Source organism: Pseudomonas sp. UF-293, from assembly GCF_058245595.1.
Window position 1 is genome coordinate 1 of the sequence record NZ_JBSICA010000037.1, and the last position, 48,876, is coordinate 48,876.

Sequence of the window (48,876 nt, forward strand, 5' to 3'; positions counted from 1 at the left end):
GCGCACTTGGCTGCAGGGCTTGCCCGGCGTGGGCTGCAGGGCAATTCACCCCTGAAATATTACGACCAACTGCGCAATTTCTTGCGCACAATGGCCAGATGCCTTTATGGAGGCAAAGATTGCTATGGACGCAAAGATCGCCTCATAGCTTCAGATCAAAAGATCGCAGCCTGCGGCAGCTCCTACATTTGGAATGCATTTCCCCTGTAGGAGCTGCCGCAGGCTGCGATCTTTTGATTTTTTAACGCGCGAGTCGGGTCAAACACTCCTCAATCGACCGCCGTTGCGTCTCGGCATACAACCCCAACTCATCGATGGCCGAACGCCCCAGCGCCTGTTCGAAAGCCTGGCGATTGGAATGTTCGGCGTAATGCGTCTGCGCAGAATCGCCAAGGTTTGACTGAAAAATCCCCGCCGCGCTCACCGGCAGGAAATCTTCGTACACCAGCGGCTCCGCTTTCACGTAGCCATCGCACAGCAAGTCCTCCAGGGACGACTCACCAAGTCCGCCAGCGGCCAAACCCTTTTCTGTAGCGAAATAACGAAAGTACGCCAGCCCCTGTTCGCGCATGCCCTCGACGTTGTCAGGAAATTCGGCAAAGTGCTGAGTCATCAGCGCGTTGTAGCGTGCGGCGTTGGCTTCATTGGGGAAGTCGCCCAGTTCATCGCGAGCGGCATTCAACAAGCGGTCATACAGCGCGCGACCCTTGGGTGTCAGAGCAGCGCCGCGTTGTTCGATTTCGCCGAAACGCGCGCTGTGGCTGCCACGGGTTTCGGGCTGATCGGTGAAGGCGATCGGCTCGTCCAGCGCCTTGAAACTGGTCTGGCGCAGCAGGATCGGGCAGTTGCGGCGCGGTGGGCCTTCAATCACTGCTTTCGGTGTGATGCCATGGGCAGGCATCTGCTCCTGCACGGTGTCGATGTCCAGCGTGCGCGGCGTAAGGTGATTGATATGCGGGCCTTTGAACGCAACGACATCGGCGATCAAGCGGTGCTGGGCGCTGAGTTTCTGGTACTGCGCGGCGCTGACGGTGGCGCTGTGGTGCCAGCGAAAAGTCTCCAGTGCCTGTCGGACGAATTCTGCGGCTTCGTCGTCATTCAGTCCGCCTGCCGTTTCCGCCTGTTCAATCAGGCGCAACGCCTCCTCAGTAAAAATCGAACGACGGTTCAGTACCGACTCGGCAAACGAACGCAATTCAGCGTCTTCAATCAGCTCCAGGCGCAGCAACGAGGTAAATACGCGAAACGGGCTGACCCGCAGCGCCTCTTCATGCACCGCACGAAACGCCGTCGAATGCACCGGCACACCCGCCGGAGTCAGGTCGTAATAACCCACCGGTTGCATGCCCATCACCGCGAACAAGCGGGCGAGGGTGGCCAGTTCGGTCGCGGTGCCTACCCGGATGGCGCCGTGGCGTTCCATGTCCAACCGATCGATTTCGCCGGTGCGCTTGAGTTGCCCGGCGATGTCTGGCTGACCTGCCAGCACGTCGCGGTTGGTTTTCTCCACCAGTTCCATCAGCGCGCCGTACAACGGCACCTCTTCGCGGTACATGTCGGACATCGCTCGGGAAAAGCGTTGGCGGATCAGGTCGGGGCTGACGAACGGCTGCACGGTCATGAAAAAAATTCCTGCCACGGTGACGAGATGGATGTCGGAAAAGATCGCAGCCTTCGCCCATGCGGGCAAACGAAGAATCCTACGAACTTCATTCTGCCAACGACTGATCCACCAGTTCGATCCAGTGCCTGACCTGCGTTCGCCCGGCGCTCGCCAGATGACTCTGACAGCCCACATTGGAAGTGACGATCAACTCAGGCCGGCCGCTTTCCAGGGCGTTGAGGCGCTGGTCACGCAATTGCCGCGCCAGCGCGGGTTGGGTCAGCGAGTAAGTGCCCGCCGAGCCGCAGCACAAATGGCCATCCGGTACCTGCGTGAGGTTGAAGCCGAGTCGGGTCAGCACGGCTTCCACCGCGCCGCCAAGTTTCAACGCGTGCTGCAACGTGCACGGGCAATGCACGGCGATGCGTCGTTCGCTGGCGGCGCACACTTGCTCCAGCGGTTCCTCGGCGATGATTTGCACCAGATCCCGAGTCATTTCGCTGATCCGCCGTGCTTTCAACGCGTAGATCGGATCGCCCGCAAGCAAATGCCCGTAATCCTTGATGAACGCGCCACAACCGCTGGCCGTCTGCACGATGGCTTCGGCGCCGTTCTGCAGATGCGGCCACCAGGCATCGATGTTCTGCCGCGCACGGTCCAGGCCCTTGGCCTGGGCGTCGAGGTGATAGTCGAGCGCACCACAGCAACCGGCCTCGCTCACCGGAGTGACGCTGATGCCCAGACGATCGAGCACCCGCGCCGTCGCGTCATTGGTGTTCGGTGACAGGCCGGGCTGCACGCAACCTTCGAGCAACAACACTCGGCGCGCATGCCGAGGAGCAGGGCGCGACCCCATAACACCCAAGCGCTGCGGCAGTTTGCTCTCCAGCAGGCGCGGCAGCAGCGGCCGAAAGGTCGCGCCCATGCGCAGCAAGCCTTTGAACAACCCGGGATTGGGCGCCAGCGCGCGCAAGCCTTCGCGCAGCAAGCGCTGGGCGGCCGGGCGCGGCACCGCGCTGTCGACCACCGCACGGCCGATGTCGAGCAGGTTGTGATAATCGACGCCGGACGGGCAGGTGGTTTCGCAGTTGCGACACGACAGGCAGCGATCCAGATGCAGCTGCGTCTGCTCGGTGGCCGGTGCGCCTTCCAGCACTTGCTTGATCAGATAAATGCGTCCGCGCGGCCCATCGAGTTCATCGCCGAGCAATTGATACGTCGGGCATGTCGCGTTGCAGAAGCCGCAATGCACGCAGGTGCGCAGGATCTTTTCCGCTTCGCCAGCACGGGGCAGTTGGCGCGATTGCTCGCTGAGGGTGGTTTGCATGGCTAAACCTCCGCGTACATTCGCCCGGGGTTGAACAGCCCTTGCGGGTCGAGTTGTGCCTTGAGTTGCCGGTGGTAGCGCAGCAGGGTTGGCGCCAAGGGTTGAAACGGCGAGTCGGTGGCACCGTGGGTAAAGCACGTTGCATGGCCGCCCAAGGAATGGGCGAGTGCGTGAATCTCAGAGCTTTCGGATTTTACCCAGCGTTGCGCGCCGGCCCAGTCGATCAGTTGCTCGCCGGGCAGTTCGAGCGGGCCGAGGTTGTTCGGCAATGACAGGCGCCACAGCGGCAAGCCTTCGTCGAAAAAACTCAGGCGCTGTTCGTTGAGGTCGCGCCAGAAACCCGAATCCAGCGGCTCGCCGCCGAGGCGTTGATGCGCCGCCGTCACCGAACCTTCGCCACCTTCCAGGCGCAGGTACAGGCTCCGGCCATCGTGGCAAGCGGCGCTGATCGGCAGCGGTTGCTGGCCCCATTCGGCAAGTTTGCTCAAGGCCCGAGCGCAGTCGATATCGAGGCGGATGCTCAGGCACTGGCGCGGTTTGGGCAGGACTTTCAGCGACACTTCGCTGAGCACGCCGAGGCAACCGAAACTGCCAGCCATCAGCCGCGACAGGTCATAACCGGCGACGTTTTTCATCACTTCGCCACCGAAGCGCAGATGCTGACCGAGGCCGGTGATCACCCGCGTGCCGAGAACGAAGTCGCGCACCGAGCCGGACCACGGCCGGCGTGGTCCGGACAGTCCCGTGGCGACCATGCCGCCGACCGTGGCGCTGTCGGCGAAGGACGGCGGTTCGCAGGGCAACATTTGCCCGGCGTGGTCCAGCGCCGCGAGCAGCTCGGACAATGGCGTGCCGGCGCGCACCGTGACCACCAATTCGGTCGGGTCGTACTGAACGATGCCGCGATGGGCGCGGGTGTCGAGCACTTCCCCGGCCACCTCGCGGCCGAGAAAGGCCTTGCTGTTGCCGCCCTGAATTTTTAGCGGCGTGGCATTGGCTCGCGCGGCGTTGACCTGATCGATCAAGGCGTTGGCGGCATCGAAATCAGCCATCAGAATCGCTCCAACTCGGGGAACGGCAGTTGCCCGGCGTGAATGTGCATCGCGCCGAATTCGGCGCAGCGGTGCAGGGTCGGGATGTTCTTGCCGGGATTGAGCAGGCCCTGCGGATCGAACGCAGCTTTCACCGCATGAAACAGCAGTAACTCGTCACTGTTGAACTGCGCGCACATCTGATTGATTTTCTCGCGACCGACCCCGTGTTCGCCGGTGATGCTGCCGCCGACTTTCACGCACAATTCGAGGATTTTGCCGCCCAACGCTTCGGCGCGATGCAGTTCGCCGGGCTGGTTGGCGTCGAACAGAATCAGCGGATGCATATTGCCGTCGCCGGCGTGGAACACGTTGGCCACGCGCAATCCGTATTCTTCGCCGAGGCGGGCGATACCTTGCAGCACAGCGGGCAGTTCGCGGCGCGGGATGGTGCCGTCCATGCAGTAATAATCCGGCGACAACCGGCCGATCGCCGGGAACGCATTTTTGCGCCCGGCCCAGAAACGCACGCGCTCGGCTTCGTCCTGGGCCTGGCGCACCTCGCTGGCGCCGGCCGCTGTCATGACTTCCCGTACACGCTGGCAATCGTCGTGCACGTCGGCTTCGACGCCGTCGAGTTCGCACAGCAGAATCGCCTCGGCGTCGACCGGATAGCCGGCGTGGATAAAGTCTTCGGCGGCGCGAATGGCGAGGTTGTCCATCATTTCCAGACCACCCGGAATGATCCCGGCAGCGATGATTTCGGCGACCGCGCGGCCGGCCTTTTCCACTGAATCGAAACTGCCGAGCAAGACCTTGGCGACTTGCGGTTTGGGCAATAACTTCACCGTGACTTCGGTGATGATCCCCAGCAAGCCTTCGGAGCCGGTGAACAAGGCGAGCAGGTCAAAACCGGCTGAATCAAGCGCCTCGGAGCCCAGCGTCAGACGTTCGCCTTCAATAGTCAGCACTTCGATTTTCAGCACGTTATGCACGGTCAGACCGTACTTGAGGCAATGCACGCCGCCAGCGTTTTCCGCGACGTTGCCGCCGATTGAACAGGCGATTTGCGACGACGGATCGGGCGCGTAATACAAGCCGAACGGGGCCGCCGCTTGAGATATGGCGAGATTGCGCACCCCCGGTTGAACCCTGGCGATACGTGCGGCGGGGTCGATGTGCAGGATGTTGTTGAACCGCGCCATGACCAGCAGCAGGCCTTTTTCCAACGGCAGAGCGCCGCCGGACAATCCAGTGCCGGCACCCCGGGCGACCACGGGCACGCTGTGTTGATGGCAGAGTTTCAGCAGGGTTTGCACTTGCTCCAGACGCCGGGGCAGGGCGACCAGCATCGGCGTGGTGCGGTAGGCGGAGAGGCCATCGCATTCGTAGGGTTTGAGTTCTTCCTCGCGCCAGAGGATGTCCAGGTCCGGCAGGGCTTGTTGCAGAGCCTTGAGCAATTCGCCCTTGTTCACCTCGGGCAACGGACCGTCGAGGCGTTCGTCGTAAAGAATGTTCATCGCTGTCGTTCCAGAAAATCCCCGTACAGCCGCGCGGTATTTCCCGGCTGTTCGACCATCGGCATGTGCCCGACGTGATCCCACACATCCACTTCGAGATTAGCGATGCCTTTGCTCCACACCGGCACGCTGCTGACGTCGATCAGGCGATCCTTGCGCCCCCACAGCAGCAACGCCGGGCATTTGATCTCGGCCAGTTTCGGCTCCATCGGCGGGCTGGCGCGGAAGTCGCGGAAGATTTCTTCAAGCTCGTCACGTTGTTGCTCATAGCGCTGGGCGACGGCGTCGAGCACCAGTTTCGGCACCCACGGCGGCGATTCCATGGTCATCGCATAAAAGCGCTGAAACTCTTCGCGGGAGTTGATCAGGAATGGATTGTGCCCGCGCGCCAGATGGCGCTCCATGTCGCTCGGCTCCGGTGCGGTGACGCCGGCCGGGTCGATCAACGCCAGCGAGGCGATTCGCTCGGGATAGGTTGCCGCCAGCCACGCGGCGATATAGCCGCCCATGGAGTTGCCGATGACATGGACTTTCTCCACGCCGCAGACGTCGAGCAGTTGAATCATGCGTTTGGCCTGAACCGCAATGTCGTAACCGCCGCCAGCCTTGAAGCCAGTCTCACCGTGGCCGGCCAGATCCGGGATGATCACCCGATACTGACGGACGAAATGCCGGGCGCAGCGCAGCCAGAGGTTTTTGTCGGCGCTGAAGCCGTGCAGCATCAGGATCGCGCTGGACGCCTCGTACGGCCCGCCTTGCCAGGTCGACACGGTCATCTCGGCGATCGGCACTTCGATCTTGTGCAATTTGTACAACCTGGCCTCGCTGGCCATGGCCAGGTTGTACAGCCAATGGCCAACCGCCGGGTAACTCAACCAGCTCCAGGCCACGAAAACCGCGAGTGCGACAAACAGCAAAAGCATCGACGTCTTCCTTTTACGTGTTCAGGACAAAATATGGTCGGCCGGTTTCAGCGCCCGGGTCAGCAGGTGATAGCTGAAACTGAAGCCGGGAAACATCGCGATCACGTGACCGCTCTTGCTCTGGTACCAACTGTGGCAACCGCCGGACTTCCACACCGTGCGCTGCATTTCCCGGTGGATCATTGCAGTGTAGGTACGTTCCGCGTCATGACGCACTTCGATGCTGCGCAGGCCTTTGGCCTGCACCGTGCGGATACAGTCGAGGATGTAGTTCATCTGCGATTCGATGATGAACAGCGCCGAGGTGTGGCCGATGCCGGTGTTCGGCCCGGTGACGATAAACAGGTTGGGGAAGTCCGGCAGGCTGGTGCCGAGGTAGGCGCGCGGATATTCGGCCCAGACATCTCTGAGTTGCACCGCGTTTTTACCGCTGACCGGGTAGGAAATTACCCCGTCGGGGGCGTCGTAACCGGTGGACCAAACGATCAGATCAATATCGAGATGCTCGCCGTCCACGGTGTTGATCCCGCTTTCGTCGATCGAAGCGATGCCGTGCTCGCGACTGTGCAGCGTGACGTTGGCGCGGCTCAGCGCCGGGTAGTACGTACTGGACACCAGCACCCGTTTGCAGCCGATGGTGAAATCCGGCGTGAGTTTCTGCCGCAGCAGCGGGTCCGGAACCTGGCGTTTGAGAAAACGCAGCGCATGTTGCTGGACCAGGTGAATCGCCGGTTTCGAGTATTTGAAAGCGATCACCCGGGTTTCGAATTGCCAGTAGATCAGCCAGCGCAGCAGTTTGTATGCCGGTTTCAGGCCAAGCAGCCAGCGCTGAAACCGGCCGAATTTGCGATCGGCACGCGGCAACACCCAATGCGGCGTGCGCTGGAATACATGCAGATGTTCGACCTGGGTTGCAATCGCCGGGATCACTTGCGCGGCGCTGGCACCGCTGCCGACGATCGCCACGCGTTTACCGCGGTAGTTGTAGCTGTGATCCCAATTATTTGTGTGAAAAGTCTTGCCTTGAAAGCGATCCATCCCAGGAAAGTGTGGGATGACCGGCTGACTCAACGGCCCGGAAGCATTGATCAGGAACTGCGTATGGAAAATGCCTTTGGCGCGGGTATGCACTGTCCAGCGTTTGTCCGCTTCGTTCCATTCGACGCGCTCGACATCGGCCTCCAGTTCCACGCGTTCGCGCAAACCGAACTGCTCGATCAGCTGTTCGGTATAGCGCTGCAGTTCGGCCTGTTCGGCGAACATCTGCGTCCAGCGATAGGGCGCAAATGACAGCGAATACAGCGGCGACGGCACGTCCACCGCTGCGCCGGGGTAGGTGTTCTGACACCAGGTACCGCCGAAAAAGTCGCGTCGCTCAAGAATGCGAAAGTCGTCGATCCCGGCCTTGAGCAGGTTGACCGCCGCGCACTGGCCGCCGAAACCGCTGCCGATGATCAATACAGCGTAGGTATGCATGTGTCCCCTTTTTATAGTTGTTTTTGCATTTCCCCTCTTTCATTTATAGCCAACTCTGGGCGGCGTGTGCGGCGCTGATCGCGCTCTATTCAGGCCGCTGGCCGGTGATGGCTATTTAACGGCGCCCTGATAGACTCCGGGCACATCCTTGTCGGGATGTAACCATGCATCGCGCGGTCGAGGCCCTTATGGGAAATACGCGAGGAAAGGGACTTTCACTGGCCAGGAGGCTGTATACGTCGCGGGTGTTCGGGCTGCTGCTCGGGCTGATGTGTGTCAGTGTGGCGATGCATGCGCTCGATCCGCCGCTGTGGGTGTGGGGCCTGATGCTGTTCAACGGCCTGGTCTGGCCACATCTGGCCTTTCTATGGGCGCGAAGCTCGAACACTCCGTACCGCGCCGAACACCGCAATTTGCTGATCGACGCGTTCATGGGTGGCTTCTGGGTAGCCGCCATGCAGTTCAATCCGCTACCCAGTGCGACCACGATTTCGATGATGGCGATGAACAACGTCGCCATTGGCGGAGGGCGGTTTCTACTCGCCGGGACGGCGGCGCAGCTATTGGGCATCGGCGTCGGGCTGGTGGTGTTTGCGCCGGCGTTCATTCCAGCGACATCGCCGCTGCAGCTTTACGCCTGTTTGCCGTTGCTGTTGCTGTATCCGCTGGCGCTGGGCTGGATCTGCTTTCGTCAGGCCTCGACCCTCGGTCGGCACAAGCGTGAGCTGTTGGCGTTGAGTCGCACCGACAGCCTGACCGGCCTGCTCAATCACGGCGCGTGGAAGGACCAACTGAACCTCGCATTCCAGCGCTGCAACCGCCAGCAGCAGGGCGCGGCAATTGCCTTGATCGACATCGATCACTTCAAGGCGATCAACGACACCTACGGCCACGTCGCCGGCGACATCGTCCTGCGCCAGTTGAGCAAACTGCTCAAACAGAATCTGCGCGCCACCGATGTCGCCGGGCGATACGGCGGAGATGAGTTCTGCGTGATCCTGCCGGAACTGCCACTGTTCAACGCCGCTCAGGCCATGGAAGCCTTGCGCGAGCGTTTCGCGGTGATGGGCTACGAGCAGAACCCGGCGCTGAAGGTCAGTCTGAGCATTGGTCTGGCTGCCTACGACCCAAGCCATGCCGACGCCACGCGGTGGCTGGATGAGGCCGATCAGGCGTTGTACGAAGCCAAGGCCAGTGGGCGCAATCGGGTGATCTGCAACAGCGACAATAAACCGAGGCAGGCGCTGCTGGATTCGGTCTGACGGAGGGTGCTGCTACCTGTGGGAGCGAGCCTGCTCGCGAAAGCCGTGGGTCAGGCGGTATTAATATTGTTTGCCACGACGCCTTCGCGAGCAGGCTCGCTCCCACAGGGTTATGTGTTGTCGATTAGATCAGTGTCGCTTCCGCTATAGAGCCTTGCGCCAATGTCGGTTACGGTTGAATCCCTCCGACACGAAACAAGGACTGCTTCATGACGTTCTCATTTCCCCGCTCACTGCTGGCCGCCAGTCTCGGTCTGTCCCTCGCGCTCACGGCCGCCACCGCTGTCGCCGAACCGCATAAACAAGTGCTCGCCGATGCCGAGCAGTACCAGCCCGAAGCCCTGAAGTTACTGGAGCGACTGGTCAATATCGACTCCGGTTCCGGTTATGAACCGGGCCTGAAACAGGTCAGCGATATTGCCATTGATGAGCTGAAAAAACTCGGCGCCACCATCGAACTGGTACCCAACACCCCGGAAAAATCCAATCACGTGCTGGCCACGCTCAAAGGCACCGGCAAAGCAAAAATCCTGCTGATGGCGCACATGGACACGGTGTTCAAGGAAGGCTCCGCGGCCGAGCGGCCTTTCCACATCAAGGACGGTCGCGCCTACGGGCCGGGGGTGATGGACGACAAGGGTGGCATCGTCGCCGGCATCTATGCGCTGAAAGTGCTGAAGAACCTCGACTTCAAAGACTATGCGCAGATCACCTTCCTGCTCGACGCCAGCGAAGAAACCGGCTCGGATGTCGCCACCGACCTGATCAAGAAAACCGCCAAACAGCACGATGTGACCCTCAACCTCGAACCGGGCCGCCCGGCCGATGGCCTGGTGGTGTGGCGCAAGGGCAGTGCGACAGCGCTGGTCGAAGTCAAAGGCAAAGCCGCCCACGCCGGCGTCGCGCCAGAGCTTGGACGGAACGCGGCAATGGAAGCGGCGCACCAGATTCTGCAACTGGGCAAGCTCGGCGACGAGGCGAAGAAGACCACCATCAACTTCACCGTGCTCAAGGCCGGCGATCGCACCAACGTGATTCCCGATCAGGCCACGGCCAAGGCGGATGTGCGTGCGGCAGTGCCGGAGGAATTTGATCGCATCGAGAAGGATCTGGCGCGGGTCTCGCAGGACAAGTTGATTGCCGATACCGAAGTGAAAACGTCCTTGCAGCGCGGTTTGCCGCCGATGCCGCAGACGGCCGAGTCGGATCGCCTGATGGCCATGGCCCAGGGAATTTACGGCGAGATTGGCCGCAAGCTGACCGAGGAGGGCAGTGGTGGCGCGGCGGATGCCAGTCTGTCCGCAGGCGTTGGCACGCCGACGCTGGATGGCTTCGGGATTGTCGGCGGCAATATTCACACGCCGGAGGAATATGCCGAGGTGGCGAGTGTAGCGCCGCGGATTTACTTGTTGTCGCGGATGATCATGGAGTTGGCCAAGCCGCAATGAAGCAGTGATCGTTCCCGGTTCAGCTCCGCAGCAGCAGACGCTTCGCGAGCAGGCTCGCTCCCACAGGGGGACCGCATTTCAACTGTGGGAGCGAGCCTGCTCGCGAAGGGGCCGGTGCAGCGTTTGCATCACTCCTTGACGCTCATGTATTCCTTGGCCCACAGAATGTATTCCTCCGGCTGGGTGTAGGTGTGCGTCAATTCGGTCGCGCTGAGGTCGGCGGCCTGGGTGAAGATCTGCCGCTGTTCGCGCAGGCTGTCATAGGTCGCTTTGATCGCGGCGAAGTAGGCACCGTGGCCGTCGATGGTCACGCGCACGCCGAGTTCGGCCAGGCGCTTGTCGTCGCGCAGCGCCGGATTGCCGTAGGTGACCAGCATCAGCGGCACGGTCAGATGTTCGGCGATCTGTTCCAGCTGATCGAAGTCCTGCACGCCGACCATGCAGATACCGTCAGCGCCGGCCGCTTGATATTGGCGGGTACGGCTGATGATTTCCTGGTTCGGCAGGATCCCGGCGTTGGTGCGGGCGATGATGGCCATCTCGGTGTCGACCCGGGCTTCCAGCGCCGCGCGGATCTTGCCGACACCTTCGGCTACGGTGATCAGATCAGTGGATTTGCGTCCGAATTGCGCGGGCAGCAGGGTGTCTTCGATGGTCAGTGCAGCGACGCCGGCACGTTCAAGTTCGACGATCGTGCGCATTACGTTGAGGGCGTTACCGTAGCCGTGATCGGCGTCGGCGATCACTGGCAATTGGGCGACGCGGCCAATGCGCGTGGCCTGTTCGGCGAATTCGCTGAGGGTGATCAGGGCGAAGTCTGGCGCGCCGAGCACCTGCAGCGAGGCCACGGAACCGCCGAGGATACCTACTTCGAAACCCAGGTCAGCGGCGATGCGGGCCGACATCGGGTCGAACACCGAAGCCGTGTGGTAGCAGGTGTCGGAGGCCAGCAGCTGACGGAAATTACGGCGCAAATCTTGATGGGAAAGCCTGGTCATACGAGTTCCACCAATACATAAGGAATGGAAGGGCTTGAGCAAAGGTGTCAACGCCGAAGAATGAAAAGGCTATCACGCGAATGGGTCAAGAATCATGACGAATTTGCGCGGCAAGACTGGCGGCTGAAAGGTTTAATCTCCCGTGCTGGAAATATCAGGCCGCCACGGCGTGTTGCTGTTGATGGGGCAGGAGCACCGCGCGCACCGAATTGCCCGGCTGCAATTGCAGGCGTTTGGCGGTGAGACGATCAACAACCAGGCTGTTGCCCACCAGTCGACCGGGGGCCACGGTAATGCGGCAGTTTTCCAGGCGGCGGTTGTGAATCAGCCACAGCGGCGCCTGCTCGTCCGGGGTGCCCAGGTTCAGGGTCAGTTCAAGGCTGTCGCGCACCGTACGGATGCTGCGGATCGGCGCTTCGATGACCGGGCCACCGTCGAAAATGTCGATGTAGCCTTTGTGCGCAAAGCCTTCAGCTTGAAGAATCTTCAACGCCGGCTGGGTGTTCGGGTGAGTCTGACCAATCGCCGCCTGCGCCTGTTCGGTGAGCAGGCAGGTGTACAGCGGCTGGCGCGGCATCAGTTCGGCGATAAAGGCTTTGTTGCCCAGGCCCGACAAGTGATCGGCGTGGGTGAAATCCATCTGGAAAAAGTGCCGGCCAAGGCTGTCCCAAAATGGCGAGCAACCGTTTTCATCGGCACTGCCGCGCAGTTCGGCGATCATCTTCTCGCCAAACAGGTGCGGAAATTCGGCGACGAACAGCAGACGCCCCAGCGACAGCAAGCGGCCATTGCTGCCGCTGCGCTGGTCATGGCGCAGAAACAGTGAGCACAGCTCGGATTGGCCGGTCAGTTCGTTGTTGAGGAACAACGTCGGAATCTGCCGCTGTATGCCCAGATCCGGCGCCGAACTGACGGTTACGCCGAGCCGGTAGTTGTACCAGGGTTCGCGCAAGCCAACGGCGCCAGCCATGGCGCTGACACCGACCACGCGCTGCTCGTCATCCTCGAGTACAAACAGGTAATCGGCATCGGCGCGTTCCACCTGTTCGGCGAACGCCCGCTGCGCCCAACGCACTCGATGTGCGAGGCGGTCTTCGTTGGCAGGAAGGGTGGTAAAGCCCGGCCCTGCCTGTTCAACGAGGGTCATCAAGGCAGGCAGATCACTGACTTTTACCGGACGGACAATCATGCTCCAACTCCTTTGGCGTACCGATTCAGGCGTGGACGGCTAGCGCGGCTCACAGAGCGACCAGCCGTATCGAACTGCCATCGCTGACTTTCAGTGCGGCGCAGATGGCGGGTGTCAGGGGCAGCGGCTGATCGGGCTGATAATCAAGTTCGGTGACAACGGCGCGGTAGCCATGCAGGGCGTCGTTGCTCAGCAGGTAACGGCCACGGGCGTCGTTCGATACCTGTTGGCGGACGACGACGGTCTGGCTGTCAGCGATCGAGCGAATGTTCGCGGTACGCGCATACAGGGTCGGACCGGCGTCGAACAGGTCGATGTAGCTGTTGGTTTCGAAGCCCTCGCGTTCAAGGATATCGAATGCTTCCTGACCGTCCGGATGCACGCGGCCGATACAGTCCTGCGCCGCTTGCGGCAGCATTGGCACATAGATCGGGTATTGCGGCATCAGTTCGGCGAGAAACGTGCGGCTCTGCAAACCGCAGAGCCGCTCGGCTTCGGCATAGGGCAGGTCGAAGAAATGCTTGCCCAGCGCATCCCAGAATGGCGAATGCCCTTGCTCGTCGCTGTAGCCGACGATCTCGGTAATCACCGCTTCGGAGAACCGCTGCGCATGTGCGGCAATGAACAACAGGCGCGCCCGCGACAGCAGTTCGGAAAACGGCGTGCGCACCAGCGTGGCGTCGATGTGGAAACCGCGCAGCAAGGTATGCCCGCTGAGGTCATGGCACAGCGACAACGCCGGCACGCCGTGCTCGATGTTCAATTCCCGCGAAGCGCTGGTGAAGTGGCGGTTGCGCAGGCTGTAGAACGGCTCCTTGAAGCCGGCGGTGGCAAGAATTTCCGAGCAGCCGACCAGTTGCTGGCGTTCGAGATCTTCGAGCACGAAGAAGTAGTTCTCCGGCCCCTGCGCTGCGGCGGCGCTGTCGAAGGACGCGCACGATGCGGCGATTTTCTCGCGCAGGTGTTCGCTGTCATCCGGCAGCGAGGTCACGCCGATCAGGCTCTCGCGAGCCAGGCGCTGTAGCTGGGGCAGATCATTCTGCTCGACTGGGCGTAAGACCAGCATGGATGTACTCCTGTATCAAAAGGTTCGGCTCGTTCACCGAACCTGACTATCACTGTCGGTTTCCACGCGTTGAATCGGCGGTCGCCTGACTGGGTGTCAGACGCCGCTCTTTTTCTTGTCAGCCTTTGCTTGGATCGGGCAGTGCGGTGCTGGCGCCGAGCTTGTTGAGGAAGAACAGGTAAACCAGGCCCAGGGCAATCCAGATCAGACCAAGCTTCTGCGCATCGACGCCCATGTTGTACATGATGGCGGCGACGATGATGAAGCCGATCACCGGGCAGAGCAGATGGCGTACAACCTGCCCGGACTTCTGCCGACGCCAGTAGTGGTTGATCACCGTCAGGTGCAGCAGCATGAAGCCGCTTAGGGCGCCGAAGTTGATCAGCGAGGTGAGAATGTCCACCGCATTGAGGAACAGGTAGCAGATCAGCAGCGACAGCACCGCCACCAGATAAATGCTCAGGTACGGCGTGTTGTGTTTCGGGTGGACTTTGGCCAGCACCTTCGGCAGCTTGCCGTCGCGGGCCATGCCGAACAACAGGCGCGACACCGCGGCCTGCGAAGTGATCGCTACAGCGACGCCCCAGGCCAGCGCCGTGGCGACGGCGGTCAGGGTCGCGAGCCAGCTGCCAGCGGCGATTTCAGCGATTTCATAGAACGCGGTGTCGGCGGACTTGAAGCCCATGCCCGCCGCGAGATCGGTGGCAATCCACGTCTGTACCACGAAAATCGTGCCCATCACCGCCAGAGTGATCAGCGCTGCCTTGCCAACGCTGCGGCCCGGATCTTCCTTGATTTCTTCGGCGAGGGTCGAGATCGCGTCGAAGCCGAGAAATGACAGCACGGCGATCGACACCGCTTGCATCAGCAGGGCGAAGTTGAACGTTTCCGGGTGATACAGCGGCGCCATGGTCAGCTCGCCGTTACCACCGCCGTTGTGCAGGGCGTTCCAGGCGTAGAACAGGAAGATACCCAGTACCACCAGTTGTGCCAGGAGGAACAAGATGTTCATCCGCGCGGTAAAAGTGATGCCTCGCAGGTTGACGAATGTCGCGCTGACCAAGAACGCCAGAATGAAACCGACCTTGGGGATATCCGGGTACAGATGGTTGAGCGCCATCGCCGCATACAGGTACAGCAGCGGCGGAATCAGCAGGTAATCGAGCAGCATCAGCCAGCCAGCGATAAAACCGACGTGTTGGTTAAGGCCGCGCTGGGCGTAGGAATATACGGAACCGGCAACCGGGAAGGCCTTGGCCATGCTGCCGTAACTCAGCGCGGTGAACAGCATCGCGACCATGCCGATGATGTACGCCAGCGGCACCATCCCCGGTGCTTCGGCATTGACGTAGCCATACACACCGAACGGGGCGATGGGGATCATGAAGATCATCCCGTACACCACCAGATCGGTCAGCGTCAGGCTACGTTTCAACTCTTGCTTGTAGCCGAATTCTTCAATTTCCATGAAGCGCAACTCCTTGTCAGCCATCGGTCGTTTTAGTTGTTCTATCGGTCCATCTTTTACCGCGATTCTTACAGCAAAGGTGCGAGGTAGCCGGCCCAGCGCGATACCGCTTCGGGGCTGCGCAGCAAGTCATTGCGCACCTCGATCAGCACTGCTTCAAGGCCGCGGGCGTCGCCGTGCACCGGCACGGTCATGTCGCCCAAAGGATCAATCCTGTACGGTTGGTTGCCCGCGACTTTCAACGGATGCGCTTGCAGCCCGTCGAGCAGGCGCTCGGCATAGGCTTTGGCCTGGCCGAATAACACGCCGACTTCCAGTGGTCGCGGCTGGCCGTAATACACCGGAGTGAAACTGTGAATACCGACCACCCGCACCGGCCGGCCTTGGGCAATGCGTTCGTCGATCAGCGTCTGCAATCGCGCATGAAACGGTTTGAACAGGGTTTGCCGGCGGTACTCGCGCGCCGCTTCGTCCAGATCGCGGTTGCCAGGGATCTGATAGATCTCGCTCTGCAGCGGGATGCTGTCCGGCGCATGGCGCGGCCGGTTGAGGTCGATCAACAGCCGCGAATAATTGGCGCTGAGCAGCGTGGCGCCAAGCTGTTGCGACAACTGTTCGGCCAGTTGCAGCGCGCCGATGTCCCAGGCGATATGCTCACGCGCGGCCGCCTCGTCCAGGCCCAGATTATTCAGGGCTTCGGGGATGTAGCGACTGGCGTGCTCGCACACCAGGATCAACGGATTCGTCGAGTCCTCGCGGCTCAGGTTGTACACCGGGCGAGTGAACAACCCCAGTTCGGCGGATTCAGTACAGGCGTGCATAGTGCTCACACAGGTCAGCGGGCGAGAGCTGTTCCGTCAGCGCCAGTTCCTCGGTTTTCAGGGCGTAATACGTGTCGAGCAACGGCTTGGGCAGCCATTCATTGAAGGCTGCACTGTCGCGCAGGCAATCCAGCGCCTGGGCCAGCGAGGCGGGCAGGGCGACGATGCCCCGGGCCTTGCGTTGCTCGTCGTTGAGTGAATCGGGAATTTCCTCGGTGATCGCGTTCAGGGCCAGACGCTGCTCGATGCCGAGTCGCCCGGCGATCAGCAACGCGGCCATGGCCAGATGCGGCGAGGCGGTGGCGTCCATTGCGCGAAATTCCAGGTTGAACTGCTGCGCGGCAGACTTGCCACCCAAGGTCACGATCGGGCAGATGCGCAGCGCCGCTTCACGGTTCTGCTGCCCCAGGCAGGCGTACGACGCGCTCCAGTGGTGCGGCTGCAAACGTTCGTACGACAGCGGCGTCGGTGCAGTGAATGCGCAAAGCGCCGGCAGATAATGCAGGACGCCGGCAGCCCAGTGCTGACCGATGCCCGACAGGCCGTTGCTGGTGCCGGCGTCGTACAACATGGGCTCGCCGGCCAGATCGAGCAGGCTGACGTGCAGATGCACACCGTTGCATACCGCTTCGGCGGCGGTCTTCGGCGCAAAACTCAGATCGAGGCCCATCTGCCGGGCGATTTCCCGGGTGATTTCACGCACGTTGACCGCACGATCCGCCGCTGCCACGCCAAGGGTCGGGCGGCAGGTGATTTCGTATTGGTGCTTGCCGTATTCCGGCAGGAACATCTCCGGCTCGACGCCGCCGGCGCGCAGGGCACTGAGCAGCCAGCCGCCGAATTCGGCGCCTTGGCGCTGCGCCTCGAGAGAGAAGGCTGCGTGCTCGGCAACGCCTGCGTGCAGGTTGAACTCATGTTCGAACGCGGCGTTGACCTGCAAACCCAGCTCATCGTGATAGCGCTCGATTTCATCGCGCAGTAGCGTACGGGGGCAGGCGCCCCACGCTTGGCCGTCGGTCTCGCGAATATCGGCGTGGATGAAATCCAGCACCGGCGCGTTGGCGTCGGGGCCGCTACCGACGGTCACGCGGCTGCTCAGATCGGGAATCAGCCGCAGGTCGCCGTACGCGCCCCACGGATTGTGCGAGGCGATGATGTCTTGCGGCGTCAACGCGCTGTTGGCCGGCACCCAGCCGCAACCCGCTGCCTGGTAGTGCTCCAGTTCATCGGTAGGAAACGAGCGACCACGGGTGATGCCGATCAGGTCGGTTGTCACCAGCGTAGTCATCGGCAAAGGCGTCAGGCGTGCGGTCACGGCTGCATCTCCTGCAAACGGCCGAGCACGGTGTCGGTGTCGGTGATCCAGCAGTAGCCCTTGATCGCGTTGAGGCAGGCGTGATGGCGTTCAGCTGTGTAAGTGGCGCAGGCGTCCTCCACCAGCGTGACCAGATAGCCACGGTCTGCAGCATCGCGCACGGCCATGTCGACGCACTGGTCGGTGACGATGCCAGCGATGATCAGATGACGGGTCTGCAGGTTACGCAGGACGTAGTCGATGCTGGTCGAGTTGAACACCCCGGAGGAGGTCTTCGGCAGCACGATTTCGTTCTCTATCGGGGTCAGTTCGGCAATCACCTGCGCTTGCACGCTGCCCTTGGGCAGGTGCATGTCGGACAGCTTGTGATCCAGCGAACGGTCGCGGCCGTCGGCGGTCAGGCTTTCGATGATGGTATGCAGCACGTTTTGCTGTGCCTGGCGAAAGGCGCCGAGCAAACGTTGCTGGTTGGGCACCACCTGGCTGCGCGCGCGCTGGAGAAAATATTCGGCGTCCGGCCCGCTCAGGTGCGGGTCGAATTGCGGCTCGAGCCAGGCACGCTGCATGTCTACCAGCAACAAAGCGGTGTGGTCGAACGCAAACGGCACGTCCCGGGGCGAGCGGTGGGGAAGGCTGAACATCCTTATTTTTCCTCCATCAGGTGAGTCGCAAAATCGTTGCGCAGGGCATCGATGCCTTCCAGGCGATCGGCAGGGTCGGGCACGCGCAAGGTCAGGCAGGCAATCAGCGCCTCGACCTGCGCCAGCGCCGGTACCATGGTGTCGAACGGCGACGCCGATTCCACCGGTGCGCTGATGATCAGGTCGGCCAATTCGCGCAGCGGCGAGGCGTAGACATCGGTGAACAGCACCACCCGCGCGTTGTTGTTTTTCGCCGCCTGCGCAACGCGCAAAGCTTGGGTCTGGTAGCGCCGGTAGTCGAACACCAGCACCACGTCCTGACGTAGCAAATCGTATAAACGGTCGGGCAGCAGCGCGTTGTCTTCCAGGGCGAAGCAGCCGGGACGCAGCAGACGCAGGTGGTTGAGCAGGTAATTGGCCATGAGAATGCTGAAGCGGCCACCGAAACAGTAGACCTGATGGCGGCTGTCGAGCAGCCATTCCACGAGGATGCGCACGTCTTCCGGTTGGGTCAGGGCTTGAGTGTCGACCAGCAAGCGGTGGCTGTCGGCCAGATAATGTGCCCAGGCATCGTCCTTGTTCTGCTGCGAGCGCGGCTGCAACAGCGTGCGTGGCGAGCGCAGGCGATGGTCCATGTCGCTGAGCAAGGCTTCCTGGAATTCGGCATAACCGCCGAAACCGAGCTTTTTCACCAGGCGCACAATGGTCGGATCGCTAACACCAGCATGTTCAGCCAGCCGCGCCATAGGCCCGAGACCGTTGCGCGGGTACTGATCGAGCAGGGCGCGGACGACTTTGCGCTCCGATGGCGTCAGGTCCAGGCCGGGATCGGTGATCAGGTCTCTGAGAGGGGGCATCCGGGCTCCTGCTGGATGGGGTGTCGAATTCGTTTCACAATCCGTGAAACGAGTATTTATGTAATGGGTGTTACATGTCTAGCTAATTTTTGTACAGGTTCAGCGAGCACCAAAAGTGTGCGGGGCGCCCGTTTAATAAGGGCTAGGCCGGGGTCGCTCGGTGTTGTAGTCCTTTGCCGATGGCGGTGTGAGACATTGCCTATAGACGAGTCAGCGACTGGCAGGCGATCGCGCTCAGAGTCTCCGGTTTGCGGCACAATGGCTCGCGGACCGGCTGTGCCGTCGCTTGTTATAACTTTCAACCGAGAAACCTGCTTGTGCCAAGTAGCCGTTTGACATTGATTTGCCATGCACGAACCGTCGCACAAAAACTGGCGCGTTTTCCTACGAACGAGCCTGTTGAAGATTTGCCTGTGGCGTCTGACGCGTTCAAGGCGCGATTTGCCCCGCCACGGCGATTGATTTGCGGGCCAGAGCTGCGGACCCGGCAAACAGCAGCGTGGCTGGGTGCCGATGCCGAAATCGACCAGGCCCTGCGCGATTGCGATTGGGGACGTTGGCACGGCCAGTCGATCAAGGATCTGCAAGCCAACCACGCCGACGCATTGCAGGCCTGGCTGGCCGATGCAGACGCAGCCCCCGATGGCGGCGAATCGGTCAGGCAACTGACGCAGCGGGTGGCGCAATGGCTGGACACGATCGCCGCAACGCCCGGACATGTCGTGGCGGTCACTCATCCGTTCGTCATGCGCGCGGCGCTGGTGCAGGTGGTGCAGGGCGGAGCGTTCAATGTGATCGATGTCGAGCCGCTGTCGGTGATCGAACTGCGCTTCAACGGCATCTGGCGCCTACGCTTGCCGGGCGTGGCCCTCGAAGAGGAATTCTGATGAAACAGCTGCTGGTCGTCGGCATCGGCGCCGGCAATCCTGACTACCTCACGATGCAGGCGGTGAAGGCGCTGCATCGGGTCGATGTGTTTTTCCTGCTGGATAAAGGCCAGAGCAAGCAGACGCTGATCGATCTGCGCCGGGACATCTGCGAGCGCTACATTACCGATCACACTTATCGCTTTGTTGAAGCCAGGAGTCCGGAACGCGAGCGCGGTGATGTCGACTACACAGCCAGCGTCGATGCACTGAATCGCGCCAAGCAACAGACCTTCGAAAAGTTGATCAATGAAGAATTGTCCGACGGCCAGTGCGGCGGTTTCCTGATTTGGGGCGATCCGGCCTTGTACGACAGCACGTTGCGGATTCTTCAGGCGATCCAGTCATCAGGCCGCTGTGAGTTTGAATACGAGGTGATACCAGGGATTACCAGCGTTCAGGCCTTGGCCGCGCAGCACAAAATCCCCTTGAACACGATTGGCCACTCAGTAGAAATCACCACGGGCCGGCGATTGGCGGCGGGGCAGGTGAGTGAGGCGGACAGTCTGGTGGTCATGCTCGATGCCGAAGATTCCTATCAGCAAGTGGCAGATCGGCAGACCGAGATTTTCTGGGGCGCTTACTTGGGCACGCCGGACGAGATTCTGCTCAGCGGCAGGCTGGCGGATGTCGCCGACGAGATCGAACGGGTGCGCAAAGCGGCGCGGGCGGAGCATGGGTGGATCATGGATACCTATTTGCTGCGCAAGACTTGAAAGGTTGGCCCCTGAACAAGCGCTTTCGCGAGCAGGCTCGCTCCCACATTCTGGTATGCATTTCCCTGTGGGAGCGAGCCTGCTCGCGAAGCGGCCAGAACATTCACCTTGATTTTCGACAGGCAAAAAGAAACCCGGTGCAACGCAAATCGCACCGGGTTTTTTGTTGCCAGCCAACGGCGGATGTCGTGGATCCGCCGTCAACCTTGAACTCTTTATCAGGCGCGTTCCAGCGCCAAAGCCACGCCCTGACCGCCGCCGATGCACAAGGTCGCCAGACCTTTTTTCGCATCGCGCTTGAGCATTTCATGCAGCAATGTCACCAGCACGCGGCAGCCCGATGCGCCGATCGGATGACCGAGGGCGATGGCGCCGCCGTTGACGTTGACCTTGTTCAGATCCCATTGCAGATCCTTGGCTACGGCCAGCGATTGCGCGGCGAACGCTTCGTTGGCTTCGATCAGGTCGAGCTGATCGATGCTCCAGCCGGCCTTGTCCAGGCAGCGGCGGGTGGCCGATACCGGGCCGATGCCCATGATCGCCGGGTCGACGCCAGCGTTGGCGTAGGCAGCGATTTTCGCCAGAACCGGCAGGCCCAGCGCTTTGGCTTTCTCGGCACTCATCAGAATCACGGCAGCAGCGCCATCGTTCAGCGATGAGGCATTGCCAGCGGTGACGCTACCGTCCTTTTTGAACGCCGGGCGCAATTTCGCCAGAGATTCTGCGGTGGTATCGCCGCGTGGCTGCTCGTCGACCTTGAACGCGACCGGATCGCCTTTGCGCTGTGGGATCAGGATCGGCGTGATTTCCTCAACGAAGCGCCCGGCCTCGATTGCAGCGGCAGCTTTCTGCTGGGACGCGGCAGCAAAGGCGTCCTGCTGTTCGCGGCTGATCTGGTATTTATCGACCAGATTTTCTGCGGTGATGCCCATGTGGTAATCGTTGAACGCATCCCACAGGCCATCGCTGATCATGGTGTCGACGATTTGCGCGTGGCCCATGCGCAGACCGGTGCGGGCGCCCGGCATGATGTAGTTGGAGAGGCTCATGTTTTCCTGACCGCCGGCAATGATCACCTCGGCGTCACCGCAACGGATCGCCTGCGCGCCCAGGTGCAACGCCTTCAGGCCCGAACCGCAGACCTTGTTCAGGGTCATCGCCGGTACTGCGTGGGGCAGACCAGCCTTGATCGCGGCCTGACGCGCCGGATTCTGCCCGGCACCGGCGGTCAGCACCTGACCCATGATCACTTCATCGACCTGCGCACCGTCCAGACCGGTCTGCTCGAGCAACTGGCGGATCACCGCCGCGCCCAGGTCTACAGCGGATACGTTGGCCAGGGAGCCCTGAAAACTGCCGATCGCGGTACGCGTGGCGGCAACAATGACGACGTCTTGCATTTTCGAATTCCTCACTCGGCAGCGAACTGCATTTCCGGTACGTGATCCGGGACGATCAGTTTACCAGCGGTTTTGGCGACGATTTCTTCAACGCTGACGCCAGGTGCGCGTTCTTTGAGGACAAATGCGCCATTTTCGATTTCCAGATAGGCGAGGTCAGTCAGCACGCGCTTGATGCAACCGGCGCCGGTCAGCGGCAGGCTGCATTTGGCCAGCAGCTTGGACTCACCGTCCTTGGACGCGTGGGTCATGATGACAATGATATTGTCGGCGCCGGCCACCAGGTCCATGGCGCCGCCCATGCCCTTGACCAATTTGCCGGGGATCATCCACGAAGCGATGTTGCCTTCAACGTCGACTTCGAACGCACCCAGCACGGTCAGGTCGACGTGGCCGCCACGGATCATCGCGAAGGATTCGGCGGAATTGAAGATCGACGCGCCGATCCGTGCCGTCACCGTTTGTTTACCGGCGTTGATCATGTCGGCATCGATGGTTTCTTCGGTCGGGAACGGACCCATGCCGAGCAGGCCGTTTTCCGATTGCAGCATGACTTCCATGCCTTCGGGGATGTAGTTGGCAACCAGGGTCGGAATACCGATGCCGAGGTTGACGTAGTAGCCGTCCTGCATTTCGCGGGCGACGCGCTGAGCCATTTGTTCGCGGGTAAGTGCCATGTTGTTGTTCTCCGTAGGCCTGAATTATTTGCGGAGGGTGCGCTGTTCGATGCGTTTTTCGAACGTGCCGCAAATGACCCGGTCGACGTAGATGCCCGGGGTGTGGATCTGCGTCGGGTCGAGTTCGCCGGGCTCGACGATTTCTTCGACTTCGACCACGGTGATTTTGCCCGCGGTCGCGGCCAGCGGATTGAAGTTCTGCGCGGTGTGACGGTAAACGACGTTACCGAAATGGTCGGCCTTCCAGCCCTTGACGATGGCAAAGTCGCCGGTGATGGACTCTTCCATCAGGTACTTTCGCCCTTTGAATTCACGCACTTCCTTGCCTTCGGCAACCGGGGTGCCGACGCCTGTGGCAGTGAAGAACGCCGGAATGCCGGCGCCACCTGCGCGCATTTTCTCAGCGAGGGTGCCTTGCGGGGTGAGGATGACTTCGATGTCGCCCTTGAGCAGTTGCTCCTCGAACAGTTTGTTTTCGCCGACGTAGGAGGCAATGACTTTGCTGATCTGGCGGTCGGTGAGCAGCACGCCAAGGCCGAACCCGTCGACGCCGCAGTTGTTGGAGACGACAGTGAGGTCGCGGGTGCCCTTGCGCTTGATCTCCGCGATCAGGTTTTCCGGAATGCCGCACAGGCCGAAGCCGCCGGCGATGACGGTCATGCCGTCTTCCAGCCCGGCCATCGCTTCCTCGTAGGAACTCACACGCTTGTCGAAACCTGCCATAGGCACCTCTTTTATTATTTGCGGGCGGCTGGCTAGCCGAGTGCCTGGAGTGTCTCTCCGTGGAATATATTTGTTAAGTTGATTTTTACGGTTGATTGATTGATAAAGCTCACCAATTGAAAGAGCAATCGCATTACGGCGTGCAGCTTGCCGCTTGCAACTGGAGCACAGCGACCATGACCATCAAACAGATCCGGGCCTTTCTCGCCGTGGCCCATAGCCTGAGCTTCGCCGTGGCCTGCGAGCGTCTGCACCTGTCGCAATCGGCACTGAGCCTGACCATCAAGGCGCTGGAAGAGGGCCTGGGCGGTCGGCTGTTCAGCCGCAACACCCGGAATGTCGCGCTGACCCCGGAAGGCGAATCGCTGTTGCCGCTGGCGCGCCGGTTGATTGCCGACTGGGACAACGCCGAAGACGAAATGCGTCAGCGTTTCAGCCTGCAACGCGGGCGCGTGACGCTGGCGGCGATGCCGTCGTTTGCCGGCAATCTGCTGCCGCCGATCCTCAAGACTTTTCGCGCGCGCTATCCAAACGTCAACGTCACGGTAAACGACGTGATCAACGAACAAGTCCTGGAGATGGTCCGCGATCGCCAAGTCGAGCTTGGCGTGGCGTTCGCACCGATGCAAAGCACTTCGATGACCTTTACGCCGTTGTATGTCGACCGCTTCGTCGCGGTGGTGCCAGCGGACTCCACGTTGGCCAAGCGTGGCGACATCGATTGGCAGACCCTACTGCACGAACCATTCATCACCCTGCAACGGCCATCGACGGTGCGGGTCATGCTGGAAGAGCATCTGCAGGCGCGTGGAATGAAATTGCCGGTGGAATTCGAAAGTCATCAATTGGCAACGGTCGGGCGGATGGTGGCCAGCGGACTCGGGGTCAGCGCGGTGCCGGCATTGTGTGCGGGACAAATGCGCGAACTGGGCGCGCACTGTCTGACCTTGAATGATTCGGTCGAGCGGGCAATTGGCGTGTTGACCGAGCCGGGCAATGAACTGTCGGCGGCGGCGCAGGCCTTGTTCGATATTCTCCAGCAGGAAAACCTGAGCGAACGCCTGTCTCCGTGATCTCCCAGCAGTGGAGTTTCAGGCGTCGAGAAGCTGTGCCAGCAACGGCAGTAGCGCTTCGCATGATCCTTCAATCTTCAAATCGAGCAGATCATCGGCGCGGGTCTTGCCCAGGTTTATCGCAATCAGCGGCTTGCCCCGTTCGGCGATGACCCGGCACAGGCGAAATGCCGAATACGCCATCAACGACGACCCCACCACCAGCAACCCCGCTGCATTCTCGGCAGCCGCCATCGCCCGTGCCGCCGTCGGCTGCGCCACGTTTTCGCCGAAGAACACTACATCCGGCTTCATCCGCTCACCCGCACAGTGAGGACACTGCGGCACCTTGAAGCGCGCTTCGAACGCCGGATCAAGCAAGGTATCGCCATCCGGCGCCTGCACCGCGTCAACCCCGGTCAGGTAGGGATTTTGTGCTTCCATCTGGTGCTGGATCACATCGCGCTGGCTGCGCTGCCCGCAATCCAGACACAGCACACGATCCAGCCTGCCATGCAGTTCGATGACATCGTGGCTACCGGCCTGATCGTGCAGGGTGTCGACGTTCTGCGTGATCAGAGTGCTGATCCGGCCAAGCTGTTGCAATTTCGCCAACGCCTCATGCGCGGCGTTCGGCCGGGCCTGGCGCACGCGCGGCCAGCCGAGCATGGCCCGCGCCCAATAGCGACGGCGTGATTGCGGGGTAGCGAGGAATTCCTGATACATCATTGGCTGCCGCCCGCGACGTACGCCGTCGCTGTCGCGGTAGTCCGGAATTCCCGATGGTGTGCTGATACCGGCGCCCGTCAGCACCAGAAATTGATCCTCGGCCATGGCCTGCAACAGCGTGTCGAAATGTTCGCGGATCGGGCTGTCGAGCATGCTCAGCACTCCAGAATGGGCAGTGCACGCAGGTTAGCACGCGATCCGCATTGGTTACTTGCGCGCCTCCAGTATCAGGTTGAACGGCGTCTGCGTAGCGCGGCGGAATTGCTTGAACCCGGCCTCGGCGAAGACTTTGCGCAGGCGCATTTCCCCGGCTTGCGCACCGAGCCCGAGGCCGACTTCCTGAGACAGCGAGTTGGGCGTGCAGATAAACGTCGAGGCGGCGTAGAACAGACGTCCGACCGCGTTGAGATTGTCGTCCAGTTTGTCGTTGGCAAACGGCTCGACCAGCAATACCGTGCCATCGTCTTTCAGCGACTCATATGCATGGCGAGCCGCCCCTACCGGGTCGCCCATGTCGTGCAGGCAGTCGAAAAAGCAGATCAGGTCATAGTCGCCGCCGGGGTAGTTTTTTGCCGTGCCCTCGAAAAATCTGGCTCGGTTGCCGACGCCGCCTTCTTCGGCGCGTTGCGTGGCCACCGTGATCGACGGCGCGTGAAAATCAAAGCCGACGAACTGCGACTTGGGAAATGCCTGGGCCATGATCACCGTCGACGCTCCGTGGCCGCAGCCGATGTCGGCAACCCTGGCGCCGCGTTCCAGTCTGGCCACCACACCGTCCAGCGCCGGCAGCCATTCAGCGATCAGATGGCCTTTATAGCCTGGGCGGAAGAAACGTTCGGTGCCGCTGAACATACACGGGTGGTGATCGCCCCAGGACAGACCACCATTGCCGCGCATGGCCTTGACCAGTTTGTCCTTGTCATGGAAAAACGATGCCACCACGCCGAGCCCGCCGGCGACGTACACCGGCGAATCCTCCACGGCCAGCGCCAGTGCCTGTTCTTCCGGCAAGCGAAACTGGCCGTCAAGGTGCTCCATGTAGCCGGAAGCTGCGTGAGCGCTGAGCCATTCGCGCACCAGGCGCGGGTTGCAGGTAGTTTTTTCCGCGAGGGCTTCGGGGCTGATCGGTTGGCTGTCGGCCATCGCCCGGTACAGCCCAAGCTCTTCGCCGACGATGACATTGGCCAGCATCGCCGCGCCGCCCATGTCATTGACCAGTTTGCCCATGAATTCGTTGAGTTTCGCCTCATTCATCACGTGTGCTCCTGAAACAGGATCACGGTCCGGCGGCGTTGAATGTCGAGGCAGGCGCCACCGGACGCTGGTCACGGATAGGGGCAGGGCACAGCAGACGTCCTGCGGCCCCCTCGACTGGGTAATGAATGAGTCTAGACTCCTTTTACTCGATCCGTGCCCAGCCATCGGGGCGGGAACGGGTGTTGACCATAGAAACTGCGCAGCTGTGTCAGGTCGTGCTCATACCAGCAGCGCAGCCATCGCTGATACTGTGCTTGTGCGAGGGGGCGCAGTAACGGCCGGGACCAGCCGTCATGAATGGCTTGAGCTGCCTGCATGCCGCTCATCAACGCCTTGAGCACGCCGTGCGATGAAGCCGGGTCGAGCCGGCTTGCAGCATCGCCCACAAGAAAGTAGCCATCACCGGCAACAACCTCGCTTATGCGCCAGCTCACGTCAGCACCCCGTATCGGGCCTGCCTGCGCTAATGCTTGCAGGTTTGCGGGCAATATTCGCAGGGAAGGATTTGCCCCCGGCGCAGCCTCGGTTTCCAGCGTCAGGTGCGTCCAGTGCAGCAACTGTGCCTTGACCTGAGCGATCCAGGTCCAGCCATCAGGGGTCGCCAGCAAATGCGGATGGCTTGCGTAGGGCTCGCAGCGACCCTGCAAATAACCATAGCGAGCCACTAACGCGGGAGAATCGATCTGCACCCTCAGGTGCAGTTTGCGGCCAAGCCAGCCGGTAGCTCCACTGGCGTCGATCAAATACGCGGCGCAAAGGCAGCCGCTGTCGGTCTCCACCCCGATCACTCGACGCCCCTGGGTGAGCACCTGCTGCGCCCGACATGGCTGGTGCACCTCGACCCCCGCAGAAGCCGCTTGCTGCAACAATGCGCTGTCCAGTTGCACGCGGCTGATCTGGAAGCCGCGCCATGGGCCATTTGTATCCGCGCCGAAAGCGTTGAAACAGGCCGGGCCGTTCCAGTGCACCCATTGACCTTCAAAGCGCAGAGTCGACGAGGCACGGAGCAGATCGGCAATGCCGAGTTGCCGCAATAACGGTTCGATCCCCGGGTGCAGGCTTTCGCCGGGGCGGAATCGCGGAAACGCTTGCCGTTCGAGCAAAGCCACGCGCAACCCTCGGCGGGCACAGCTGATGGCACTGGCGCAGCCCGCAGGGCCTGAGCCAATCACCACAACATCAAAGTGCTTCGTCAGCGATCTGCCACGCCTCTGCATCCTGTTTCATCAGGATGGCATCGGCGCTGACGAACAACATGACCTGTCGCTCCACTTCGACGTGACGCAATTTGAAATCATCATCGGCAGTGCTGACAGCCCCGCGCTTGTACATCGAAAAACGCTGCACCCAGCCCTCAAGGACAACGCCGGCTTCCTGCTGGGCCGTATCGAGTTCGTTGTCCGGTTGCTGCACCTCGAGAAACGACAGCAGCGGCCAGGCATTGCGCTGGGCGTTGTCATCGTCAGCGCCAAGCACCTGATAAACCCGATGCATCGAAACGACCCGCCGCTCATACGCGGGTTGTGATGTGCGGCCGGTCAGACTCAGGGAAAAATGCCCGTCCAGGGCGACCTGGGTGTAGTCGGCGTGGGCATAGGCGTGGTACTGGGCGAACAGGCGGTTGTCTTGAGCGATGAGTTGCGGACCCGGCTGATCGTCCCAGGCAATGGCACCGTCCTGGCCGATTTCCTGATCGGTCAACGGGATGATGGTGTGCAGACTTGAACGTGGTTCGAAAACGCGCACCGAGTCCGGTGCCACCCCGGGCCAGAAGGAGCCCAGAGCCGCGCAGATTTTCGCATCTTCGGGAAACGGGCTTGCCATCTGATAGCCGGCCAACACGTTGATCCATTGCGCATCGGGAGTTTTCTGTCGAATCCAGCCTACTTCCCAGCCCGGACCGAAAACCCCGGCAGCGCCGTCGGGCAGCGAGGAAGGTCGCGAACGCTGAGCGAGCGGCATTTGCGACGACGCGCGCAGGCGCGGTTCAGCCGAAGCGACAATCGCCGTCACCCCTCGATCCTTGTCAGAAAACAACTGATCCTTGAGATTCAGGTTGGCGCAATACCGCACGTTGGAAAGCGCTTCGAGGCGGGCGTGCCAAATGTCGGGATCGGGGAAAAGCGGCTCCTCGCGGACCCAGCGCAGCAGTTTGCGCTGACTGCACAGTGGGTAAAAATCCGGAGGGCCGATAATCGAATAGGCAGCCACCGTCGGCAGCAGGTCGCTCAGCGCCGCGCAGTGTGGCCGGACCCATCCGTCAGCGGTCGCGTCCTGATAGTGCAGGGCCTCATAACCGCCCTCACGCACCAGCGCTTCGACATCGGGGTGATTGTTCAAATCGTCGATGCTGCCGTCTGCGTCAACCTTGTGTCGGCCATGCACCATGCCGCCGGTGTTGGCTGGCATCAGAAACGATAGCGGTCGGCCCTCGAGTCTGGCGGGCTCGACCAGCCGTGCCTTCGGCTCTGGCAACAGCAGCCCGGTGCCGAAATCCTCAACAGTTGCCCAGGCAGCCAGATCATCGGTCACGACAAAGGGCGGCTGGCTGATCTGCGGTTCCGCCCAGCCGGTGCCACTGTGACGTAAATGGATGTGCCGCAACTTCTCGTTGATCTGATGATTTTCCAGTGTCACCGCCAGTTGCAGGCCCGCCAGACACTGGTCGCCATCGAACAGTTTGTGCAGCGGCACCCAGAAATCCAGCCCCGGATCGACTTCAGCCTGAAAATCCATCGGCCCGAAGCGCTGCGCATCACCGCGCAGTTGCATGGCAATGTACGCGCTGTAGCGCACCGGCATGACCCGGATGCCATGCACGTCGCCGTCGACAAAGGGCAGGAAGCATCGTTGTCTGGCGTCATACCGGGCAGGCACAGTGCCGACGCGGGCAATGCCGGTGCGCGAAAAACACAGATCGGCGTGTCGGCCGTGTACGGTGTCGGCCGCGCAGCGATATTCACTGGCATAGGCCACCACCGCCAGGGGCGCGCCAGCGGCGGTCAGCCGTAGTTGATCGAGGGTGGGCGGGGCGATGCTGTAGACATAGTTCAGAACGGTTTCGATCTCGCCCGGAGTCGGAAACAGCCGCAGATCCGTTCCGGTTTCGTCGACGGTCACTTGCGGTGATGCCAGCGCGTGATACAGCAAGCTGCGCGAGGGCGCCGCCGCTTCGATTGCGCAGACTCCGTCGGGGTCGAAATCTTCGAATCCGTTCAGGCAGCGATCAACCGTCAGTGGTCGTCGCAGCTCGGCTGCCAGCGGCTCTGCCAACAGATCAAGGCCGTGGGCCAACATCAGCGAACGCCAGCCGCCGGGCGCCAGCCGATGACATACCTGGGTGACGGATTCGAGCAGAGTCATGGCTGATCCTCGTTACGGTTCGCGAGCCGTCATCAGACGACACAAGACTGACGCCTCGCTACTGTCAGGTCTGACAGTAGCGAGGCGTCAGCAGATGCATAACCATAGGGGTCTTCGCCTGGGCGCAACAGTCGGGAGATTCCGGTGAGGTTGTAGGCAGATGCCTGCTGTTCGGATGGAAACAGCAGGGGGGCAGGAGGGAAATTTAAACAGTGGCTGTCAGCCGTGCAGCGGCAACTTCAGTTCAGCGCACAACCCACCGCCTTCACGGTTGCTCAACATCAGCGAACCACCCAGCGCCATCGCTAACTGTTGGGCGATCGCCAGACCGAGCCCGGTGCCGCCGGTGTCGCGATTGCGCGAGTTTTCTACGCGGTAGAACGGTTCCAGAACCTGCGCCAGTTCGGCCTCGGCGATGCCCGGGCCGCGATCAAGGACTTTCACCGACAGGCTGTTGCCCTGCGCTTCGACCTGCAATTGCGCGGCGCCGGCGAATTTGAGGGCGTTGTCGGTCAGGTTCACCAGGACCCGGCGCAGCGCTTGCGGGCGGGTTTCGATCACCGCTTTGCTTTTGCCGCCGAGCTGCACGTCCTTGCCCATGTCCTGATAGTCGAAGACCAGGCTGTCGAGGAACGAGTCGAGATCGGTACGGCGGCTTTCTTCGGTGGCGCCATGAATGCTGCGGGCGTAGGCCACGCCTTCGCGCACCAGATGTTCGATCTCACCGAGGTCGCTGCTCAGTTTGTCTTTCTCGACCGAGTCGTCCATGAATTCCGCGCGCAACTTCATCCGGGTGATCGGCGTTTGCAGGTCATGGGAAATCGCCGCCAGCAGTTGCATGCGCTCTTTCAGGTAAACGGCGATGCGCGTCTGCATGGCGTTGAAAGCCCGCGCCGCGTGGACCACTTCGGTCGGCCCTTGCTCGTCGAGTTTGATCGGGTGGGCGTTGGGGTCGAGAGTCTCCACGGCATTGGCGAGGCGGGTGAGGGGACGGATGGCAATGCGCACGGCCAGCCAGGTGCAGAGAATCAGCAGCGCCAATTGGCCGAGCAACACCACTGGCAACCACGGCGACAACGGCACCATCGCCGGGCGGATATCGATGGTCACCGGGCTGCCGTCGCTCAGGCGCAGGTGGCCCTGGAAATGTCGTCTCGGCCCACCGGGAACCTCGGTAAACACGATGGGATAAGTGTCGCCGATGGCCGCGGTGATCGAGGCAATGGCCACGGACTCTTCAGCCGAGGTCACCGGCATGCCCGGTTCGCCCTCGTTGAGCAGATAGCCGTAGTTGCGCCGGGCCAGGCGTGGGAGCCAGGCCTCGCGTTCGGCGGCCGGCAGGCGATCGAGGATCGCCATCGAAGTCGAGACGTCGGTTTCGAGGTTGCCGAGCATGGTGCTTTTCGCGCTCTGGTAACGCTCGTAATACTGCGCGCCGAACGACAGACCCTGCGCCAGAATCAGCCCGATCAGAAAGATCAGCGACAGGCGCGAGGCGAGGGTACGCGGCCATTGCAGCTTGAGTTTCATGCCGACGCCCCGAGCAGTTCGACCGGCAGCGAAAACACATAACCTTCACTGCGCACGGTCTTGATATAGGCCGGCTCGCGGGCATCGTCGAGCAGACGTTGGCGCAAGCGGCTGACCAGCAGATCGATGGAGCGATCGAACAGATCGGCCTCGCGGCCCTGGGTCAGGTTGAGCAGTTGATCGCGGCTGAGCACTCGTTGCGGGTGGTCGAGAAAAACCCGCAACAAGCGGTATTCGGCGCCGCTGAGAGCAACCATGGTGCCGTCGCTGTCGAGCAGGTGCCGCGCCGAGGTGTCCAGCTGCCAACGACCGAACGCCAGCAGGCGTCCGGCTTCGGTGACCACCAGATTCGGCGGCAACATGCGTGTGCGGCGCAACACGGCGTTGATCCGCGCCAGCAGTTCACGGGCGGCGAAGGGTTTGGTCAGGTAATCGTCGGCGCCCATTTCCAGGCCGATGATGCGATCGGTCTCATCGTTGCGCGCGGTGAGCATCAGCACCGGCGTCGCCTTGTGTTTGCCGACTCGCAATTCGCGGCACAACTGCAGGCCATCGTCGCCGGGCATCATGATGTCGAGCACGATCAGATCGACAGTATTGGCATCGAGAAAACTGCGCATCTGCCGGCCATCGGCGACGACTGTCGTGCGTAGACCGTTTTTCTTCAGGTAATTGCCTACCAGTTCACGGATCTCGCGGTCGTCGTCGACGATGAGAATGTGATCGACATGTTCCATCGGTTCAAGCCTCTTTAAAGGGGAATGCCGTGCAGTCTATAGCGCCGTTGACCGCACGCCTGCCTGCCTTTGTATTGCAGTGTATCTGCCGCGACGGCGGATACACGCCGACGCAAAAACGCGATTTTCTACGGGTTTTGTATCGCTGTGTATCTACACACGGCGTGGATACACAACGAGTGATTCTCGTCCTTTCCTGACACAGACGCGATACCTCGAAGGCCTCAAATAGGCTCCATCGAGGCACACACAGAGCGCCTCGGCTCAAACCCACTGAAGCCTTGAGGACTACACCATGAACAACAAATCCGTAATCGCCGCCTGCCTGTTCGCCGCTCTGAACATCTGCACCCTGTCGGCCCACGCCGAAGCTGACGTCAGCCGGCAAACCTACACCTACGGCACCCATCTGGATATCCAGAAAGTGCTGTCGATGACTGAGGACACTTCGGTGACCTGCGGCATCACCGAGGCGCGCATGACCTACCTCGATTCCGCCGGCAAAACCCGCGAGCTGGATTACAGCAAATTCGCTGACGGCTGCAACAACCAGAACTGAGTCACCCCCACTTTTTCTGCAAGGAGTTTTGCCATGAACAACGTCTCGCGCTTTCTGACCGCAGCAGCCTTCGCCTTCACCGGTGCCGCCGCCCACGCCAACACTGCTGTAGAACAAAGCAGTTGCGCCAGCAGCACCTGCTTCCAGCTGACCACCGTGGCGAAGGAGGGCAGCGATGCGTTGATCGCCGCTGACGGCTCGAGCCGCACACCGCAGGGACAGACGCTTGCCGCTGACGGCTCCAGCCGCACACCGCAAGGGCAGACGCTTGCCGCTGACGGCTCCAGCCGCACACCGCAAGGGCAGACGTTTGCCGCTGACGGCTCAAGCCGCACTCCGCAAGGCCAGATGGTTGCCGCTGATGGTTCCAGCCGTACACCGCAGGGCCAACTGGTTGCGGAGAACGGTGCCAGCCGCACACCGCAAGGGCAGCTGCTCGACGGCCAGAGCGCATGAGGCACGGCTTAGACAAAGCAGGCTAGCGAGGGGGCGTTTCCCTCGCTGCCCGGTTGCGTGCCCAGCCCCCCTTTCAAGGTGACCCCTATGTACCTCATCGCATTTCTCGGCGGTCTGCTGACCGTCCTCAGTCCGTGCATCCTGCCGGTGGTACCGTTTCTGTTCGCTGGCGCCAACCGAACACGTTCCTCGATCTTGCTGACTCTCGGCGGCATGGCGTTGACCTTTGCGCTGATCTCCAGCCTCGCCGTGGTCAGCAGCGAGTGGGTGATTCAGGCCAGCAACACCGGCCGCCACGTTGCCCTGTTCGTCATGGCGCTGTTCGCCCTGTCGCTGATCTCTGCCCGCGTTGGTGACTGGCTGACCCGGCCCTTTGTCGCGCTGGGCAATCGCCTCGATCAGGACACCCGTAAACGTGCGGGGCCGATGGGCTCGATCATGCTCGGTGTCGCCACCGGCCTGTTGTGGGCGCCTTGTGCCGGGCCGATCCTTGGAGTGATTCTCACCGGCGCGATGTTGCAAGGCGCCAATGCCCAGACCAGCCTGTTGCTGCTGGCTTACGGCGTCGGCAGTGCCTTGTCGCTCGGTACGTTGATCTTCGCCGGGCGCGGGTTGGTCAATCGTCTGAAACCGTCGATCCCGTTCAGTGGCTGGTTGCGTCGCGGTGCCGGCGTTGCAGTGCTTGCTACGGTCGCGGTGATTGCGACGGGCGCCGACAAAACCCTGCTCGCCAGCACCTCTTCGGAAGGCGTGGCCAGCGTCGAGAAAAACGTTCTGGAAAACGTGCCGAAAGTGGTCGACTACTTCGTCAGCAAGGTCCGCGCCGATTCGATGATGGACGAAGCCCAGGGCGCGATGCCGTCGCTGTCGGGCGCCGTGCAGTGGCTCAATTCACCAGAGCTCAGTGCCCAATCCCTGCGCGGCAAAGTGGTGCTGGTGGACTTCTGGACCTACGACTGCATCAACTGCCAGCACACCCTGCCGTACGTCAAAGACTGGGCGAAGAAATACGAGAAGGACGGCCTGGTGGTGATCGGCGTGCATACGCCTGAATACGGCTACGAGCGCATCATCGACAACGTCAAGGATCAGGTGAAAAAGCTCGGCATTACCTACCCGGTAGCGATCGACAACGACTATGCGATCTGGCGCCACTTCGACAATCAATACTGGCCGGCGCATTACCTGATCGACGCCAAGGGCCAGGTGCGTTACAGCCACTTCGGCGAAGGTCGCTATGCAGAGCAGGAGCAGATGATCAAGCAGTTGCTGGAGGAGGCCAAGGCACCGGCCGCCTGATCAAAACAACGCAATGGCTCATAGGTCGCGGACCATGAGCCATTTGGCTTTTTCCTGATTAGCTGCGTCGGCATGCGTCTGAAACTCGTTGCGCGGATCAACCTGTTTCAGCACCTTGACAGATTTCCGCCGCTCATCGGCAAAGTGCCCGGTTTACGGGGTTGGCGGACGATTGACAGGGACGCCGGGCAGCCTCGGCGCGATAGTGAGCAAGCACGGTCCGCGTCGCAGCCTGTGCTTTCTCTCTGCCACGGAGCTCGCTGTCATGAGTACCCCGATTGATCTCACTGCCCTGAAGGAACGTCAGAAAGTCGCTTGGGCCAGTGGCGACTACGCCGTGATCGGCACGACGTTGCAAATTGTCGGCGAAAGCCTCGCCGAGGCCTGCGATCTGCGCTGTGATGAGGACGTGCTGGATGTCGCCGCCGGTAACGGCAATGCAACTCTGGCAGCGGCGCGGCGCGGTTGTGTGGTGACCTCGACCGATTACGTCGCCGCACTCCTGGAGCGTGGCCAGGACCGCGCACGGGCCGAGCATCTGGAGGTGATTTTTCAGGTAGCCGATGCCGAGGCGCTGCCGTTTCCCGACGAGAGCTACGACGCCGTACTGTCCACGTTTGGCGTAATGTTCGCGCCCGATCAGGTGACCGCTGCGAGTGAGCTGGGGCGGGTTTGTCGTCGCGGCGGGCGGATCGGCATGGCGAACTGGACGCCGGAGGGTTTTGTCGGGCAGATGTTCAAGATCCTCGGCCAGCATCTGCCTCCGCCAGCAGTGGCTCAGCCGCCGTCGAACTGGGGCTCGGATGCGTGGCTGCACAAGCAGTTCGATGATCGCGATTTTCTTGTTCGGGTAACACGCAGCCAGTTCAATTTCCGCTATCGCTCGGCGGCGCATTTCATTGACATCTTTCGCCACTGGTACGGGCCGGTGCACAAGGCATTTGCGGTGTTGTCGCCAGAGGCCGGGCAGGTGTTGGAGGATGATCTGACCGAGTTGCTCAACCGATCGAATCGAGCGGGGGAGGCGTCGCTGGTGGTGCCGAGTGAGTATCTGGAGGTGGTGATTACCAAGCGCTAGCCCACATCGGATCTCCTGATCGATGAAGATCTCTGTGGGAGCGAGCCTGCTCGCGAAAGCGGTGTGCCAGCCAACCTTTATGTTGATGGAACCACCGCATTCGCGAGCAGGCTCGCTCCCACAGGGGATGTGCTTATTTCAAATGGCTGCGATCAAACCACTCCAGCGCCGTGCGCCAGATGCAGATCCCCAGGAAATAAGCCGACATCAGCAACCACAAACCCATCACCATCGGGTTGATCACTGGGTGATTGAGTACCAGCGACAGACTGCACAACAGCCAGATCGCCGTCACCGCGATATTGATTGGCATGAAACGCCGCACGCGGAACGGGTGCAGGAACTTCATCCGTGTCACCGTCAGCAATGCCAGACCGATCACGGTTAGAAAGGTGATCCACGGTCCTGGGCCAATGATGTACAGGCACAGCGCAACCACGTTCCAGGCGGCCGGGAAGCCGACAAAATAGTTGTCCTTGCTCTTCATGTTGACGTTGCAAAAGCAGAACAGCGACGACACCAGAATCACTGACACCGTCAGCAGCAAGGTGTAATCGGGCAGGGGAATGTAGCGGTAGATAAACAGTGCCGGAATGAATACATACGTCAGGTAGTCGATCACCAGATCGAGGATCGAACCATCGAAACTCGGCAGCACCGATTGCACATTGACCTTGCGCGCCAGTGCACCATCGAGACCGTCGACGATCAGCGCTACGCCCAGCCACATCAGGCAATGGATCGGCTGGTTTTCCAGCAGGGCGAGGGTCGCCAGAAAGGCTGTGACCACGCCGGTCGCGGTAAAACCATGGGCGCCCCATGCTTTGAGCCTGGCGATGTGTACGGTGGATATCACGGGGGCGTTCTCCAGAAAGTGAAGCAAGCCGGGTATCGCCCATCGTCAGAAAGGGCGCCGGCAAACCGGGTCGGGTTGCAGCTATCGACCGGTTTGGCCGGGATAAGGTTCACCACCCTTGAATCTTAGCTGGCTGGCGGAAAATTTCTCGGGTGCGATTTCATCGGTGAGCCGGCGTCAGCCCAACGGTGCTGGCGCTATGGCTGCGTCGGTCTATCGTTGCCTGACGCAATCAGGTCGGGGCCTCGGAGGACAACGTCATGAACACCAGCGATTTGCTTGAACAACTGCTGCGAGGCCAGGCCTCGGCGGGACAACTGCGTGGCGCTTCGGCCGGTGACGGTCTGGGCGGATTGCTCGGTGGCCTGTTGGGCGGCGGCAGTCAGACCGGAGCGGGCGGCGCGGCTGCTTCGGGTGGCCTCGGCGGCCTGGGTGGTTTACTCGGTGGCCTGCTCGGCGGTGGCGGCTTGGGAAGCGCCCTCGGTGGCGGCCGCCGAAGCCGTACCGGCGGGACCAATTACGCCGCACTCGCGTCGCTGGGCATGATGGCCTACCAGGCGTATCAAGCCTGGCAACGCAGCCAGGCGAGCAAGGCGCCGCAGGAACTGCCACAAACCGCCGACCTGCTCGCCGGCCCGCAAATCGAAACTCACAGCCACGCGGTACTGCGCGCCCTGATCGCCGCCGCCAAGGCTGACGGGCGCATCGATGAAGCGGAAAAACACCTCATCAGCAGCGAAATCGGCAAACACACCGCCGACCCGCAATTGCAACAATGGCTCGACGCCGAAGTCGCCAAGCCGCTGGATCCCAGCGAAGTGGCCGAATCCGCGGGTGGCGATCCGGCCGTAGCCGCTGAAATGTATCTTGCCAGCGTCATGCTGGTAGATGACCAACAGAACGCCGAGCGCAGCTATCTCGATGAACTGGCCGCAGCCTTACAGATCGATCCGGATCTGCAAGTGCATCTGGAACAGCAGGCCAAAGGGCAAGCCTGAATCAACATCAAAAGATCGCAGCCTTCGGCAGCTCCTACCTTTGAAATACGGTGCAACCGTAGGAGCTGCCGAAGGCTGCGATCTTTTGATCTTCAGAGCCAAATGGCATCCCACAAAGGGTAGTCCCCAAGGCGTCTCACCAGACCGGCTCGCACGGGATTCTTGACGACATAGAGCGCAGCGGCTCTTAGGTCTTCATCTCGTCTCAGGGCACGATCGTAATACCCTCGCTGCCATAGTTGTCCTTGGCGACCATGTTTTCGATTGTATGCCTGGCAACTTCGGGATTTAACGCGACACATCAAATCTGCGAGCGAGCCCTCATTAAGCTCAACTAGCCAATGTAGATGGTCTGGCATTACGACCCACGCCAGTGAGGTGGCTAATCCCGCTTCACTGCACCGTCTCAACTCGTTGACCACCAATCTCCTATCATGCCAATTGGTAAAAACACGCTCTCGCAGGTTTACCACAGCGGTCAGCAAATAAATTCTCCCAATTTCAGAATGTAGGCCCGTTCTCAAACGACAGGCTTTTGCAGCAGCAGGCATTCCATTGCCTCCCTTTCATGATCCTGAAAAGACCTTAGCGTCTTCACTCTATTTAGCCAGTCCAGGCAATTACTGGATATGTCGCTACAAGCCCTGGCCATTCCATCCGTCCGGGGCTTTTTTACCTCGATTGAATTTTTCCGCCGCCGTGTCGCTCTTCTGCATAACAGAACCCGTCTGCCATCGGTGTGCTCATGAACAGGAACCTCGACGATTACAACCGCATGCGTGATTTTTCCGCGACGTCGGAACCGGCCGCAGTCAAGCGCTCGGGCCGTAAATCGGCCAAGGATCATGCGTTGCAGTTCTGTATCCAGAAGCACGACGCTTCGCACCTGCATTACGACTTTCGCCTCGAACTCGACGGCGCCCTAAAGAGTTGGGCGGTGCCGAAGGGGCCGTCGCTGGACCCGTCGGTCAAGCGTCTGGCGATTCATGTCGAGGATCATCCGCTCGATTACGCGACGTTCGAAGGCAGCATTCCCGAGGGGCATTACGGCGCCGGTGAGGTGATTGTCTGGGATCGCGGCGTGTGGATTCCGCTGGAGGATCCGCACAAGGCCTACGCCAAAGGTCGACTCAAGTTCGAGCTGCAGGGCGAGAAGCTCGGCGGCGTATGGAATCTTGTGCGCACGCACATGCCAGGCAAGAAGGAACAATGGTTTCTGATCAAGCATCAGGACAACGCCGCGCGTCCGCAGGATGACTTCGACGTACTCGTTGCCGAGCCCGACAGCGTGCTCAGCGAGCGCACGATTGTCGGCAAATCGACGGCTGCTGCCGATAAAGCCAAACCGGTGAAAAAGGCCCCGGCCAAGCCGCGCAAGCAGGCGTCCGGGCAGCTTACCGGCGCGCGCAAGGCCAAGCTCCCAGCGCAGATCAAGCCGGAACTGGCGACGCTGGTCGACAGCGCACCCGAAGGGCAGTGGAGTTACGAGATCAAGTTCGACGGCTACCGGATCATGGCGCGGATCGATCACGATGAGGTGCAGCTGTTCACCCGCAATGGCCATGACTGGACGCACAAGCTGCCGCAGCAGGCCAAGGCGCTGGCGGCGCTGGGTCTGGAATCGGCGTGGCTGGACGGCGAAATGGTCGTGGCCAACGAACAGGGCGTGCCGGATTTCCAGGCGTTGCAGAATGCCTTCGATGCCGGACGCAGCGGCAATATCGTCTATTACCTGTTCGACGTGCCGTATCTCAATGGCGTCGACCTTCGGGATGTACCGGTCGAAGAGCGTCGCGCCGCGTTGAGCACCATCCTCGGTGCGCAGAAAGAATCCTCAACGCTGCGCTTCTCCGAAGCCTTCGAAGAAACCCCGGACGCGCTGCTCAACAGCGCTTGCCAGATGCAGATGGAAGGCCTGATCGGCAAGCGTATCGGCTCGCCCTATGTGTCACGGCGCAGCGGCGACTGGATCAAGCTCAAGTGCAAGCATCGCCAGGAATTCGTCATCGTCGGCTACACCGATCCGAAAGGTGCGCGTAGTGCCTTCGGTGCATTGCTGCTCGGCCTGCACGATCGGGACAGCGGCGAGCTGCGCTATGCCGGCAAGGTCGGCACCGGGTTCAACGAGACCACATTGAAAAGCATCCTCGCCCAGCTCAAGCCGTTGCATACCAACAGTGCGGCGGTGGTCAATCCGCCCAGCGGTTTCGAGGCCAAAGGCGTGCATTGGCTCAAACCAAAATTGCTGGCGGAAGTGGCATTCGCCGAGATGACCAAGGATGGCTCGGTGCGCCACGCCGTGTTCCATGGTCTGCGCGACGACAAACCGGCCAAGGACATTACCGAGGAGCGAGCGAAGCCTGTGAAAGCTGCCAAGTCCGAAAAATCCGCGAAGAGCGAAAAACCCGCCACCACCGCGAAGAAACCGGCAAAAAAAGTCGCCGCCAGTAAGGCCGAAACCGCACCGTCGCAATCAGGACTGGCCGGCGGCAAGGTACGCATCACCCACCCCGATCGGGTGATCGACGCCGTCAGCGGCACGACCAAAATGCAACTGGCGCAGTACTACGCCAGCGTCGCCGAATACATCCTGCCGCAGCTCAAGGATCGGCCCGTGGCACTGGTGCGTGCGCCGGACGGCATCGCCGGCGAATTGTTCTTCCAGAAGAACGCCGACCGCTTGGCCATTCCCGGCATCACCGCCCTGGACAAGGACGTCACCGGCCAGCCGGTGATGATGATCAACAATCCCGAAGCGCTGGTGGGCGCGGTGCAGATGAGCACCGTCGAACTGCACACCTGGAATGCCACGAAGGTTGATCTGGACAAGCCCGATCGCTTTGTCCTCGACCTCGACCCGGACCCGGCGCTGCCGTGGAAAAGCATGGTGGAAGCCACCGCGCTGACCTTGACCGTGCTTGATGAGTTGGGCCTCAAAGCCTTTCTGAAAACCAGCGGCGGCAAGGGTATTCACCTGGTAGTGCCATTGACGCGCAAGCACGGCTGGGACGAAGTGAAAGACTTCAGCCACGCCATCGTCAGCCACATGGCCAAATTGCTGCCGGATCGTATTTCAGCGGTGTCCGGGCCGAAAAACCGCGTCGGGCGGATCTTCATCGATTACCTGCGCAACGGCCTCGGCGCCACCACTATTTGCGCCTACGCCGCGCGGGCGCGGGAAGGCATGCCGGTGTCCGTGCCGCTGTATCGAGAGGAGGTCGCTGAAATCAAGGGTGGTAATCACTGGAACATCTGCAACGTTCATGAACGTTTGACCGAAGTCGGCGACGAGCCTTGGGCGGACATGAAGAAAACCCGCCAGACCATCACCGCCGAGATGCGCAAACGCGTCGGCATGAAAAAGTGATCAGGTGTCGCGCAGCAAGTCGTGCGCGTTGAGCAGTTCGAAGGCGATTTGCGGGTGGTTTTCCAGGCCCTTGCGAATCGCCGCCGGAATTGCCGCGCGAGTCTTGCGACACAGGCCTGGCAGCTCGTCGATCTGGATGGCGATGCCGCGCATGGTGCGTACTTCATTGAAACCGGGGGCGACCTCGACGCGGATGCCCAGCTGTTCGTACATGCGCTGCTGCAGGCGTTTGAGGTCGTCGAGGTCTTTGAGTTGTTCCAGACGTGCCAGGAGGATTTTTTCCTCGGCGCGAGTCAGGCGCAGGATGCGCAGATCCGCGCCGGGCGTTTCCAGCAAAGGATCGCGCCCACAGATGCAGGCGCCGGGCGGGCAGGGTGAACGCAATGGCACAGTCGTCGTCATGGCCTCCATCATAGAGGCCGTCGGACGTTTTTGCCTATGCGCACTCAGCGGCCGTCCATCGGCCGCTGCTGCCCTTGTGACTACTGATGCACGCCTTCGTATTGCACCAGGATGGCATTGGCCAGGTCTTCATCGCTGGCGTTCAAGCCTGGGTTGGCCTGACGCACCTGTTGCAGTACCGACTCAAGATAAACCCCACGAATGGCCCCGCCGCTGGCGACAAACGCAGACACGTCGTCACGGGCCGGAATCACCATTTTGTCATCCTTGAAAGTCGAGTACAGCGACGCGGAGACACCGGCCGAAGTGGCGACATCACCCGCATCGACGCGGGCGAGTGCCGAACCGACCGGCAGGCAAAGCATAAGAGAAGAAATCAGGACTAACTTGCGCATGACGTGTTCCTCCACAAGCGCTCAGCAAAAAGGGAAGGGACTACATAACGTCAGAGGTGAACGGTGCGCCGGAGTTCCGTGAGCGGTGAAAACCCTTGAGTCAGCGTTTTCACCGCTCAGTCAGGTCAGATCACCCCGCACGCCATGCGATCGCCGCCACCGCCCAGTGGCTTGGGCATGTCGGAATGGTTATCGCCGCCGGCGTGAATCATCAGGGCGTGCCCCTTGATCTCGGACAGCTGCTTCAGGCGCGGAGCCAGCACCGGATAGTTGGCGACACCGTCAGCCGTCACATACACCGCCGGCAGATCGCCCAGATGCCCGTCGGCGTACGGGCCAAGGTGCTTGCCGGTTTTCGCCGGATCGAAGTGTCCGCCAGCGGCCAGTGCCGCGCCTTTTACTCCCTCCTTCATGCCCGCTTCGCAGCTGCCGTTTTCATGAACATGGAACCCGTGAATACCGGCCGGCAACGACTTCAAGTCCGGGGTGAACAGCAGACCGTACGGCGTCTCGCTGACAGTGACCGAGCCGATTGCCTGCGGCGCGCCGTCGGCGCTGACCAGGTTGATCGCGACTTTCTCCGTTGCCGCCTGTGCGGTGCCGATTGCCAGGGTGCCGAGCAGACCAAACCACAGTGCGCGTTTCATAAGCGTTTCCTTCAGCTGCATGAATGTTCGAAGCGCTGGATTGATAGCCTGCCGGGGTTAACCGGTGATGAAGGCGTTATCCAGCGGTGCTGCAAGGTGTGACTGGCCGCGCGATCCAAAAGTTTTGCCCGATTCAAGTCGCCGCTGACATCAGCCGATACGCTCTGTGTCGGCAGTTCCCTGCACATAGGCTTAACTGAAATCCGACAAGCGTAATCCAGCGTGCCCACGGGAGATTCCACGGTGTCGATCAAACTGCGTTTGGTGTTGCTGATTGCGACCAGCCTGCTGACGGCGCTGATCGTGAGCCTGGTCAGTTACGTCGGCAATCTGCGGATGGCCACGGCGGTCGGTGATAACACGGTGAGCATGAGCGCGCTGCGCAATCACATGGAAGCCGACATGATGCATGACGCCCTGCGCGCTGATGTCTATTCGGCAATGCTGGTGGGCCTGGGCAAAAGCACCGGCAGTGCGGCTGAGGTGCGCGATTCGCTCACCGAGCACGCCGGGCATTTTCGTGCAGTGCTGGATGACAACCTGAAGCTGCCGATCAACCCGGCGTTGCGCACGGCGCTCGAGCAGATCAAGCCGAGCCTCGACACCTACATCAAATCCGCCGAGCAAATCGTCGGCGTGGCGCTGGACAATCCGGATGCCGCCCAGCAACAGCTTGGCACGTTCAACACCGCGTTCAGCCAGCTCGAAGAACAGATGGCGGCGCTCAGCGAGTTGATCGAAAGCAACACCCGACAGACCAGCGTAGGCACCGAAGCAGCCATTCGCAATGCCAATCTGGCCCTTGGTGTGGTGCTGATCGCCAGTCTGTTGCTGCTGCTGATCCAGGGCCGCTGGGTGATGCGCAGCATCCTCGGGCCGCTGCAGTCCGCCAGCCGCATCGCCGAAAGCATTGCCCATGGCAATCTCAGCGAACCGATTGTCGAACCCGCCGGCAAAGATGAAGCCAGTGTGCTGATCCGCACGTTGGCGACCATGCAGCGTGATCTGCGCAACATGATCGACGTAGTGCGGCGCAACGCCCATGGTGTCAGCGGCATGAGCGAGCAGCTCAGCCACGGCTGCCATCAGGTCGCCGACAGCAGCCAGCAGCAGAGCATCGCGGCCGGAACCATGGCCGCTGCCGCCAGCCAGATGACCGCCAGTATCGAAGAAATCACCCGCCACGCCGAACGCGCCCTGAGCATGGCCAATCAGGCCGAAAACCTGGCCAAGGAGGGTGGCGGGGTGATCCACCAAGTAGTCAGCGACATGGATGACATCGCCCGTTCGGCGCAGCAGTCAGCGCAGGTGATCCGCACGCTGGATCAGGAATCCGAGGCGATCTTCAACATCATTCAAGTGATCAAGAGCATCGCCGACCAGACCAACCTGCTGGCACTCAACGCTGCGATCGAGGCAGCGCGGGCGGGTGAGCAGGGCCGTGGCTTTGCCGTGGTCGCTGATGAAGTGCGCAGTCTGGCTGCACGCACCAGCGCCTCGACCCAGGAAATCGCAGCGATGGTCGCGCGCATCCAGAACAGCACGCGCGAGGCGGTCAGCAGCATGGAGGCGGGCGTGGCGCAGGTCGACAAGGGGATGGCGGTGACGGCGGAAGTCGAGCGGGCGATTCGCGAGATCCTCGACGCCACGCTGAACACCACGCAACTGGTCAATGACATTACCCGCACGATTGGCGAGCAGAGCCAGGCCAGCAATGAAATCGCCCATCAGGTGGAAATGATTGCGGGAATGAGCGAGGGCAATAGCCGGGTGATCGGGCAGACCGCGACGACCACGGATGAATTGTCGAGTCTGGCGGGGCAATTGGCGCGGTCGGTGGATCGGTTTCGGTTGTGATGTTTAGGTAGACCAGCGGGTTTTCCATTGCCTGAGCCAGCGCTTTCGCGAGCGGGCTCGCTCCCACAAGGTTCGCCAGTGTCGAGTCCTTTGTGGGAGCGAGCCTGCTCGCGAAGAGGCCAGCGCTGACAGGATTGAATCAGGCCAATGTGCCCTTGATCAAAACCTGAACGCCTGCCGCCCCACCAACAACCACTTCCCACCCTGTTTCTGCCAGATCTGAAAATTCTCGATCTCGGTCGGAATCACCTCGGTCCCCTTCAACGCCTGCGCAGAAAAGTGGTGGCGCACCAGCGCGGTATCACCCGACATCGTGATGGTCTGCTTCTGCATTTCGAGGGTCTTGAATGCGCTGCGGCCGGTTTCGATGTCGGCGATGAACTCCTGCTTGTCCTGAATTTTGCCGCTGGAGTGGCCGTAGGTCAGGTTCGGCGCGGTAAGAGCGTTCAGTTCGGCGATGTCTTTGTGCAGCATCGCCTGGGTCAGGTGATCAACCGCTTGGGCAACTTCCTTTTCCGCTGGAGCAGGGGCGGCCATGGCACAGGCGCTGAAGGCGCAGAACAAGCCGATAAGAAGGCGAGACTTGGTCATGTTGTTTCCTTGTTTTTATTGGGTGGGATGACTGGCTTATTTCGTCAGTCATCGTACAACTTAGCAGGTTATTTTCTGCATAGACAACGAGCACTTGGCGCTGATTTAGCAAGTTGCGATGCGCATCGCGCAAAAAACTTTGCAGGCCAATGCCTGATCGCAGTCATGTTTGGTTGCCGATGGCCGATAAATCTCTGAGCGGAAAAAGACTTTCAAGTCGGGAACAGACGCGCGGGTTCGCCCTGACGTGATATTCTCCGCGCCAAATTTGCTTTGACTTAATTCGGTTGGCTGGCCTTTCGGGCGGGCCGACGGGATCCCTGTCGCTCAAGCAGCTGAAGCCAATAACGATAAGAAGTCAGTTCAGAAGGGACATTAACTGAGGTCGATGCCACATGTCGGCCTTGTGTGCCCACCCGTCAATATTGAAGTGTGCCGGATTGCGCGACGCCAGCCTGAGCGTCAACAAAGCGCAACGCAGACTGATAACAACGACGGGCGGAAGGCGTTTTATCATAGGTGCAACAGATGTTTAAGAAAGTGAACACAGCCTTGCTCGGTCTGGCTTTGGCGATGGGGATGTCGTCTGCCAATGCTGCCGAAGCCAAGAAAGTTGACGTCCTGCTGATCGGCGGCGGCATCATGAGCACCACCCTGGGTGTGTGGATCAATGAGCTGGAACCGACCTGGTCGATGGAAATGGTCGAGCGCCTCGATGGCGTCGCCCTGGAAAGCTCCAATGGCTGGAACAACGCCGGTACCGGTCACTCCGCCCTCGCCGAGCTGAACTACACCCCGGAAGATGACAAGGGCAACGTGACGATCCCGAAAGCCGTCGAGATCAACGAAGCGTTCCAGGTTTCCCGTCAGTTCTGGGCGTGGCAGGTTCAGCAGGGTGTGCTGAAGAACCCTCGCTCGTTCATCAACACTACACCGCACATGAGCTTCGTGTGGGGCGATGACAACATCAAGTTCCTGAAAAAGCGCTACGAAGCTTTGCAGGCGAGCCCGCTGTTCGCCGGTATGCAGTACTCCGAAGACCCGGCTGTGATCAAGAAGTGGGTACCGCTGATGATGGAAGGGCGTGACCCGAACCAGAAAATCGCGGCCACCTGGAGCCCGCTGGGTACGGACATGAACTTCGGCGAAATCACCCGCCAGTTCGCCGCTCACCTGCAGACCAAACCTAACTTCGATCTGAAGTTGTCGAGCGAAGTCGAAGACATCACCAAGAACGCCGATGGCACTTGGCGTGTGAGCTACAAAAACCTCAAAGACGGTACCAAGACCGAAACCGACGCCAAGTTCGTGTTCATCGGCGCTGGCGGCGGTGCTCTGCACCTGCTGCAAAAGTCGGGCATTCCTGAAGCCAAGGAATACGCAGGCTTCCCGGTTGGCGGCTCGTTCCTGGTGACCGAGAACCCGACGATTGCCGAGCAGCACCTGGCCAAGGCCTACGGTAAAGCTTCGGTTGGCGCGCCACCGATGTCCGTTCCGCACCTGGACACCCGAGTTCTGGATGGCAAGCGCGTCATTCTGTTTGGCCCGTTCGCGACCTTCAGCACCAAGTTCCTCAAGGAAGGTTCGTACTTCGACCTGCTGACCAGCACCACCACCCACAACATCTGGCCAATGACCAAGGTCGGCATCAAGGAATACCCGCTGGTCGAGTACCTTGCCGGTCAGTTGATGCTGTCGGATGAAGACCGTCTGAACGCGCTGAAGGAATACTTCCCGAATGCCAAAGCCGACGACTGGCGTCTGTGGCAAGCCGGCCAGCGCGTGCAAATCATCAAGCGTGATGAAGCCGCTGGCGGCGTGCTGAAACTGGGCACCGAGATCGTTGCTTCGCAAGACGGCTCCATCGCCGGCCTGCTGGGCGCATCGCCAGGCGCGTCGACCGCTGCACCGATCATGCTGAGCGTGCTGCAGAAAGTCTTCAAAGACAAGGTCGCAACCCCTGAGTGGCAGACCAAGCTGCACCAGATCGTGCCGAGCTACGGCACCCAGCTGAACAGCGATCCGGCCAAAGTGGCTGCAGAGTGGGCTTACACCGCGAAAATCCTCGAACTGCCGACGCCTCCAGCGATCGGTCAGGTAGCTGCTCCGGCGGCACCTGCGGCTGACAAAGCCGTAGCGCCGAAGGAAAACGCTGCACGTGACATGGCTCTGTAATTAGATCCCTGACACACAAAACCCACTGAACCGGCGACGGTCAGTGGGTTTTTTTATACGCCGGACCTGTAGGAGCTGACGAGTGCAACGAGGCTGCGATCTTTTGACTTTGACGTTTGAAGATCAAGATCAAAAGATCGCAGCCTCGTTGCACTCGTCAGCTCCTACATTCGGTAGGGTCAGGCTTTCGCGTTCGCCAGGTAGGCCCCCAGGCGCCGACCCATTTCTTCGCCCAATGCCTGCAACCCACTTAACGGCCGTACCATCACTTCAAACTCGACGATCTTGCCGTGCTCATCGAAGCGAATCATGTCGATGCCCTTGAGTTCCTTGCTGCCGACCCTGGCGCTGAATTCGAGAATCACATTCAGGCCATCCGCCGTCGCCAACTCGCGGTGATAGGCGAAATCTTCGAAGACTTCGAACACGGTGTTGAGGATCATCGCCACCACCGGCGCGCCGGGGTAGGGCGTGTGGGCCATGGGCGAGCGGAATACAGCTTGCGGATCGAGCAGTTCAGGCAGGTGTTTGAGGTTGCCACTGCGGATCATCTCGTGCCAGCGCTCAAGGGACGCGGCGACGTTGGGCTGCAAGGCGAGGTCGGGCATGGTCACTCCGGTTTTTATTGTTGTCGGTCGGCAATGACTGTAGATCAACCGCGCCGAAAGTGAATCCTCAAGTTTCAGGCTGAATACCGGTTCATGCCCGAAGCGGATCAGATGCGCATCTGATCCGTATTTTTCTGTTTCATCTGCCTCTGTATTCAGTACAGCCACAGGCTCAGAATGCCCCGGCAGTGCGGCCAATCACCCTCCGACCTCTCATCCCGAAGCGTCCGGTGCACCGCACACTGAGCATCAAGGAGCGCAACATGTACAAGATGGCGATTTTCCTCGGCGGTTTCCTGACCTTGACCATCCTGATCGGCGTGCTGGCGACGATCTCTCCAGTCTGATCCGCGCGCAGCTTTTTCGAACTCTGCCGTTCTCCCGCTTTCAGTTGCAGAACAGGGCCAGCACGCGCCCGTCACTGAAAGTTCGAGGAGTGAAACATGCGTACGACAACCTCGCAGGGACGTTGGGTTCCCGTTGGTTTGATGGTCGCCGCGTTGACCGGTTGCGCGATGAGCAACACCGATTCGCCGGTGCAGACACCGGGCCAGGCCAAAGCCTCCGACACAGAGATGCTCGAAGTCGGCGCGCAGTGGTTGCAGGACAAACCGCCGATCCGCGCATTGAACATGTACCTCGATGGCTTCCATTTTTACAACGGCCATCCCGGCGCGCAGATGGAAGCGCACCACTACTGCTCGGCGCTCAACGAGGAAGTCTTCCAGTGCGTGATCTACGACGGCAACACCGCTGAAGCCAAATTGATGGGCGTCGAATACATCATCAGCCAGCGCCTGTTTACGCAATTGCCGGTAAAGGAAAAGGCCTTGTGGCACAGCCACGCGCACGAGGTCACTTCTGGCCAGTTGGTCGCGCCGGGCATCCCGCAAGTGGCGGAAACCCGCTTGATGGAAAAACTCGCCAATACCTACGGCAAGACCTGGCACACCTGGCACACCGATCAGGACAAGCAACTGCCGCTGGGCGTGCCGCAGTTGATGATGGGCTTTACCGCTGACGGTCAGGCCGATGCGCAAATGGTCGGCCAGCGTGATCAGCGCCTGGGCATTGATAGCGCCGAAAAGAAAAAAGCCCGCGCCGAGATCAAACCGGCGCCGGTCGCACCGGGGGCTGACGCGTGGCAGAAGGGCAACGCCGTGCAGCTCAACGATCCGACCGGCCATCAACACGTCATGCCGCGTCCGGCCACCTCCGGCAATGAAAACGCCCGGAGCGGCGCTCAGCCTTAGCCGCGAGCGTTAACGCATGGAGCGGGCTTTCCGGTGTACTCAAATTCCCGCAATCCCACAAATCTCATGCGGGAGCGGGCTTGCCCGCGAAAGCAGAGTGTCAGCCCCAGATAATGTGCCTGACCCACCGCCTTCGTGAGCAAGCCCACTCCCACAGGACTTCCGGGTGTACTCAAATTCCCGCAATCCCACAAATCTCATGTGGGAGCGGGCTTGCCCGCGAAAGCAGAGTGTCAGCCCCAGATAATGTGCCTGACCCACCGCCTTCGTGAGCAAGCCC

General features: G+C 60.9%; 45 protein-coding genes and 1 pseudogene. 16 read left to right on the plus strand and 30 right to left on the minus strand.

What is annotated here, in order from left to right:
* Positions 1 to 210: hypothetical protein (locus AC4IHP_RS24950; RefSeq protein WP_490832984.1), on the plus strand; the 210-nt coding region annotated here is incomplete at its 5' end.
* Between the two features lie 31 nt (positions 211 to 241).
* Here AC4IHP_RS24950 and hglS read toward each other — a convergent pair.
* The 6 genes from hglS to AC4IHP_RS24980 form a co-directional block, all read right to left on the minus strand.
* On the minus strand, positions 242 to 1,621 hold the full coding sequence (gene hglS / locus AC4IHP_RS24955) for a 2-oxoadipate dioxygenase/decarboxylase HglS (RefSeq protein WP_490832985.1): 1,380 nt from the start codon (positions 1,619 to 1,621) through the stop codon (positions 242 to 244).
* Positions 1,622 to 1,709: 88 nt separating this feature from the next.
* Positions 1,710 to 2,930, minus strand: coding sequence for a glycolate oxidase subunit GlcF (gene glcF / locus AC4IHP_RS24960; protein ID WP_460118223.1), 1,221 nt, complete (start codon positions 2,928 to 2,930; stop codon positions 1,710 to 1,712).
* A gap of 2 nt (positions 2,931 to 2,932) precedes the next feature.
* Positions 2,933 to 3,982 (minus strand): glycolate oxidase subunit GlcE, encoded by a 1,050-nt coding sequence (gene glcE, locus AC4IHP_RS24965; RefSeq protein WP_490832986.1) that lies wholly within the window; start codon positions 3,980 to 3,982, stop codon positions 2,933 to 2,935.
* Positions 3,982 to 5,481 carry a glycolate oxidase subunit GlcD gene (glcD, locus tag AC4IHP_RS24970; protein ID WP_490832987.1) on the minus strand — a complete coding sequence of 500 codons (1,500 nt, stop codon included), beginning with the start codon at positions 5,479 to 5,481 and terminating at the stop codon, positions 3,982 to 3,984. The genes glcE and glcD overlap by 1 nt, the downstream gene beginning before the upstream one ends.
* Positions 5,478 to 6,404 carry an alpha/beta fold hydrolase gene (locus tag AC4IHP_RS24975; RefSeq protein ID WP_490832988.1) on the minus strand — a complete coding sequence of 309 codons (927 nt, stop codon included), beginning with the start codon at positions 6,402 to 6,404 and terminating at the stop codon, positions 5,478 to 5,480. Before AC4IHP_RS24975 ends, glcD begins: the two co-directional genes overlap by 4 nt.
* Positions 6,405 to 6,425: 21 nt before the next feature.
* A complete protein-coding gene (locus AC4IHP_RS24980; RefSeq protein WP_490832989.1) occupies positions 6,426 to 7,880 on the minus strand; it encodes a flavin-containing monooxygenase in 1,455 nt (484 codons plus the stop codon).
* 188 nt (positions 7,881 to 8,068) lie between these two features.
* Here AC4IHP_RS24980 and AC4IHP_RS24985 point away from each other — a divergent pair, with 188 nt between their 5' ends.
* Both AC4IHP_RS24985 and AC4IHP_RS24990 read left to right on the plus strand, forming a co-directional pair.
* Entirely contained in the window at positions 8,069 to 9,142 is a 1,074-nt protein-coding gene (locus AC4IHP_RS24985; RefSeq protein WP_460118234.1) for a diguanylate cyclase, read from the plus strand.
* A 209-nt stretch (positions 9,143 to 9,351) separates the two neighbouring features.
* Positions 9,352 to 10,590 (plus strand): M20/M25/M40 family metallo-hydrolase, encoded by a 1,239-nt coding sequence (locus tag AC4IHP_RS24990; protein WP_460118236.1) that lies wholly within the window; start codon positions 9,352 to 9,354, stop codon positions 10,588 to 10,590.
* Between the two features lie 128 nt (positions 10,591 to 10,718).
* Here the strand turns inward: AC4IHP_RS24990 and AC4IHP_RS24995 are convergent, their stop codons facing one another.
* The 8 genes from AC4IHP_RS24995 to AC4IHP_RS25030 form a co-directional block, all read right to left on the minus strand.
* Positions 10,719 to 11,588, minus strand: coding sequence for an isocitrate lyase/PEP mutase family protein (locus AC4IHP_RS24995; protein WP_024012471.1), 870 nt, complete (start codon positions 11,586 to 11,588; stop codon positions 10,719 to 10,721).
* Positions 11,589 to 11,742: 154 nt separating this feature from the next.
* Positions 11,743 to 12,777 (minus strand): arginine N-succinyltransferase, encoded by a 1,035-nt coding sequence (gene astA / locus AC4IHP_RS25000; RefSeq protein WP_490832990.1) that lies wholly within the window; start codon positions 12,775 to 12,777, stop codon positions 11,743 to 11,745.
* Positions 12,778 to 12,826: 49 nt separating this feature from the next.
* Positions 12,827 to 13,843: an arginine N-succinyltransferase gene (locus AC4IHP_RS25005; protein WP_490832991.1), complete on the minus strand. Its 1,017-nt coding sequence runs from the start codon at positions 13,841 to 13,843 to the stop codon at positions 12,827 to 12,829.
* Positions 13,844 to 13,961: 118 nt separating this feature from the next.
* Positions 13,962 to 15,311 carry an APC family permease gene (locus AC4IHP_RS25010; protein ID WP_460118242.1) on the minus strand — a complete coding sequence of 450 codons (1,350 nt, stop codon included), beginning with the start codon at positions 15,309 to 15,311 and terminating at the stop codon, positions 13,962 to 13,964.
* A gap of 68 nt (positions 15,312 to 15,379) precedes the next feature.
* Complete coding sequence (locus AC4IHP_RS25015) at positions 15,380 to 16,132, minus strand: N-formylglutamate amidohydrolase (protein WP_460118244.1); 753 nt, start codon at positions 16,130 to 16,132, stop codon at positions 15,380 to 15,382.
* Positions 16,116 to 17,447: a type I glutamate--ammonia ligase gene (locus tag AC4IHP_RS25020; RefSeq protein WP_460118246.1), complete on the minus strand. Its 1,332-nt coding sequence runs from the start codon at positions 17,445 to 17,447 to the stop codon at positions 16,116 to 16,118. The genes AC4IHP_RS25015 and AC4IHP_RS25020 overlap by 17 nt, the downstream gene beginning before the upstream one ends.
* Positions 17,444 to 18,088: a cysteine hydrolase family protein gene (locus tag AC4IHP_RS25025; protein ID WP_490832992.1), complete on the minus strand. Its 645-nt coding sequence runs from the start codon at positions 18,086 to 18,088 to the stop codon at positions 17,444 to 17,446. The genes AC4IHP_RS25020 and AC4IHP_RS25025 overlap by 4 nt, the downstream gene beginning before the upstream one ends.
* A gap of 2 nt (positions 18,089 to 18,090) precedes the next feature.
* Positions 18,091 to 18,945: a MurR/RpiR family transcriptional regulator gene (locus tag AC4IHP_RS25030; protein WP_490832993.1), complete on the minus strand. Its 855-nt coding sequence runs from the start codon at positions 18,943 to 18,945 to the stop codon at positions 18,091 to 18,093.
* A 317-nt stretch (positions 18,946 to 19,262) separates the two neighbouring features.
* Between AC4IHP_RS25030 and AC4IHP_RS25035 the strand changes: the two genes are divergently transcribed.
* Both AC4IHP_RS25035 and cobF read left to right on the plus strand, forming a co-directional pair.
* Complete coding sequence (locus tag AC4IHP_RS25035; protein WP_460118252.1) at positions 19,263 to 19,832, plus strand: histidine phosphatase family protein; 570 nt, start codon at positions 19,263 to 19,265, stop codon at positions 19,830 to 19,832.
* Positions 19,832 to 20,587: a precorrin-6A synthase (deacetylating) gene (gene cobF / locus AC4IHP_RS25040; protein ID WP_490832994.1), complete on the plus strand. Its 756-nt coding sequence runs from the start codon at positions 19,832 to 19,834 to the stop codon at positions 20,585 to 20,587. The genes AC4IHP_RS25035 and cobF overlap by 1 nt, the downstream gene beginning before the upstream one ends.
* A 218-nt stretch (positions 20,588 to 20,805) precedes the next feature.
* Here the strand turns inward: cobF and AC4IHP_RS25045 are convergent, their stop codons facing one another.
* The 3 genes from AC4IHP_RS25045 to AC4IHP_RS25055 are packed head-to-tail and all read right to left on the minus strand — an operon-like array spanning position 20,806 to position 23,387.
* A complete protein-coding gene (locus AC4IHP_RS25045; RefSeq protein ID WP_460118256.1) occupies positions 20,806 to 21,987 on the minus strand; it encodes an acetyl-CoA C-acetyltransferase in 1,182 nt (393 codons plus the stop codon).
* 11 nt (positions 21,988 to 21,998) lie between these two features.
* A complete protein-coding gene (locus AC4IHP_RS25050; protein ID WP_039762320.1) occupies positions 21,999 to 22,664 on the minus strand; it encodes a CoA transferase subunit B in 666 nt (221 codons plus the stop codon).
* Positions 22,665 to 22,688: 24 nt separating this feature from the next.
* Positions 22,689 to 23,387 carry a CoA transferase subunit A gene (locus AC4IHP_RS25055; RefSeq protein WP_490832995.1) on the minus strand — a complete coding sequence of 233 codons (699 nt, stop codon included), beginning with the start codon at positions 23,385 to 23,387 and terminating at the stop codon, positions 22,689 to 22,691.
* Between the two features lie 176 nt (positions 23,388 to 23,563).
* Here AC4IHP_RS25055 and AC4IHP_RS25060 point away from each other — a divergent pair, with 176 nt between their 5' ends.
* On the plus strand, positions 23,564 to 24,460 hold the full coding sequence (locus AC4IHP_RS25060) for a LysR family transcriptional regulator (RefSeq protein ID WP_460118259.1): 897 nt from the start codon (positions 23,564 to 23,566) through the stop codon (positions 24,458 to 24,460).
* An 18-nt stretch (positions 24,461 to 24,478) separates the two neighbouring features.
* Here AC4IHP_RS25060 and AC4IHP_RS25065 read toward each other — a convergent pair whose 3' ends face one another.
* From AC4IHP_RS25065 to AC4IHP_RS25090, 6 genes are all read right to left on the minus strand, one after another.
* Positions 24,479 to 25,321, minus strand: a complete 843-nt coding sequence (locus tag AC4IHP_RS25065) for an NAD-dependent protein deacetylase (RefSeq protein WP_490832996.1) — start codon at positions 25,319 to 25,321, stop codon at positions 24,479 to 24,481.
* Positions 25,322 to 25,375: 54 nt separating this feature from the next.
* Positions 25,376 to 26,422 carry a class I SAM-dependent methyltransferase gene (locus tag AC4IHP_RS25070; RefSeq protein WP_460118263.1) on the minus strand — a complete coding sequence of 349 codons (1,047 nt, stop codon included), beginning with the start codon at positions 26,420 to 26,422 and terminating at the stop codon, positions 25,376 to 25,378.
* 134 nt (positions 26,423 to 26,556) lie between these two features.
* Positions 26,557 to 27,642 carry an NAD(P)/FAD-dependent oxidoreductase gene (locus AC4IHP_RS25075; protein ID WP_490832997.1) on the minus strand — a complete coding sequence of 362 codons (1,086 nt, stop codon included), beginning with the start codon at positions 27,640 to 27,642 and terminating at the stop codon, positions 26,557 to 26,559.
* The gene (locus AC4IHP_RS25080; RefSeq protein ID WP_460118267.1) at positions 27,605 to 29,788 is read right to left on the minus strand and encodes a hypothetical protein; all 2,184 of its coding nucleotides are present in this window, start codon (positions 29,786 to 29,788) and stop codon (positions 27,605 to 27,607) included. Before AC4IHP_RS25080 ends, AC4IHP_RS25075 begins: the two co-directional genes overlap by 38 nt.
* 219 nt (positions 29,789 to 30,007) lie before the next feature.
* On the minus strand, positions 30,008 to 31,318 hold the full coding sequence (locus AC4IHP_RS25085; RefSeq protein WP_460118269.1) for an ATP-binding protein: 1,311 nt from the start codon (positions 31,316 to 31,318) through the stop codon (positions 30,008 to 30,010).
* Positions 31,315 to 32,055, minus strand: coding sequence for a response regulator (locus tag AC4IHP_RS25090; protein WP_039762337.1), 741 nt, complete (start codon positions 32,053 to 32,055; stop codon positions 31,315 to 31,317). Before AC4IHP_RS25090 ends, AC4IHP_RS25085 begins: the two co-directional genes overlap by 4 nt.
* A gap of 295 nt (positions 32,056 to 32,350) precedes the next feature.
* Here AC4IHP_RS25090 and AC4IHP_RS25095 point away from each other — a divergent pair, with 295 nt between their 5' ends.
* The 4 genes from AC4IHP_RS25095 (at position 32,351) to AC4IHP_RS25110 (ending at position 35,447) form a co-directional block, all read left to right on the plus strand.
* Entirely contained in the window at positions 32,351 to 32,614 is a 264-nt protein-coding gene (locus AC4IHP_RS25095) for a DUF2790 domain-containing protein (RefSeq protein WP_460118271.1), read from the plus strand.
* A 33-nt stretch (positions 32,615 to 32,647) separates the two neighbouring features.
* Positions 32,648 to 33,070 carry a hypothetical protein gene (locus tag AC4IHP_RS25100; RefSeq protein WP_490832998.1) on the plus strand — a complete coding sequence of 141 codons (423 nt, stop codon included), beginning with the start codon at positions 32,648 to 32,650 and terminating at the stop codon, positions 33,068 to 33,070.
* An 87-nt stretch (positions 33,071 to 33,157) separates the two neighbouring features.
* Complete coding sequence (locus tag AC4IHP_RS25105) at positions 33,158 to 34,369, plus strand: cytochrome c biogenesis protein DipZ (protein ID WP_490832999.1); 1,212 nt, start codon at positions 33,158 to 33,160, stop codon at positions 34,367 to 34,369.
* A gap of 265 nt (positions 34,370 to 34,634) precedes the next feature.
* Positions 34,635 to 35,447: a class I SAM-dependent methyltransferase gene (locus AC4IHP_RS25110; protein WP_460118277.1), complete on the plus strand. Its 813-nt coding sequence runs from the start codon at positions 34,635 to 34,637 to the stop codon at positions 35,445 to 35,447.
* 133 nt (positions 35,448 to 35,580) lie between these two features.
* On the opposite strand, the gene pcsA is transcribed toward AC4IHP_RS25110, so the two are convergent.
* Positions 35,581 to 36,303: a phosphatidylcholine synthase gene (pcsA, locus tag AC4IHP_RS25115; protein ID WP_490833000.1), complete on the minus strand. Its 723-nt coding sequence runs from the start codon at positions 36,301 to 36,303 to the stop codon at positions 35,581 to 35,583.
* Positions 36,304 to 36,563: 260 nt separating this feature from the next.
* Here pcsA and AC4IHP_RS25120 point away from each other — a divergent pair, with 260 nt between their 5' ends.
* The gene (locus AC4IHP_RS25120; RefSeq protein ID WP_490833001.1) at positions 36,564 to 37,301 is read left to right on the plus strand and encodes a tellurite resistance TerB family protein; all 738 of its coding nucleotides are present in this window, start codon (positions 36,564 to 36,566) and stop codon (positions 37,299 to 37,301) included.
* Between the two features lie 92 nt (positions 37,302 to 37,393).
* On the opposite strand, the gene AC4IHP_RS25125 is transcribed toward AC4IHP_RS25120, so the two are convergent.
* Complete coding sequence (locus tag AC4IHP_RS25125) at positions 37,394 to 37,852, minus strand: REP-associated tyrosine transposase (protein WP_490833002.1); 459 nt, start codon at positions 37,850 to 37,852, stop codon at positions 37,394 to 37,396.
* Between the two features lie 194 nt (positions 37,853 to 38,046).
* Between AC4IHP_RS25125 and ligD the strand changes: the two genes are divergently transcribed.
* Positions 38,047 to 40,668 carry a DNA ligase D gene (gene ligD / locus AC4IHP_RS25130; RefSeq protein ID WP_490833003.1) on the plus strand — a complete coding sequence of 874 codons (2,622 nt, stop codon included), beginning with the start codon at positions 38,047 to 38,049 and terminating at the stop codon, positions 40,666 to 40,668.
* Here the strand turns inward: ligD and AC4IHP_RS25135 are convergent, their stop codons facing one another.
* The 3 genes from AC4IHP_RS25135 to sodC form a co-directional block, all read right to left on the minus strand.
* Positions 40,669 to 41,070 (minus strand): hypothetical protein, encoded by a 402-nt coding sequence (locus AC4IHP_RS25135; protein ID WP_490833004.1) that lies wholly within the window; start codon positions 41,068 to 41,070, stop codon positions 40,669 to 40,671. It lies immediately after the preceding gene.
* Between the two features lie 80 nt (positions 41,071 to 41,150).
* On the minus strand, positions 41,151 to 41,465 hold the full coding sequence (locus AC4IHP_RS25140; protein ID WP_039762352.1) for a DUF2388 domain-containing protein: 315 nt from the start codon (positions 41,463 to 41,465) through the stop codon (positions 41,151 to 41,153).
* Between the two features lie 125 nt (positions 41,466 to 41,590).
* Entirely contained in the window at positions 41,591 to 42,112 is a 522-nt protein-coding gene (gene sodC / locus AC4IHP_RS25145) for a superoxide dismutase [Cu-Zn] SodC (RefSeq protein ID WP_490833005.1), read from the minus strand.
* Between the two features lie 243 nt (positions 42,113 to 42,355).
* On the opposite strand from sodC, the pseudogene AC4IHP_RS25150 reads away from it, so the two are divergent.
* Positions 42,356 to 43,111, plus strand: a pseudogene (locus tag AC4IHP_RS25150) (MCP four helix bundle domain-containing protein); the annotation flags it as partial.
* Positions 43,112 to 43,243: 132 nt separating this feature from the next.
* On the plus strand, positions 43,244 to 43,969 hold the full coding sequence (locus tag AC4IHP_RS25155; RefSeq protein WP_490833008.1) for a methyl-accepting chemotaxis protein: 726 nt from the start codon (positions 43,244 to 43,246) through the stop codon (positions 43,967 to 43,969).
* Between the two features lie 159 nt (positions 43,970 to 44,128).
* On the opposite strand, the gene AC4IHP_RS25160 is transcribed toward AC4IHP_RS25155, so the two are convergent.
* The gene (locus tag AC4IHP_RS25160; protein WP_252884405.1) at positions 44,129 to 44,560 is read right to left on the minus strand and encodes a nuclear transport factor 2 family protein; all 432 of its coding nucleotides are present in this window, start codon (positions 44,558 to 44,560) and stop codon (positions 44,129 to 44,131) included.
* A 528-nt stretch (positions 44,561 to 45,088) separates the two neighbouring features.
* On the opposite strand from AC4IHP_RS25160, the gene mqo reads away from it, so the two are divergent.
* The gene (gene mqo / locus AC4IHP_RS25165) at positions 45,089 to 46,735 is read left to right on the plus strand and encodes a malate dehydrogenase (quinone) (RefSeq protein ID WP_490833006.1); all 1,647 of its coding nucleotides are present in this window, start codon (positions 45,089 to 45,091) and stop codon (positions 46,733 to 46,735) included.
* A gap of 179 nt (positions 46,736 to 46,914) precedes the next feature.
* On the opposite strand, the gene AC4IHP_RS25170 is transcribed toward mqo, so the two are convergent.
* The gene (locus tag AC4IHP_RS25170; protein WP_460118291.1) at positions 46,915 to 47,343 is read right to left on the minus strand and encodes a nuclear transport factor 2 family protein; all 429 of its coding nucleotides are present in this window, start codon (positions 47,341 to 47,343) and stop codon (positions 46,915 to 46,917) included.
* 443 nt (positions 47,344 to 47,786) lie between these two features.
* Between AC4IHP_RS25170 and AC4IHP_RS25175 the strand changes: the two genes are divergently transcribed.
* On the plus strand, positions 47,787 to 48,596 hold the full coding sequence (locus tag AC4IHP_RS25175) for an OBAP family protein (RefSeq protein WP_490833007.1): 810 nt from the start codon (positions 47,787 to 47,789) through the stop codon (positions 48,594 to 48,596).
* Positions 48,597 to 48,876: the final 280 nt, after the last annotated feature.

Excerpts from the sequence above, each read along its gene's own strand:
- AC4IHP_RS25065 (WP_490832996.1), bottom strand. The coding sequence starts at position 25,321 with ATGCTCGACAGCCCGATCCGCGAACATTTCGACACGCTGTTGCAGGCC.
- AC4IHP_RS24975 (WP_490832988.1), bottom strand. The coding sequence starts at position 6,404 with ATGCTTTTGCTGTTTGTCGCACTCGCGGTTTTCGTGGCCTGGAGCTGG.
- AC4IHP_RS24995 (WP_024012471.1), bottom strand. The coding sequence starts at position 11,588 with ATGACCAGGCTTTCCCATCAAGATTTGCGCCGTAATTTCCGTCAGCTG.
- AC4IHP_RS25100 (WP_490832998.1), top strand. The coding sequence starts at position 32,648 with ATGAACAACGTCTCGCGCTTTCTGACCGCAGCAGCCTTCGCCTTCACC.
- AC4IHP_RS24980 (WP_490832989.1), bottom strand. The coding sequence starts at position 7,880 with ATGCATACCTACGCTGTATTGATCATCGGCAGCGGTTTCGGCGGCCAG.
- AC4IHP_RS25015 (WP_460118244.1), bottom strand. The coding sequence starts at position 16,132 with ATGCACGCCTGTACTGAATCCGCCGAACTGGGGTTGTTCACTCGCCCG.
- AC4IHP_RS24990 (WP_460118236.1), top strand. The coding sequence starts at position 9,352 with ATGACGTTCTCATTTCCCCGCTCACTGCTGGCCGCCAGTCTCGGTCTG.
- glcD (WP_490832987.1), bottom strand. The coding sequence starts at position 5,481 with ATGAACATTCTTTACGACGAACGCCTCGACGGTCCGTTGCCCGAGGTG.
- AC4IHP_RS25050 (WP_039762320.1), bottom strand. The coding sequence starts at position 22,664 with ATGGCACTTACCCGCGAACAAATGGCTCAGCGCGTCGCCCGCGAAATG.
- AC4IHP_RS25125 (WP_490833002.1), bottom strand. The coding sequence starts at position 37,852 with ATGCCTGCTGCTGCAAAAGCCTGTCGTTTGAGAACGGGCCTACATTCT.
- AC4IHP_RS25085 (WP_460118269.1), bottom strand. The coding sequence starts at position 31,318 with ATGAAACTCAAGCTGCAATGGCCGCGTACCCTCGCCTCGCGCCTGTCG.
- astA (WP_490832990.1), bottom strand. The coding sequence starts at position 12,777 with ATGATTGTCCGTCCGGTAAAAGTCAGTGATCTGCCTGCCTTGATGACC.
- AC4IHP_RS25160 (WP_252884405.1), bottom strand. The coding sequence starts at position 44,560 with ATGACCAAGTCTCGCCTTCTTATCGGCTTGTTCTGCGCCTTCAGCGCC.
- hglS (WP_490832985.1), bottom strand. The coding sequence starts at position 1,621 with ATGACCGTGCAGCCGTTCGTCAGCCCCGACCTGATCCGCCAACGCTTT.
- sodC (WP_490833005.1), bottom strand. The coding sequence starts at position 42,112 with ATGAAACGCGCACTGTGGTTTGGTCTGCTCGGCACCCTGGCAATCGGC.
- AC4IHP_RS25080 (WP_460118267.1), bottom strand. The coding sequence starts at position 29,788 with ATGACTCTGCTCGAATCCGTCACCCAGGTATGTCATCGGCTGGCGCCC.
- AC4IHP_RS25135 (WP_490833004.1), bottom strand. The coding sequence starts at position 41,070 with ATGACGACGACTGTGCCATTGCGTTCACCCTGCCCGCCCGGCGCCTGC.
- AC4IHP_RS25045 (WP_460118256.1), bottom strand. The coding sequence starts at position 21,987 with ATGCAAGACGTCGTCATTGTTGCCGCCACGCGTACCGCGATCGGCAGT.
- AC4IHP_RS25105 (WP_490832999.1), top strand. The coding sequence starts at position 33,158 with ATGTACCTCATCGCATTTCTCGGCGGTCTGCTGACCGTCCTCAGTCCG.
- AC4IHP_RS25025 (WP_490832992.1), bottom strand. The coding sequence starts at position 18,088 with ATGTTCAGCCTTCCCCACCGCTCGCCCCGGGACGTGCCGTTTGCGTTC.
- mqo (WP_490833006.1), top strand. The coding sequence starts at position 45,089 with ATGTTTAAGAAAGTGAACACAGCCTTGCTCGGTCTGGCTTTGGCGATG.
- ligD (WP_490833003.1), top strand. The coding sequence starts at position 38,047 with ATGAACAGGAACCTCGACGATTACAACCGCATGCGTGATTTTTCCGCG.
- AC4IHP_RS25075 (WP_490832997.1), bottom strand. The coding sequence starts at position 27,642 with ATGCAGAGGCGTGGCAGATCGCTGACGAAGCACTTTGATGTTGTGGTG.
- AC4IHP_RS25060 (WP_460118259.1), top strand. The coding sequence starts at position 23,564 with ATGACCATCAAACAGATCCGGGCCTTTCTCGCCGTGGCCCATAGCCTG.
- AC4IHP_RS25010 (WP_460118242.1), bottom strand. The coding sequence starts at position 15,311 with ATGGAAATTGAAGAATTCGGCTACAAGCAAGAGTTGAAACGTAGCCTG.
- AC4IHP_RS25090 (WP_039762337.1), bottom strand. The coding sequence starts at position 32,055 with ATGGAACATGTCGATCACATTCTCATCGTCGACGACGACCGCGAGATC.
- AC4IHP_RS25005 (WP_490832991.1), bottom strand. The coding sequence starts at position 13,843 with ATGCTGGTCTTACGCCCAGTCGAGCAGAATGATCTGCCCCAGCTACAG.
- AC4IHP_RS25095 (WP_460118271.1), top strand. The coding sequence starts at position 32,351 with ATGAACAACAAATCCGTAATCGCCGCCTGCCTGTTCGCCGCTCTGAAC.
- AC4IHP_RS25155 (WP_490833008.1), top strand. The coding sequence starts at position 43,244 with ATGGCCGCTGCCGCCAGCCAGATGACCGCCAGTATCGAAGAAATCACC.
- AC4IHP_RS25120 (WP_490833001.1), top strand. The coding sequence starts at position 36,564 with ATGAACACCAGCGATTTGCTTGAACAACTGCTGCGAGGCCAGGCCTCG.
- AC4IHP_RS25070 (WP_460118263.1), bottom strand. The coding sequence starts at position 26,422 with ATGAATGAGGCGAAACTCAACGAATTCATGGGCAAACTGGTCAATGAC.
- AC4IHP_RS25110 (WP_460118277.1), top strand. The coding sequence starts at position 34,635 with ATGAGTACCCCGATTGATCTCACTGCCCTGAAGGAACGTCAGAAAGTC.
- AC4IHP_RS25030 (WP_490832993.1), bottom strand. The coding sequence starts at position 18,945 with ATGCCCCCTCTCAGAGACCTGATCACCGATCCCGGCCTGGACCTGACG.
- AC4IHP_RS25055 (WP_490832995.1), bottom strand. The coding sequence starts at position 23,387 with ATGGCAGGTTTCGACAAGCGTGTGAGTTCCTACGAGGAAGCGATGGCC.
- AC4IHP_RS25175 (WP_490833007.1), top strand. The coding sequence starts at position 47,787 with ATGCGTACGACAACCTCGCAGGGACGTTGGGTTCCCGTTGGTTTGATG.
- glcE (WP_490832986.1), bottom strand. The coding sequence starts at position 3,982 with ATGGCTGATTTCGATGCCGCCAACGCCTTGATCGATCAGGTCAACGCC.
- glcF (WP_460118223.1), bottom strand. The coding sequence starts at position 2,930 with ATGCAAACCACCCTCAGCGAGCAATCGCGCCAACTGCCCCGTGCTGGC.
- AC4IHP_RS25170 (WP_460118291.1), bottom strand. The coding sequence starts at position 47,343 with ATGCCCGACCTCGCCTTGCAGCCCAACGTCGCCGCGTCCCTTGAGCGC.
- AC4IHP_RS25140 (WP_039762352.1), bottom strand. The coding sequence starts at position 41,465 with ATGCGCAAGTTAGTCCTGATTTCTTCTCTTATGCTTTGCCTGCCGGTC.
- cobF (WP_490832994.1), top strand. The coding sequence starts at position 19,832 with ATGAAACAGCTGCTGGTCGTCGGCATCGGCGCCGGCAATCCTGACTAC.
- AC4IHP_RS24985 (WP_460118234.1), top strand. The coding sequence starts at position 8,069 with ATGGGAAATACGCGAGGAAAGGGACTTTCACTGGCCAGGAGGCTGTAT.